Below are 57,671 nucleotides of genomic sequence, written 5' to 3'. Positions count from 1 at the left end.
CCGAGCGTGGCCTTGAAGTACGGCGTGTAGAGGTCCGGCGCGAGCGTGAAGTTGCAGGTGTTCACCACGTCCGGAGACAGGCCCTGGTGCGCCTGCATGTAGCGCGCGACGTAGTCCCGCACGCCGTCCGCGGAGGACCACAACAGGCGGCCCTCCTTGAACATGCTGTACCCGCCGCCGCCACCGCCGCGGTAGTTGTTGACGGCGATGCGGAAGACCTGGTCGTCGCGCACGTCCTGGCCCTGGAAGCGCAGGTGCGTGAGGCGGGAGCCCGCGGGCTTCGTCAGGTCGTAGCCGTACTCGATGCGCGAGTAGAGGTCCCAGTTGTAGTCCGCGACGACGGGCATGGTGGCCTTCGCGTCCGCGGGCTTCGCGGGCAGGTTCGCCGCGTCCAGCTGCTTGAAGTACAGCGTGTTCATCTCCAGCGCGCGCCGGAGGATGGAGCCGTTGATCTCCATCACGTACAGCGTGTTGTCGTAGATGTAGACGCTGTAGGCGTCGCGCAGGGTGACGTCCCCCGCCGGCAGCGCGACGTCGTTGGAGAACAGGGCGGTGGCGGACAGGTCCACGGGGAAGCCGGCCTCCTCCGCGGCCTCCTCCTGCACGATGTTGAGCAGGTCCCCCAGGGGGCTGTCCACGTAGCGGCCGGGGAAGCCGCCCGTGAAGGCCGCGGTGGTGCTGCCAATCTTCTGGTTCACGTAGGCCACCGTGGTGTCGTGGTAGGCCTGGGTGAGCTGCTTGACGGTGGCGTCCTCCGCCACCGTGTCGTCCACCGCGTGGAGCAGCGAGTCGTGCGCGTCCACGCCCCAGCGCTCGCCGTTCCAGGTGACGTTGAGCTGCACGTCGGCCAGGTGGCTGCCCCAGCGGTTGGGCTGCGTGAGGAGGACCTCGCGGCCCTGCGCGTTCTTCAGCAGCATCTTCGGGATGGGCTGGTGGGTGTGGCCGGTGAGGAGCACGTCCACGTCCGCCACCTGCTGGGCAATCTGCACCGCCTCGTTCTCACCGGCGATGTTGCCCCGGTCCGTCCACTTCGTGGGGTCCGCGTAGTCCGCGAGCCACGACTCCGGGCTGCTCGCGCTGCCGGTGGGCTGCTTGTCCGGGCCGCTGTGGATGGCCACCACGACCACGTCCGCGCCGGCCTGCTTCATCTTCGGCACGTAGGTCTTCGCGGTCTCCAGCGGATCATCGAAGCGCAGCCCGGTGATGTTGTCCTTGCGCTCCCACGTCGCCACGCCCGGCGTCACCAGGCCGAGGATGCCGACCTTCACGTCGCACACCGTGGTGAGGATGTACGGGGTGAAGGCCTCGGAGCCGTCCGCGGTCTTGCGCACGTTGGCGCCCAGGAGGGGGAAGTTCGCCTCGCCCTTGAACTTGTTGAGGACGTCCTGGCCGTAGTTGAACTCGTGGTTGCCCAGGGCCATGGCGGCGTAGCCCAGTTCGTTCATGGCGGTGGCCATGGGGTGCTTGGGCGCGTTGTCCACCAGGGCGTAGTAGGTGCCCAGCGGCGAGCCCTGGATGGTGTCGCCGGTGTCGACGAGCAGCGTGCAGTCCGGGTTCTTCGCGCGCTCCTGCTTGATGAGCGTGGCCACCCTGGAGAGGCCGCGCTTCGCGTCCGGCTTCCCGGTGAAGTAGTCCCACGGGAAGATGTTGGTGTGCAGGTCGCTGGTCTGGAGCAGCGTCAGCGTGCGCGGCGAGGTGTCCACCGGGGTGGGGGTGGGGGGCGGATCGTCATTGGAATCACAGGCGGTCAGCAGCGAGCTGGCGCCCACGAGACAGAGCGTGCCGGTGCGCAGCGCGCGCGACAGGAAGGAGGAGCGGTTCAAGAGGCCTCGACCTTGAGCCATGCCGGAAGGGAATCTTCCGGAGGGGCGCGCACCCTACAGGGTCGATCTGACATTCATCCTGGAAATGATTGCTCAATCCTCGTCAGCGGTTGGATAGGCGGAGACGGCCAGGGCGATGCCCTGGTCCGCGAACCACCGGACGTCGTCGGGTGGGAAGTGGATGGAGCTGGCGAAGTGCAGCGCGCTTCCGACGAACAGGCCGAAGTCCACGACGCAGGGGACGGACAGCTGCCGCAGCTCCATGAGCAGGGGGGCCAGCACCTCCAGCTGCCGCCGGGCCGCGGCGACGGGGCCGTGCAGCGTGCCCTCCCCGTCCTCCACCAGCGTGAGGTTGAAGCCAGAGGTGGAATGTCTGCCCTGGAGCCGCTGCTCCCCTTGAAGCCAGACGGCGTTGGGGTGGCAGTCCGGGAAGCGGTCCAGGACGGACGCCACATCGAACTCCGGGGCCTGGGCCCGTAGGACAGCCACCGTCATGAGAGCGCTCCGTTCCAATCCGCCCGCGCCTGCCATGGCAGGGCAGGCCCTTGGGGCTGGGGGTTCATATCCCAGACCGGGCTGGGGCCGCTTCGTGAGCGTCCCTCCTCTGTTCAGGCGCACGGCCCGGGTGGCCCCTGCCCGCCGCCCTCCCCGCGCGATTGCATCCAGAGGACCGGCTCCTACCTTTTGCTGAACCCCCACCCCAGGCCGAGAGACACGCCATGATTTCGACAGACACGACTCCCCGGACGCGTGAAGCCCCCAGGACCGGATGGGGGAGCAGCACCCGGGCGGAGCCGGGCCTGCTCATCGAGGACCACGCGCTCCTCGGGGACCTGCACACGGCCGCGCTCGTGGCCCGGGATGGCTCCGTCGACTTTCTCTGCCTCCCGGATTTCGACTCGGACGCCTGCTTCGCGTCGCTGCTGGGAACACGCGACAACGGCCGGTGGAAGGTCGCGCCGAAGGGGGCCGTGCGCGAGGTGCGGCGCCGCTACCGGGGCAAGACCCTCATCCTGGAGACGGAGTTCGTGACGGACGAGGGCACGGTGCGCGTCGTGGACTTCATGCCCATCCGCAAGGGCAACCCCCACCTGGTGCGGTGGGTGGAGGGGCTCCAGGGCACGGTGGCGATGCGCTCCGAGCTGCGCCCCCGGTTCGCCAACGGCTCCACCATTCCCCTCATCGCGAGGAGGGACGGCGCCTCCGCCTCCGTCGCCGGCCCGGACGCGCTGTTCCTGCGAGGCGGCACCGACAAGGAGCCACCCTCCTTCGAGGCGGAGTTCACGGTCCAGGCCGGCCAGCGGATCCCCTTCGTGCTCTCCTGGGCCCGTCCGTACGACGGCGTCCCCGCCGCGCTGGACCCGGAGGCCGCCCTGCGTGAGACGGAGGCCTACTGGGAGGACTGGGCCTCGCGGCTGCACCTGCCCCCGCAGCACCAGGACGTGGTCACCCGCTCCCTGCTCACCCTCAAGGCGTGCAGCTACCAGCCGACAGGAGCGCTGGTCGCCGCGCCCACGTTCGGGCTCCCGGAGACACCGGGCGGCGAGCGCAACTGGGACTACCGGTTCTGCTGGATTCGCGACTCGGTCCTGACGCTGAGCGCCTTCATGCGCGCGGACCTCACGGACGAAACGAGTGCGTTCGGGAACTGGCTGGAGGACGCCATTGGTGGCGCCCCGGACCAGCTGCAGATCATGTACGGCATCCGGGGCGAGCGCCGCCTCACCGAGGTCAACCTGGACTGGCTGGGAGGCTACGAGGGGGCCCGGCCCGTGCGCATCGGCAACGGGGCCTACACGCAGTTCCAGCTGGACGTGCTCGGCGAGTTCGCCGCGGTCCTCTACATCCATTCGCAACAGGCGGGCAGGCTGACGGAGCGCGGACAGCAGGCGCTCAAGAGGCTCGCGATCCGCGTGTCGAAGGTCTGGACGGAGCCGGACCACGGCATCTGGGAGATGCGCGGCCCGAAGCACGCGTTCACCGCCTCCAAGGTGTCGGCGTGGATCGTCATCGAGTGCTGGGTGCGGGCCATCGAGCAGTACGGCCTGAAGGAGGACAAGGCCCCGTGGGTGAAGCTGCGGCAGACCATCCACGACGAGGTGTGCAGCAAGGGCTACGACGCCCAGCGGGGGACCTTCACGCAGTACTACGGCTCCAAGGGCGTGGACGCGAGCCTGCTCATCATCGCGCTCAGCGGGTTCCTCCCGCCGGAGGATCCCCGCATCGCCGGAACGGTGAAGGCCATCGAGGAGGAGCTGATGCCGGAGGGGCTGGTGCTGCGGTACCGGACGGAGGAGAGCGTCGATGGCCTCTCCGGCGAGGAGGGCGCCTTCCTCGCCTGCTCCTTCTGGCTCGCGAACACCTACCAGTTGCTGGGGCGCACCGAGGACGCGCGCAAGCTCTTCACCAAATTGGTGGGGCTCTGCAACGACGTGGGGCTGCTCGCCGAGGAGTACCTGCCCGGGCAACGCCGGATGATTGGCAACTTCCCCCAGGCGTTCAGCCACCTGGCGCTCGTGAACAGCGCCTACTTCCTGGACGAAGGAAGCAGGGCGACGATGTATTCGTAGACGTGTCGCTTGCGTGGCGCCCCTTCCCGCCGCCTGGCTTTGTCAGGCAGCGCGGGCCGGGGCGTCCCTGCGGGCGCGGACGCTCCGACGTCCCGACCGCGGCTGCTGACCCGAGGTCTCGAATCCATCGCTCACGTCCCCCGGGCCGAGGTCCGCCCGGGTCAGATTCCGAGAAGGTCATGCAGCCGAAACTCAACCGGCTCCTGCGGGCACTTGCCCGCGAGGGGCTCGATGTTGCTTACGACGGTCGTGTCTACACGGTCCGCCTCCAGGCGGATCCCCATGCGCCCCCCGCGGAGGTCCTGCTCCCGCCGGACCTGCCCGTGGAGGGCAAGGCGCTTCAACAGCTCGCGGCGCTCGCCGCGCTCCATCATCCGACGGGCGGGCGCGTGAAGCAGGTGCGCGCGACGCCGGACTTCCATCCGGGTGACTCCGGGGTGGCCATCGGGTCGGTGGTCCACACGGAGGGACTGGTGGTGCCCGGTGCCGTGGGCACGGACATCAACTGCGGCATGCGCCTGCACGTCGCGGACATCCCCGTGGACGCCTTCCTCGCCCGCCGCGACGCCTTCGTCGAGCGGATGAAGGGGCACTGCTTCTTCGGCACCCGCGACGTCGCCCAGGGCTCGCGCGCGCTGGAGGCGCTCCTGCGCGACGGCCTGCCCGGCTGGCTCCAGGAGACGGCGGCGCAGCCGCTGGGCATGTCCGCCCGTGCGGAGCTGGACCAGCTGGACCGCGAATCCGCGCGCGTCCACCTGGGCGGTGCGCTGGAAGGCGACCCGGCCTGGGCGCCCACCGGGCTGCGGCGCGAGGGCGTGGTGCGAGACCCCGGGCTGGCCACCATTGGCGGAGGCAACCACTTCGTCGAGGTGCAGCGCGTGGAGGCCGTGGTGGACCGCGCGCGCGCGTGGGCCTGGGGGGTGCGTGAGGGGCAGCTCGCGTTCATGGTGCACTCCGGCTCGCGGGACATGGGCAAGCACGTGGGGCGCACGTGGCAGGAGCGGGCGCGGGCCGCGTGGCCCACGGGGGCTCCGCATCCGGCGAGCGGCATCTTCCCGCTCGCGGACCCGGCGATGGTGCGCGAGTACCTGCGGGCCGAGGCCACCGCGGCCAACTACGCCTTCCTCAACCGGCTGCTGCTCGCGGAGCTGGTGCGGCAGACGCTGCGGGAGCTGTTCGGGGACGTGGAGGCGCCGCTCGTCTACGACGTGCCCCACAACATCACCCTGCCCTGGGAAGGCGGCTGGCTGGCGCGCAAGGGGGCCTGCCCGGCCGAGGAGGACCAGCCGGTCATCATCCCCGGCTCCATGGGGGCGACGTCCTACCTGATGCGGGGCCTGGGCAACGCGAAGGCCCTGGCGTCGGCCTCGCACGGGGCGGGCCGGGCGCACTCGCGCTTCTCCATGTCGCGGGGTGGCGCGAAGCACCGCGAGGACGACCTGGGGCTGACGGGGGTGGACTGCATCGCGCTGCGGGCCGAGCGCCGCATCGAGGAGGCCCCCGCCGCCTACAAGCCCATCGGCCCGGTCATCGCCTCGCAGGTGGACGCAGACATCGTCCGGGAGGTGGCCCGGCTCAAGCCGCTGATGACGTTCAAGGCCTGAGAGGCATTCCCGCCATGGCCAGCTCACCCCCGCCGCGGGCCGCTTCATCCCACGCTGAGAGGCATTGGCGGCAGAGGCATGTTGGCTGTCCATGAAGCCCGGTACTCCTGGGCGCGTCTTCCACCCGCGTCCAGGAGTCACCCATGTTGAATCGCTTCGTGTCCTACGTCGTGCCGGCGGCCGCGCTGTTGCTGGGGGCCTGCGGCGGCCCTGAGACCCTCGAGTCGTCGGAGGTCCCGGCGGAGCCGTCCGTGGCCACCACGGAGCAGGGCCTGTCCAGCATCACCATCAACGACTTCCCCCTGGCCTTCTACGTCCCGCCGAAGACTCCGGGAGGTGACGCGGACTTCGCCGGTCACGGCCCGCTGATGAGCCTCAACTTCGAGTTCGAGGTGCGCAACTTCAACGAGCTGTGGGTCGGCATGTTCATCTGGGGAGACGAAACGGGCGGACGAGACACCCATGTCTTCGGGGGGCAGTGGTACCACATCGCCACCACGGCGACTGCCATCCAGAGCGTCTCGCCGACCTTCGTGCCCATCGCGGACTACTGGAAGGGCGCCGAGTTCACCTGGTCGTATACGGACACGGGGCACTCGCTGGACGCCTGGTCCTTCCCGCAGGTCCTCGGGAACACGCGCATGGTGCAGAACATCACCTGCGTGGGTGACACGTCGGGCGACGAGGCGGGGACGAAGACGGGCTGCTCGGCCGTGCTGCACGACCTGACCATCACCTTCTGATGCCACGCGTGACCGCGGCATGACGCGGAGCGTCCGGGATGAGGGACCGGACGCCCCGCGGATTGGCTCGCGCGGCAATGGCTGCCCCGTTAGCTTGCGCGCCCATGTACTTCGAGACCTTTTCGCAGATGAAGAAGCAGCTCGGGCAGCTCGACAAGTGGCTGGAGGCGGCCGCGGGCTACGCCAAGGCGAAGTCCTTCGACCCGAACGTGTACCTGAGCTCCCGACTGGCGCCGGACCAGTTTCCGTTCGTCAAGCAGGTGCAGATCGCCTGTGACGCCGCGAAGCTGGGGGCCTCGAGGTTGACGGGCAAGGCCGCGCCGTCGAACCCGGACACGGAGCAGACGCTGGAGGAGCTGCGTGCCCGCGTCCAGTCGACCATCGCCTACCTGGACACGTTCACCGGGAAGGACTTCGAGGGCGCGGCCAGCCGCGTCATCACCAATCCCCGGTGGGAGGGCAAGGTGATGAGCGGCGCGGACAACTTCCAGGAGCACATCATCCCGAACTTCTACTTCCACCTCACCCACGCGTACGCGCTCCTCCGGCACAACGGCGTCAACCTGGGCAAGATGGACTACCTGGGGACGCTGAGCCTCCGCGCGCCGTGAGGCCGTCGCCTGCCGCCTCCATGAGCGACAGCGCCCACAGCGGGAAGATGCGCAGGTAGGCGTCGTAGTGGATGGCGCAGGTGCGGTTGAACACGCCGGCCAGGGGCTCCTGGGGCCACTGGCCGCGCGGCCCCTGCCTCGCACGGAGCCACGCCGCGCCCCGGCGCGCGGCGTCGCTGTCCGCGCCGCCCGCGGTCACCAGGGACAGCACGGCCCAGGACGTCGTCACCGCGTGGCCGGTGCGCCCCTCCACCCAGCGGCGCTCACGGCAGCCCTGGACGGTTTCACTCCACGCGCCGTCCTCGCGCTGGTGGGCCTCCAGGAACGCGACCGCCCGGCGCAGCGCGGGGTCCGAGGCCTTCGCGCCCGCGGCCACCAGACCGGTGACGCCGAACCACGTGCCATAGCTGAAGCACACGCCCCAGGCCCCCTCCCAGCTTCCGTCCGGACGCTGCTGGCGGCGCAGGAAGTCCGCGCCCCGCGCGATGGCCCGGTCCACCGGCGCCTGCGGATGCGCCTTGCGCCACGCGGCCAGCGCCTGCACGCAGGCCGACGTGCACTCCACGTAGCTGGGGTCCACCATGATGCCGGCGAACACGTCCGAGGGGTTGAGCCGCTCCAGCCAGCGCGGTCCCCGCTGGCGCTCGTAGGTGGCCCAGCCGCCGTCCCGGTTCTGCAAGGACAGGATGAACGCCACGGCCTGCTCCAGGCGCTCCCGCGGCACGCGGTTGAGCCCCAGCGGCTCCAACAACAGACAGGCCTTCAGCGCCTCCGCCGTGCAATCGCTGATGGGCCAGCCGTGCGCGCGCGTGCTGAAGGGCCAACCTCCCCGGCTCGGGTGCCGGTGGTGGCGCGCGGCGTCCGGTGAATCCTCCAGCACCTGCTGCGCTTCCAGGAAGCGGCCCGCGCGCTCCAGCGTGTCCCGCGCTCCGGCCGTCGCGCCGGACGCCACCAGCGCCTGCACCGCGAAGGCGGTGTCCCAGAGCTGCGAGGAGTTGTAGCCGTTGAACGTGATGCCCTCCCCCGTCGGCTGGAGGTAGTCCGGCAGGCGCTCCAGGTGGGCACGCACCTCCGGGCCGTCTGGCCGCAGCACGTGCCACACCACCATGTTGAAGACCTTGTTGATGGGCCCGATGCAGACGAAGTGCGTCGCCTCGTCCTCCCCGCGAATCAACGCCAGGGCTTCCTCCAGCGCGCGGGCCCGCAGCCGCTTCGAGTGGAAGCGCTCGTACAGGCCCAGCACCCGGTGCACCGCGCGCAGCAACAGGCCATGGGGGGTGTAGGCATCCGTCCCGGCCACCCGGCCGCGCGCCGCCTTCCAATCCACGTCCGCGTAGGGCTGGGGATACAGCTCGCGCCGCAGCTCGGCCAGCAGCGGCGTCTCCCTGGCGCGGGCGCGGCGGCCGTAGAGCCAGCCCATGGGCAGGTACACCATGCGGCAGTGGCACCAGAGCCGGGACGGATGGAACGGCATCGCTCGCGGCAACAGCCAGAGCTCAGGAGGCACGGGCGCCAGGCCGGCGTAGTCGTAGAGCCCCAGCAGTGCGAGGACGAACTTCCCCCAGGACGCGCTGCCCAGCGGGCCCCCGCGCGGAAGGAACCACGCTCGCGCGCGGAGGAGGCCCGGGTCGTCCGCGCCGACGCCCAGCAACCGCTGTGCGACGTAGGTGAGCACCGTCGTGAAGACGAGGCTGGGCGACTCCACGTCCAGCCCCCAGCCGCCGTCCGCGTTCTGGTGGGCGCGCATGGACGCGACGAGCCCGTCCCGGAGGCGCGCGTCCGGCGAGCGGCCCATCACGTACAGCCCGGCCACGTACACCGGGGCCAGGAAGAGCGGGCCGCTGTAGTCACCCGTCCAGGAGCCATCCGCCTCCTGCGTCCGCGCCAGCACGTCGCGCGCCTGTCGCATCAGGGCCGGGCCTCCAGGCCGTCCCGGGGCACTCGCGCGCACCGGGCGTAGAGCGCCCGCAGCGCTTCATCCGAGTCCACCCGCTCCTGGGTGAGCCGCATCAGCGCCTCCACCGTCTCCCGGCGGATCTTCACGGGCACGGGTTCGAGCACCGCAGGGTTGCCCTCCACCGCGTCCAGCGTCGCGACCGCGAAGAAGAGCGGGTAGAGGCAGAACAGCCGCAGGCCGGGCTCCTCGCGGGGAAGGGCCAGGGAGTATTCGAGCGCGACCGCGAGCTCCCGGCGCGTCACCTCCACCAATTCGTCCATCAGCGCCACCGCATGCGAGCGCAAGGACGGCAGGGCCAGCGTGGCGGGCGTGAGGCCATGCGCGGCCATGCGGTCCCTGGGCAGCCAGCAGCTTCCCCGGTCCAGGTCCTCGCGCACGTCCTTCAGGATGTTGGTGAGTTGCAGGGCCCGGCCAAAGGCAGGCGCCCGCGGCGTGAGGCTTTCCTGGCGCCAGGCGACCCGGGGTGAGCTGGCGATGAAGAGCCCGGTCAGCATCTCGCCCACGACGCCGGCCACGTAATAGCAATACATGAACGTCGCCTGGAGGTCGGGCAGCCCCATGACCTGCCCGCTCCCGCCGTGCAGCCGCTGCATCTGGTTCATCCCTCCGGTCATGGTGCGCACGCACCGGGCGATGGGCGGGTGCACCCAGGAGGGGAGCGAGGCCAGGGTCTCCAGCACCCGCGGGGTCTCCAGCACCAGCTCGGCCTCCTCGGCGGGCGCCTCGTCCCGCAGGGCGAGCCGCGCCCTTCGCGCGAAGGAACGGGCCTGGGCTTCCCAGCCTGGCGCCAACGCCACCAGGGTGCCCAGCTCTTCGAGCAGCGCGGTCCGGGAGGGGCCGGGGGCCTCGTCCTCCAGCGTGTCCGCGATGCGGCACAGCAGGTAGGCCACCGTGACCGCGAGGTCCAGGGGCTCCGGCAACAGCGGGATGTTGAGCGCGAACGTCCGGGAAACCCGGGGCAGCTGCGTGCGACAGAATGACGCTCCCTGCTCCTTCATGCCTGCCTCCTCTGCGTGCGGTACCGCGCATCAATGGCTAAGTCGTCAATGGCAGACATGGTGTCTGGGGACCGAGCGGAGGCCACGTGGAGGACGCCGAGGTGGTGATAGCCGGAGGTGGGCCCGCGGGCTGCGCGGTGGCGGCGGCGCTCGCCGAGCTGGGGTTGTCCGTCCTCTTGCTCGACGCGGGCGTGGACCGGCACAAACAGCTCGCGGGCGAGCTGCTCCACCCCGCCGGCATCCGGGACCTGCGCGCGCTGGGCTTCGGGGACGTCGTGGACGGCTGGGAGGCCCAGCCCGTGCGGGGCTTCGCGGTGCGCTTCCATGCCCCTGCCCGCACCCTCGTCCTGCCCTACGGCCAGGGTGTCACCGGGCTGTCGCTCGAGCACGCCACCCTCACCGAGCCCCTGCTGGAGTCGGTGTCGCGGCGGCGCGGCGTCACCGCGCGCGCCCGGGCCCGCGTGACGGCCGTGGAGCACAACGACGGGCGCGGCGTGCGCCTGCGCTACACCCACGCGGGCACCGAGCACACCGTGCGCGCCCGGCTGCTGGTGGCCGCGGACGGGCGCGCGTCGCCCGTGCGGCGGATGCTGGGCATCGCCGAGCACCACACCCGGCTCTCCACCATGCTGGGCGTGACCGTGGACAGCGCCTGCCTGACCCACCCCGACCACGGCCACCAGTTCGTGGGAGGCGCCGTGCATGCGCTGGCCTACGCCATCCAGCCGGGCCTGGCGCGCGTGATGGTGGACCTGCCCCTGGGCAGCACCGTCCAGACGCTGCGGGACAGGCCGGAGCTGCTGCTCGCCCTGCCCTCCAGTCTGAGGCACGCCGTCTGGCGGGCGCTGGAGCAGCGGCCCGCCGTGCGCATGGCGTCCAACGACGACTGGCTGGCGGAGACCGTCTGCATGGGCAGCGCCGTGCTCGTCGGCGACGCCGCCGCGTGCTGCCATCCGCTCACCGCGAGCGGCATGGCGTCCGCCTTCCACGATGCCCGCGCCCTCCAGGAGTCGCTGCACCGCCACCCGGGCCCCATCCCCCGCGCGCTGGAGCACTACGCGCACGCGCGGCGGCCGGCCCAGCGCACGCGCGTCGCGCTGGCCTCCGCGCTCTACAGCGCCTTCGCCGGACAGGACGAGGGCATGCGGGCCTTGCGCATGGGCCTGTTGCACTACTGGGAGCACAGCCCTCGCGGCGCGCGGGCCTCCATGGCGCTGCTCTCCTCCGAGGAGCCCCGCATGCGGGTGATGGCCCGCGAGTACCTGCGCGTCGTCGCGCATGCCTTCGCCGCGATGCTCTCGCCCGGCGGCCCCGGGGGCAGCCTCCGGTCCGCCGCGCCGCTGTTGCGCTCGGCCGGGCCGCCCTTGCGAGGCACGGTGGCGAGCGCGGTGGAACAGGTGGGGAGCTGGCTGCATCGTCGCGTCCGCCGTCCCGTCTACACGCTGGCCCGGGCCGGCTGGGCTTCACCCAGGCGCGCCTTCGCATCCAACCGGTAGCCCCGGCCGCGCCAGTCCACCTGGCGCGACAGCCGCGCGGACAGCGCCACACCGGCCCCCAGCAGCGGAAGGACGGCCGGGACCCAGTAGTGCCGGGGCGCCACGTCCGGCCCGTGGCAGGCCCGCTGGAGCCGCAGCTGGCTCCACACGGAGAAGCCGATGGGCAGCGCCGCCAGGGCGGCGGCCCCCCAGGCCCTGCGCGCCACCGCCGCCGCCAGGCCGCCCCACGACAGCCAGCTCACCGCGCCGCGCACCCAGTGCGGCCGCGCGAAGTCCCCGGGCAGCCCCGCCTCCGAGAAGAGGATCCACCGCCGGAAGATGCGCAGGAAGGCGCCCAGCTCCAGGTGGCCCGTGACGACGCGCAGGGGCGCGTGGACGACGCGGTTCTTCCACCCGGACTCGTGCAGCCTGCGCCCCAGGTACATGTCATCCACGAACTGCCCGGCGGCGCAGCCCACGCCCCCGATGGCCGCGAGCGCTTCCCGACGGAAGACCATCAGCTGCCCCATGATGAAGGGCAGCGCGCCATCCGGCGCCGCGGTGCGGGCGACCGCCGCGCCGTACCACGCGTTCACCAGCAGCCCGTAGCCCACGTCTCCCGCCAGGGGCGCATCCGCCGCCGCGTAGATGGGCGCGAACGTGGCGCCCGTCCGGCCGTCCTCCAGCAGTGCGCCCACCAGCGCCGTGAGCACGCCGGGCGTGGGCCGCGTGTCCGAATCACTGAACGCCAGCAGGTCGCACCGGGAGCGGGCCACGCCCACCTGCATCGCGTTGAGCTTGCCGGTCATCCCTCGCGGAGGCTCGCCCGCGACCACCAGCTCCACCCGCTTCGCGCGCGTGGGGTGCGCGGCCACCTCCTCGCGGGTGGGGAGGAACGCCGGGTCGTCCTCGCTGTCGAAGACGAAGAGCACCTCCCACTCGCCGGGATAGTCCAGGTCCAGCAGCGCGCGCACGTTCGCCCGCGCGTCTATGTCCAGACCCCGGATGGGCCGGATGACCGTCACCGAGGGCGGCTCGAAGCGCCTCGCGGGCGGCGCCGGACGCCGTCGCAGGCCGGCCATCAGCTCCAGGTGGCCGTGCACGAGCACGCCCAGCGCCGCCGCCGTGCATCCCAGGTCGCGCGCGTTCATGGCCGCACCTCCGTGCCCCGCGTCCCTTGCGCCCGCGCGTTCGAGCGCCTCCAGTGGCCCGGCCCCCACCAGTTGAAGTCCCCCATCAGGCGCATCATCGCGGGGACGATGAGCACCCGGACCAGCGTCGCATCCAGCGCGACCGCGATGGCCATGCCCAGCCCCATCGCCTTCACCACCACCACCGAGGCCAGCGTGAAGGCCGCGAACACGGCCACCATGATGGCCGCCGCGCTGGTGATGAGGCCGCCGGTCCGCTCCAGTCCCTCGGCCACCGCGTGGGTGTTGTCGCCCGTGCGCAGCCACTCCTCGCGGATACGGCTGAGCAGCAGCACCTCGTAGTCCATGGACAGGCCGAACAGCGCGCAGAACAGCAGGATGGGCAGCGACGGTTCGATGGGCCCGGGTTCGAAGCGCAGCAGCCGGTGCAGGTGTCCCTCCTGGAAGATGAACACCAGGGCCCCGAACGAACCGCACAGCGACAGCAGGTTCATCAGGAGCGCCTTCAAGGGCAGCACCACGGAGCGCAGGAGCACGAAGAGGACGATGCACGTCATCCCCATCACGAACCCCACGGCCGCGGGCGTGTGCTGCTTCACGAAGGCCGCCGCGTCCACGTCCCCCGCGGTCTGTCCTCCCACCTGCCACCGGCCGTCGCCCACCGCGCGGTCCTCGCGCAGCGCGCGGACCAGGTTCCGGGCCTCGACGCTGCTGGGCGCCGAGGACGTCAGCACCTGCATCACCGCCACGTTGCCGGTGACGTACGCGGCCCGCGCGGCCTGGAGCTCCGGCGGAAGGAACTGGGGCGGCGCCGCGGCCATCCGTTGCACGGTCGCCCGGTCCATGCCGGGGACCAGGGTCACCGCGCTCTCCACGCCCAGCACCCCGGGCAGCGCCGAGATCCGCCGGCTGGCGTCGTGAAGCGCGCCCGCGCGCTCCGGCGTGAGGGGGTTGCCGCCAGGGAACTCCACGGCCACCAGCACCCGGGTGGCGGCCTCGCGGGGGAACAGGCGGGCCAGGGTCTCCGCGCCCCGGCGGGCTTCGGTGCCCTCGGGCAGCGCCGTGATGTCCGTGGCCGCCAGTTGCAGCCGCCGGAACGGCAGCCCCATGGCCAGCAGCAACGCCAGCGTCGGCAGCAGCACCCACCAGGGATGCCGCATCACCCAGGTGGCCAGCGCGTGCCAGCCGCCGCCGCGTCCCTCCATGCGCGCGAAGGGCAGCCGCCCCCGGTCCACGCGCGGCCCCAGCCAGGCCAGGAGCGCGGGCAGCACGGTGAGCGCGAAGAGGACCGCGAAGGCCACCACCAGGGCGCCCCCCAGCCCCATGGCGCTCAGGTACGAGCCGCGGAAGAAGAGCAGGCCCCCCAGGCCCACCGTGACGGCCAGCCCGGAGAACGCCACCGCCCGCCCGGCGGTGTCCAGGGTGCGCGTCAGCGCCTGCTCCGTCGTCGACCCCAGGGCAAGCTCCGCGCGGAAGCGGCTCACGATGAAGAGCGAGTAGTCGATGGCCACGCCCAGCCCGATGAGCGACACCACGTTGAGCGTGTACTGGGCCATGTTCGTGACGTGCGACAGGAGCAGCACGCCCGCCACGCCGCACAGCACCGCCAGCCCGCCCACCACCAGGGGCAGCATGGCCGCCACCACCGTCCGGAACACCCACAGCAACACGAGCAGCGCCAGCGGGAACGAGAGCAACTCCGCGCGCAAGAGGTCATGCGCCAGCAATTCGTTGAGCGCGGCCAGGAAGGCCACCTTGCCGGTGAGCGTCGTCTGGAGGCCCGAGCCGTCCAGCGCCGCGCGCACGGTGGGGAACGCGGCGGTGGCCTCGCGCTCGCCGCCCTTGAGCCGCACCAGCGCCAGCAGATCGTGGCCTGTCGGCGCCACGAAGCGGGCCCGGAAGGCCTCGGGCGCCCCGATGGGCGACACCACCGACGCGACCTCCGGCAGCCGCTGCACGCGCGCCAGCGCGGACGTCACCGCCTGGGCGAAGCGCGGCGCATCGGTCGTCCATTCATCGTGGTGGAAGATGACCGCCAGGGTCTGGTCGTTCGACCCCGCGGCGGCGCCCCGAGCGAGCGCCTCGGCCCGCGCGGCTTCGATGCCCTCGATGGTCCCGGTGGTGAGGTCTCCGCCCCGGAGCAGCGCCCACACCGCCGCGCCGAGCAGCAGGAGCGCGCCCACCAGCACCCGGCCCCGGTGCCGGAACACGCCCACCGCCAGCCGGGCGAACAGCGACGGCGCGCCCCCCGCTGGTGAGTCCTCCCCCTGTCCCGACATGCCCGCCCTCCGTTCGCTCGCCCCGCCGCGCACCACGGAACTGGTGACGGGCGGAGCGCTTGGACAGGGGCTTCATCCCTGGGGGCAATGCAGGAGTGGACGGCGAGGCCCGCGCCTGCCCCTCCCCCGAGGCCCGGCCTCACTGCCACTTGTAGACGAGGCTCCGCGCGTGGAGGCCCCCCACGGCCCCGTCGCCGGCCGCGGAGAGGTTCCGCGGCGCTTCCGGACCTTCCGCCAGGCCGAACAGGTCCACCGGTAGACACCATCCGACGCGACCAGCGCGCAGCTGTTCTTCGCGCTGCCCACGGAGAGCTGCTTGAGCGGCGGGCCCGAGGGCCCCGGCGTTGGCGCTCCAGCGCACGGACTTGATGGCCTCGCCCGAGGTGGTGGCCCGGAAGCGCTCCACCGAGCTTTCGACGGAGGGCCCCGCGCCGTGCTCCCGCTCAATCCGGCACGGGCACGCGCACGCCCGCGAGCTTCCGGTCCTCCAACACGGAATGCAGCGCGTGGATGCGTCCGGTCGCGTCCACGTCCACGCGAATCACGGTGCGCAGGGCCAACAGGGGATCCGCCCCCGGCGCGTACACCGACACCACGGCGGGCAGTCCGTTGAGCATCCGTACTTCCCACGCCTTCGGCGGCCCCCGCATCTCCATCAGCCGGCGAAGGAAGAGGACGACGCGCTGTACCCCCACGATAGGCACCTGCGCGGCGCGCACCTTGCCGCCTCCGTCCGTCAGTGCGCGAACCTCCGAGGCCAGCAGCGCCTCCGCGGCGGCCACGTCTCCCGTCACCAACGCCCCCAGGAAGGCCTCCAGCGCGGCCCGCGTGCGCGCCTGCACGTCGCGAGTGGGAATGCAGCGTGCCTGGTCATACGAGGACATGGCGGACCGCGCGCGGTGGTGCACCACCTTCACGTTCGCTTCGCTCATGCGCAGCGCCTCGGCCACCTCCAGCACCGAGTAATCAAAGACATCGCGCAGCAGCAGCACCGCCCGCTGCTTGGGTGACAATGCCTCCAGCGCCAGGAGGAAGGCGAACGAGACGCTCTCCAGCAGCTCGTAGCGTCCCTCCGTCGAGCCGCCGCCCGGAAGACTCGCCTCCACTGAGGGAGGGACTTCGTCGTCGCCGGTCTCCACGGGCGAAGGCAGCCACGGTCCGATGTAGCCCTCGCGCCGTCGCCGCCGCAGGTGGTCCCGCGCCAGGTTCACCGCCACGCGCGTGAGCCAGGGCCGCAGGGTGTCCAGCCGCTCCGGCGGTGTCGCGAGCGCACGCGCATAGACCTCCTGCACCAGGTCATCCGCGTCCGCGGCCACGCCCGTCATCCGGTAGCAGAGCCCCCAGAGGAAGCGCTCGTGCTCGCGTGCGGCCTGTCCCAGTGCTCCTCGCGCCTGTGAGTCCATCCCCGTTCAAGCCTCCACCGCGGCGGAAGGACGCCTCCAGGCCCAGGCCCTCGGACATCCCCGCTGTCCCCATGAATGAGAAGGTGAGAACCCGGTTGGGCCTCCCCGTCAACGCCACATCACACGAACCGGTCCGACAGTCGGACCAGTTGGCAGAGCCGCCCTGGCCGGGCCTCCGCGCCATCTGGACAGCGCGAACCTGTCCGACAGTCGGACCAATAGGGAGCACCGCCCTGGCCGGGAGCCTCCGCGCCATCCGGACAACGCGAACCTGTCCGACAAGCGGACGGGTTGGGAGCACCGCCCTGGCTGGTGAGCCTCCGTGCCATCTGGACAACCGGAACCGGTCCGACAAGCGGACCAATAGAGAGCACCGCCCTGGCCGAGGCTCCCGCTCCATCCGGGCCCCGGAAACCGGTCCGACTGTCGGACCAGTTGGGTGAGCCGCCCTGGCCAGGGGCCTCCGCTCCATCCGGGTCCCGCAAACCGGTCCGACTGTCGGACCAGTTGGGTGAGCCGCCCTGGCCGGGGCCGCCGCTCCATCCGGGCCGCCGAAACTTGTCCGACTGTCGGACCAGTTGGGAGAGCCTCCCCGGCCGGGGCTTCCGCTCCATCCGGGCCGTCGAAACTTGTCCGACAGTTGGACCAGTTGGGAGAGCCACCCCGGCCGGGGCTCCCGCTCCATCCAGGCCCCGGAAACTGGTCCGACTGTCGGACCAGTCGGGAGAACCGCCCTGGCCAGGGGCCTCCGCTCGATCCGGGTCGCCGAAACTTGTCCGACAGTCGGACAGGTTGGGAGCACCGCCCTGGCCGGGGCTCCCGCTTCATCCGGGCCCCGGAAACCGGTCCGACAGTCGGACAAGTTGAGCCCGCGTCGGGCAAGGAGGTGTCCCGCCTGAAGGTCCGAGGGCCTGGCGCCTGCGCGTCCATGCGGTGCGAGTTCTCGCGGCGATGAGGCGGCTCCCCCGCAGGGCGCCCTTCCCTGCTGTGCGTTCATCCGGCTCAAGCTCCCGCAGCACGACGCCGGGGCGTCGCGATGCGTTGCACTAGCGCCTGCTCCACGGCCTCGGCGCTCGCGAGTGATGCGTCCGCGAGCATGCCCTCCGCGCCAACCCAGTCGCCCACGCGGAACAGCCCTCCGACGTGCGGCACCTCCACCGGGGGACGCCCGGTCAACCCGCCCTTCGCGGCCTGGGGCAGGCCGCCGCTGACGGTGAGCGACGGACGGAAGCGCCGCGCCACCACCTTCGCGCGCCAACCCGGCTGGAGCGCATCCATCACGGCTTCCAGCTCAGTCTCGCGGCACTCCGTGTCCGCGCCGCCCAGGTACTTCGCCACGTGCACCATCGCGCCGCCTGCCGGGGCCAGCTTCGCGGAGGCCGAATGCACCGACGCGTACCAGGGCCCGTCCACCCCGAGCGCGAAGAACGCATCCGGCCTGGGCAGCGCCGACAATCCCAACTCCAGCGTCGCCGCCTGGATGGGCACCGCCTCCCGCGCCTCCCGAGCCAGCACCGCGTCCCCAGGCACGAGCGCCGCCACGTCCGCGGGACTGCCCGCCAGCACCACCGCGTCCGCACGGTGCACCGTGCCGTCCGCGAGCCGCACACCTTCGACCCGCGTGTCCCCGTCCTGAAGAACGACGGCCTCCACCCGTGTGGACAGCTCCAGCCGGACGCCGGCCTCGCGCCCCAGATGCTCCACCGCGTCCACCAGCGTGCTCCAGCCTCCGTCCACGTACAGCACGTTCGCGGCGGTCGCGCACTGGAGCTGCTTCAGTGCCGCCTCCGCGCTGAGGGCTTCCAGATCCGCGCAGTACGACGCCACACGCACCAGCGCCGCGATGAACGCCTGGCTGTCCTTTCGCGTCAGGCGCGTCTCCAGCCACTGCCGCATCGGCATGGGCCCCAGCGGCCCTGTGTCGATACGGGCCAACCCCGCCAGCAGCTTCGCCACCTCCAGCTTCCCGGCGAGCGACAGCACGTCCGTCGTCATGAGCGTCACCGGCCCGCGAGGCAGCGTGTGCAGCCGGCCCGCGAGCAGCGCGTGGGAGCCCGTCGGCACCGGAACACCGCCCTGGGGCTTCACGCCCAGGCGCTCCAGCACCCGCAGCGCCGCGCCCGCCCGGTACAGGGCATGCGGCCCCAGGTTGAAGCGGAAGCCCTCCACCTCCGTCGTCCGCGCCCGCCCGCCCAGGTACTTCGAGCGTTCGTACAACGTCACCTCGAGGCCACCGCGCGCCAGCAACGCCGCCGCCGTGAGCCCGCCCAACCCTCCGCCCACCACGGCCACCTTCATCGCCTGCATGTCCGTCCTCCGTCCCGGCGCCCGGCGCATTCCGGGCATCCAACGGCCACCACGAAGGAGGAAGGCGAAAGGTTACAGCGCGGGGCGCGGAGGCGCTCGGTGACGCCCGGGACGCGACGAGCGCCCCCAGGCCACCAACGATGGAGGAGCCCTCCCCTGCCATCAACTCTTCGCGGCGGTCGCATGCCGACGCACCAGCACGTACGCCGCCGGCAGTCCCACCAACACCGTCAACGTGGACAGGGAGAGGCCCCCCAGCACGGTGATGGCCAGCGGCCGTTGCAGCTCACCGCCCTCGCCCAGGCCGAGCGCGAGCGGGACGAGCCCCAGCAGCGTCGCCAGCGTCGTCATGAGGATGGGGCGCAGGCGCACGGTGGTGGCGTGACCCACGGCTTCAGCGGCGGACAGCCCTTCGGCGCGTCCCGCCTCCGCACGGTCAAGCAAGAGGATGCCGTTCTTCACGACGAGCCCGACGAGCAGGATGCAACCCATCAACGAGGAGACGTTGAGCGGCGTGCTGGTGAGCCGCAGGCAGGCGACCCCCGCCGCGAGCGCCACGGGGACCGCGCCCAGGATGAGCAGCGGGAGCACGACCCCGCGAAAGTGGAAGGTCAACACCAGGAAGACGCCCAGCGCGGCCAGCAGCAACACGAGCACGAGGGCATGGAAGGACTCGCGCTGGCTCTCACGCTGACCGCCCAGCCGCACCTCCACCCCTGCTGGAGGCTTCAGCGTGGCGAGCCGCGCCTCCACGTCCGTGGTGACACTGCCCAGGTCCCGCGCCTCCAGCCGCCCCGTCACCGCCACCAGCGGACGCAGGTTGTCCGCGAGCAACTCCGCGGGCTGGCACTCCTGGCGCACGCGCGCCACCTGCGTCAGCGGCACCACTCCCCCCGAAGCGGTCCGCAGGCGCACCCGCTGGAGCACCTGGGGATCCAGGCGGTCGGCGTCACGCAGCCGCACGCGCACGTCCACCGGCCGGCCCTCGCGGGGAATCGTCCCGACGACCTCGCCCAACAGCGCGGACCGGACCTGTGCCGACACGTCCCGCGTCGTCAGGCCCAGCCGCCCCGCCTGGATCAGGTCCACTTCCACGTGGGCCTCCGGAGTGCAGCCGGAGACCCCGTCGAACAGGTCCACCAGGCCCGGGATGTCCCGCAGGGCTTCGGCGACGCGTGGCGCGAACTCCCGCAGCACCTGGACGTCCGGCCCCAGCAGCTTGACCTCGACGGGATCCGGCGCGCCTTCCAGGTCGGAGAGCACGTCCTGCAGCAGCTCGACGAACTCCAGCCGGACGCCGGGAAGGGCGGCTTCCGCTCGCGTGCGCGTCGCCTCGATGATGTCCGGGCCGTGGCGCGTCCGCTGGGGGGAGAGCGACACGGTCAGGTCGCCACGCGAGGACTCGGTGGCCGCCGGTGGCCCCAGCTCCGCGCCCAGGCGACGGCTGGTGCCCAGGACCTCCGGGATCTCCGCGACGACCGCCTCCAGGGCCTGCCCCAGCCGGTCCGCCTCCGCGACCGAGGTGCCCGTCGGCGTGAAGTAGTCCACGACGAACGCGCCCTCGTCCAGCTCCGGCAGGAACCCGGTCCCCACGCCCCGGCCCAGCAGGGCCAGCAGCGCGGTGACGAGCGCCACCGCGGCCACCAGCGTTCCCGGCCGCCTACGCCACTGCGAGAGGATGCGCTCCGGGACGGCGGGCTCGGGCGCGTGATGGCCGCCGGGCGCGGCGAGCAGCCATCCGCACAGCAGCGGCGTCAGCGTGACGGCCAACACCCAGGAGATCAGCACGGCGGCGCACAGCGTGAACGCCAGCGCGGAGAAGAACTGGCCCGACACGCCCGGCAGCAGCGACAGCGGCGTGAAGACCACGACCGTGGTGAGGGTGGAGTTGGTGACGGGCCAGGCGATTTCCCGCAGCGCCTCCGCGGTCGCGGCCCACCGCTCCATCCCCGCCGCCACCCGGCGGTACACGGCTTCCACCACGACCACGGCGTCGTCCACCACCAACCCGATGGCCACCGCCAGCCCGCCCAGCGACATGAGGTTGAGCGTCCTGCCCGTGAGCCAGAGCGCGCCAATCGTCATCGCCAGGGTGGCCGGGAGCACCACCGCCGCGGCCGTCATGGCCCGCCAGGAGCGCAGGAAGAGGCCCACGACCGCGAGCGTGAGCACCCCGCCGAGGATGACCTCGTCCCGCACGTGGGCCACGGACCGGGCGATGAGCCCGGCCTGATCATACGAGACCTCGATGGCGATGCCCGGCGGCAGTCCCGCTCGCACCCGTTCGAGCTCCGCGTTTATCTCTCGCGCCAGGGTGACGGCATCCGCCCCTGGCCGTCGGCCCACGTTGACGAGCACCGCGGGCCTGCCGTTCGCATACGTCAGGGAGAGCCGGTCCGCATGCCCCTCCTGGATCCGCGCGACGTCGCCCAGCCGCACGGGCGCCTCGGGCGTCCCGCCCACGACGAGCGCCGCCAGCTGGTCCGGGGAGTCCACCGGCCCCTGCACCATCACCAGCGCCTGCTGGTAGTGCACGTCCAGGCGGCCCGCCGGTTCGAGCAGGAGCGTGCCGCCCACCTGGGTGGCGAGCGTGGGCAGGTCCAGCTTCGCCTGCTCCAGCCGCTGTGCGTCCACGGTGATGAGGAGCTCGCGCACGTCGCCGCCGACCACGTCCACGCGCCCCACGCCCGCGAGGCCCGCCAGGCCTGGACGCAGCGTCCGCAGGGCGAACTCGCGCAGCCGGGCGGGGTCCGCCGTGCCGGTGACGGCGAGGGTCTGGATGGGAAAGGACGACGGGGTGAGCCGCTCGGCGGAGAGCGTTGCGTCCGGGGGCAGTGCGTTCTGCACCTCCGCGAGCCGGGCATTGACGAGCCCCAGCGCCTGCTCCATGTCCGTGTTCGAGTCGAACCAGAGCGAGATCTCCGCGGCCGCGCGGATGGTCCGGGAGCGCACCTGCCGCACGCCGATGACGGTGGACAGCGCATCCTCCACCGGGCCGGTCACGGACAGCCGCAGGGTCTGCGCGCTGGCGCCATTCAGCGTCGCGGCGACGACGATTCGCGGAAAGGTCACCTCCGGGTAGAGCCCCACGGGCAGCCGGGTCGCCCCGAACACTCCCGCCAACGTCAGCGCCGCCAGCAGCACCACAACCCCGGGCGCGTTGCGCCGCAGCAGCGTCAGCCACGTCACCGCAGGACCTCCACCCCGGCGTCATCCGGCAGGGAGTAGCCCCCTTCCACGACGACAGGCTCGCCCACCGCGAGCGGCCCCTGGACGACGGCCACGCCCTCGTCCTCGGAGACGACCTGGACCGGCACCCGGTGGACCCGCCCGTCCCCGAGCCGCGCGACCGCGAGGCCTCCATCCTCCCGTGGCAGGAGCGCCGATGACGGCACGGCCAGCGCGCTGCCCAGCGACGCCAGGACGAGGTGGGCCTTCGCGGTCGCGCCCAGGCGCAGCTCCCCGCGCGGGTTGGCGAAGCGCAGGCGGATCAGCACGTTGCCGCTCTGCGGATCCACGGCGGGGGACACCGCGGCGACCTCGCCCTCGCGGGCACCGTCCAGCCCGACGACGGTGAGGGTCGCGCGTTGACCGGGTTGGACCGCCGCGGCCTCCTGCTGGGTGACGTATGCCCGCAGCTCCAGCGGGTCCGTCGCGGAGACCTGGAGCACGGGGGGATTCGCGCCCTCCACCATTTCACCCTGCCGCACCCCGATGGCCGTCACGACACCGTCGAAGGGGGCCTGCAGCGAGGTGCGCCCCACGCCGCGCCGGGCCAACTCCAGGGCGCTCCGGGCCCGGGCCTCGGTGGCACGGGCGGCGGCCTCCGCGCTGCGGTCCTGCTCCGCGTCCTGACGGGCCGCGACGCCGTGCTCGGCCAGGACGTCCGTGCGCGCGCGCTTCTCCTTCGCGGCGTCGAGCGCAGAGCTGGCTTCGCGCAGGGCGGCCTCCGCCTGCTGGAGCTCGGCGGTGGCGTCGAGCGGGTCCACCTGGGCCAGGACCTCGCCCGCGCGCACGCGGTCCCCTTCCGCCACGCGCAAGAGCGACAGCCGGCCGGGCACCCGCGGTGAGAGCCGGACCTCGCGCCCGGGCGGCGCCGCCAGCAGGCCCGCGACGCGCAGCCCGCGCACGGCCTGCCCCGGAGCCACGGGGACGACACGGACGCGCGGAAGGGGCGGCGCGGCTTCTTCGGGCGACGTCCGCTGACAGCCCACGCCGGAGGCGAAGAGACAGGCGAGCAGCGCGAGTCTAGGGCTCATCGAGGGGCACCCCTGCGGCGAGTTCGAGGTCCGCGAACGCGGACTGGGCGGCGAAGGCGGCTTCAATGGCCTGCGTCCGCGTCTCCGTGGCCGTCTGGAGCGCGGCGTTGAGCGCCACCCGGGGACTGCGGCCCACGCGATAGGACTCCAGGGCCATGCCCTCCGTCTTCTCCACGGCGGGGAGGATCTCCTCCGTGTAGCGCGCGAGTCCCGCCAGGGCGGCGGACAGGCGCGCATGGTTGGAGACGAGCTCCGTCCACCGGGAACGCCGCTCCTCGTTCTGGCGGGCGCGCGCGAGCTCCAGCGAGGCCGCGGCGCGGACCGTCTCTCCGCGTCCCAGGCCTGGGAGGAAGAGGTCCAGGTCGAGCGCGCCGCGAAGATACGTGCTGCGCCCCCCAGGACCATCCGCTTCCACGAAGACCCCCACCGTGGGAGTGGGCCACCGCTCCCGCCGTGACGCCCGCAGGGTGGCCTCGGCCGCCGACACCTCGCCCTGACGTGCCTCGGCGGCGGGGGACCGCGCGCCCACGGCCAGCACGGCCTCCAGTGAAGGCAGGGTGGGCGGGGGCTCGTCCACCGGCTCCAGCGCCGCACCCGGTGGCCGGCCCAACAGCAGGGCCAGCGCCGCCGTGGCGGCGGCGAGTTCCCCCTGGCGGGTCAGCCATTGGACTTCGGCGGAGCCCCTCGCGATGCGGGCCTGGAGCAGGTCCAGCTCCGGGGCCGCGCCGGTTTCGAAGAGCAGCACCGCGGCGGCCTCCGACTCGCGCGCGAGCGCCAGTGCGCGTGCGGAGGTCTCCAGGAGCTGGCGGGCGCGCACCAGGGAGAAGTAGGCACGCCGCGCATCCGCCCGGGCCGTGGCCTCGCTCGCGCGGCGCTCGTCCGCGGCACCGCGGGTCGTCAACTCCGCGGCGAGCACCCGGGCCGCCCGGGCCCCCGGGGCCGGAAGTCTCTGGGCCAGCCCCACGGTCCACCGGGGATCATTTCCTCCGCCCCCCACTGACAGGGTCAACGGGGAGAAGGTCCGGGCGAGTTCTTCTTCCCCGCGGGCCACGGCTTCCTGCGCTCGGGCCTGTGCGAGCGCAGGAGCCTGACTCCTGGCTTCGAGGAGCGCCGAGCGCAGCGTGAGCGGCTCCCCCAGCGCGGTGCCGCCACACAGCAGCAGCAGGGTGACGACCCCGGAAGGCATTGCACTCCCGTGCCACATCGAAGGTCAGCCCTCCCGACAGCCATCATCGACGCGGGCCGCGCCTTCCGGGGCATGCAGCGTGCTGCCCTAAAGTCGAAGGACGTGTCAGCCGGGTAGCGATTCCTTCCCGGCACGGCCGCGACACATCTTGCGGTGTCGGGCCTGCAACCGTGAGCGCATGAGAAAAGCCTCATCCGCGCCCCAGACGGATTTCATGCGCTCCGGTGGAGACGGCGCACCGTGACGCTCAAGCGCCGCGGTCGACCGGCAGCCCCGAGCGCGCGAAGGAGAACACCAGCGACGTCTCGATGCGGCTCACCTCCGGACGGCTGGTGAAGGACTGGATGGTGAGCACTCGCAGGTGCTCCGTGTCCCGACACACGACGTGCACCAGGAAGTCCGTCGTCCCGCCCAGGCAGTAGACGGCCACCGTCTCCGGCAGCGAGCGCAGGTGGTCACCGATGCTGCCGAACGCCTCCCCCACGTGGAGCCGGAGCTGCACGGCGATGAGCGCCTGGAGCCCCAGCCCCAGCGAGCGCGCATCCAGGTCCGCGCGATAGGACTTGATGACTCCGTCCGTCTCCAGCCGCTTCACCCGCGCGAGGCACGACGAGGGGGCCAGCCCCACGCGCGCGGCCAGCTCCTTGTTGGACAGCCGTGCATTGTTCTGGAGGGCCTCCAGAATCTCGCGATCGATTCGGTCGAGTGCGGCCATTGGAGGCTCCCGGGCGAATTCCATTCGATGGATGCCACTCAATCCTGACCCTTATTCTGTCCGCATGCCACGACACGGAATCGCAGCATGCCTCCTCCTCCTGGCGGCCACGGCCTTCGCGGGCCCTGCGCCGTCGCCGGATGTCCTGCTCGCGCCCTGGTCCGGGCCCCATGGGGGCGTGCCCCCGTTCGACCGCGCGCGGGTCGAGGACTTCGCGCCAGCGCTCGAAGCCGCCATGGCGCAGGCACGCAGCGAACTCGCCGCCATCGCGGACGCGAAGGAGCCGCCCACGTTCGAGAACACCGTCGCCGCGCTGGAGGACTCGGGCCGCGCGTTCAACCGCGTCTACGAGGTCTACAACGCGTGGTCCTCGTTCATGAGTTCACCGGAGTACCAGGCCGTGGAACGCGCGATGGCGCCCCGGCTGTCGGCGTTCTGGGATGAGCCTTCCCAGAACCGGAAGCTCTTCCGCCGCGTCAAGGCGGTCCGGGACTCGGCCGCGAAGGCGAAGCTGACGCCGGAGCAGCAGCGCGTCGTGGCGTACTACTGCGACGACTTCGTGCGCTCGGGCGCACTGCTGGACGCGACGGGTTCGAAGCGAATGGCCGCGCTCAACCAGAAGCTCGCTACGCTCTACACGACGTTCAACCAGAACGTGCTCGCAGACGAGAAGCGCTACACCCTCCTGGAGAGCGAGGCGGACCTCGCGGGCCTGCCGGAGCCGCTGAGGAAGGCCGCGGCGGCCGAGGCCACCGCGCGCGGACAGCCGGGGAAGTGGGCCGTGGCCAACACCCGCTCGGCGGTGGCGGACTTCCTCACGTACTCGGAGCGGAGGGAGCTGCGCGAGAAGGTGTGGCGCAACTACGACAGCCGGGGTGACCACGGCGACGCGCACGACAACAACGCCGTCATCACGCAAATCCTCGCGGCGCGCGCGGAGCAGGCGAAGCTCATGGGCTTCCCCACCCACGCGCACCGGCAACTCACAAGCGCCATGGTGAAGACTCCCGAGCGCGCGCTGCGGCTGCTGGAGACGATGTGGAAGCCCGCCGTCGCGCGCGTGCGCGAAGAGGTCACCGCGATGGCTGCCATTGCCCGAAGCCAGGGCCAGCAGGAGCCCATCACCCCCTGGGACTACCGCTACTACGCGGAGAAGGTGCGCAAGCAGGCGTATGACTTCGACGACAGCGAGGTGAAGCCCTACCTCCAGCTGGAGAGCCTGCGCGAAGGCATGTTCTGGGTGGCGGGTGAGCTCTTCGGCCTCACCTTCACGCCCGCGCCGGGCGTGCCCGTCTTCCACCCGGACGTGCGCGTCTTCGCGGTGAAGGATCGCGAGAGCGGCCGGGAGCGGGGGCTCCTGTACTTCGACCCCTACGCACGGGAGGGCAAGTACAACGGAGGGCAGACGGAGACGTACCGCGTCCAGGAGCGCTTCCGGGGCGAGGTGCCGGCCCTGGTGACCATCAGCATGCCCTTCGTGAAGCCGGCGGCCGGAAGCCCCGCGCTGCTGGGCTGGCGCGACGCGCAGACGCTGTTCCACGAGTTCGGCCATGCGGTGCACACGCTGAGCGGGGACGTGACCTGGCCGGCGCTCGGAGGCAGCCGCGTGGTGAGCGACTACTCGGAGTTCCCCTCCAAGCTGTTCGAGCACTGGCTCTCCACGCCGGAGGTGCTGGGCCGCTTCGCGGTGCATCACGCGACGGGCCAGCCCATGCCCCAGGCGCTCGTGGCTCGCATCCAGAAGGCGGCGACGTTCAACCAGGGCTTCTACACCGTGGACTACCTGACCTCCGCGCTGGTGGAGATGAAGCTGCACCTGGCGGGCGCGAAGCGCATCGACCCGGACGCGTTCGAGCGCGACGTGCTCCGCCAGCTCGGCGCGCCGGCGGAGGTCGGCATGCGCTTCCGCATGCCCCATTTCGGGCACGTCTTCGCCAGCAACGGCTACTCGGCGGGCTACTACCGCTACCTCTGGGCGGACATGCTGGCGGCGGACGCATTCGAGGCCTTCCAGGAAGGCGGAGGTGCCTACGACGCGAAGGTGGCCGCGCGGCTGCGCGAGCACGTCCTGTCGGTGGGCAACACCGTGGACCCGTTCGTGGGCTACCGGCTGTTTCGTGGAAAGGACGCGAGCCTCGACGCCCTGATGCGCGAGCGAGGCTTCTCGCCCCTAGACTGAAGCCCATGCTCGACCACACAGGCATCGGAGTCGCCGACGTCGCCCGTTCGGCCCGCTTCTACGACGCGGCGCTGGGGGCGCTCGGCCTCCGCCGCGCCATGCAGCTTCCCGCGGACAGCGGAGCGGATGGCATTGGCTACGGCCGGGAGTACCCCATCTTCTGGATCGACCGCTTCCATCCGCACAGCGTGAAGCAACACACGGCCTTCGCCGCCACGAGCCGCGCCCAGGTCGACGCCTTCCACGCGGCCGCGGTGGCGGCGGGAGGAACCGACAACGGCGCTCCCGGGCTGCGCGGCGTCGAAGCAGGCTATCCCGCCGGCTACTACGCCGCCTTCGTGCTCGACCCGGACGGCAACAACATCGAAGCGGTCTTCCGTCAGCCTCAAGGCGGATGAAGGCCGCCTCACCGCACGGCGCGCACGAACTGCCCCGGGGTGATGCCGACGATGCGCTTGAAGTGCCGGTTGAGCAGGCTCTGGTCATAGAGCCCGACCTGGAGCGCGACCTGCGAAGGCGGCTGCCCCTCTGACAGCAGCCGCTGGGCCCGCGAGATGCGCAGGTGGGTGAGGTACGCGTGGGGAGGCATGCCCATCGCCTCGCGGAAGGCTCGGCACAGGTGGAAGCGGTTCCAGCCCACCTGACGGGCCAGCGACTCCAGCGTGATGCCCTCCGGGATGGCCTCGTGCAGCGCCTCCACCACGCGCCGGACAGGCCAGCGGTAGCGCCGCTCCAGCGCGTCCGGCTGTCCCAGGCATTCCACCAGGGCGGAGAGGGCTTCGGTCAGGGCCGTCTGGAGCTCCAGGGCGGTGGACCGGCCCGCCAGGCTTTCGTCCAGCAGCGCGTGGAGGCGCACGAAGGCGGATGCCGTGGGCTGCTCCCGTTCGAGCTGGAGGTGGCGAAGGCGAGCGGAGGCCGGAGCGCCCAGGGCCTCGCGGGCTTCGGTGACGAGTGATTCGTCGAAGGCGACCGACTGGAACCGGGCGGGCCCATCGCGGCGCAGGTCCCGGTGCACTTCGCCCAACTGCTTGAGGTCGACCGTCCGGGGCGTGGAGGCGTGCACCCGGCCGCGGCCCCACCACTCCGAAAGGCCCCGCTGCGTCAGCGTCACCGAGAAGCGCTCCTTCACGGAGCGCAACAGCCGGCCATCGGTCCTGAAGCGCACCAGCTGTACGCCCGGCAGCTCCGGGAACAGGAAGGTCTGGACGGACAGCGGGCCATCCAGGACGTCGCGATGATGAGCGGGCACCGCCGGATCCTAACGCCGGCCCCTGCGCTGGCCTGGGCGAAGTGGCCTTGCCCGGCATGACAACAACGTCCAAGCCCGGCGTGGCTCCGGCCGGGTACGCCTGGATGGGAGTCCCGGCCATCCCCTCACCCCGCCGGGCAGGAAGGCGTCATGACAGGCATCCAGGACAAGGTCATTGCCATCACCGGAGCCAGCAGCGGCATTGGCGAGGCTGCGGCGCTGCTGCTCGCCGGGCGCGGGGCGAAGGTCGTGCTCGGCGCGCGCAGGCTGGAGCGGCTGGAGCCGCTGGTGGAGCGCATCACGAAGGCAGGCGGGCAAGCGCTCCTTGCACGGACGGACGTGACCCGGCGCGAGGACGTGGCCGGGCTCGTCCGGCTGGCCTGCGAGCGATACGGCAGGCTGGACGTCCTCATCAGCAACGCGGGCAGCCTCGCCACTTCGCCCCTGGACGAGCTGCGCGTCGACGACTGGGAGGCGCTGATCGACACCAACATCAAGGGCGTGCTGTATGGCATCGCCGCCGCGCTGCCCGTCTTCCGCAAGCAGGGCTTCGGGCATTTCATCAACACCGCGTCGACCTCGGCGCACCGGATCGTTCCCGGCCAGGCGGTCTATGCAGGGACGAAGTTCGCCGTGCGCGCCATCTCCGAAGGCCTGCGCCAGGAAGCAGGCGCAGCGCTGCGGGTGACGGTCATCTCACCGGGAATGACCCGGACGAACTTCCTCGAGCACGTGAAGGATCCGGAGACCCATGCGCGGTTCGCGGAGACGATGGAGAAGATCGCCATCGCGCCGGATGCGATTGCCCGCGCCATGGCCTTCGCCATCGAGCAGCCCGCCGACGTGGACGTGGGCGAGGTGATTGTCCGTCCCACGGCGCAGAACTGACCGGGCGAGAGGCCGCGAAGGCGTCCCGGCTCGACCCGGGCCCCGGCGGCCTGTACGGTTCCTCGCGTCATGCGGCGGTCTGGAAACCCAGCGGGTAGACGGTCCGTGGAGACACGGTCCCCTGCCTCTCCGGGGTACCCCCGGGGAATCATCTCAAGGAGCACTTCCCCACGCATGGCCGACCTCGCGGCAAGCCGCGACGCTGGCCACGCCAGACGGGACAGGTGGGACCGGGCCGCCGCATGGCGGAGGCGTGGCGCATGAGCGACCGGAACGTGGTGGCGAGGGCGCTCGCGTCCGCCTTCCTCGCGGCCCCCTGGAAGGTGTCCGGACTGGTCGCGAACGGGGCCGAGGTCGTGGGCGGCCGGTTTCCGTGGCTCGTGTCGCTCGCGAGGAGCACGCTGAGGTTCTTTCCCCGGCCACCGCACGACCGGCTGGAGCTGCTCGCGGAGCTGCTCGCGACACGGCCTGCGTTCAGGCAGGCCTGCGCGAATCCCACGGCGCCGGTGCGGCTGTCGCGCTGGATTTCAGCGGCCCCGCAGATGGGGCGCCAACCGTGGCCCGTTCCAGCCCTGCCCACCCAGGCGGACCTCGCGGACTGGTTGAAGCTGACGGGCGCCCAGCTGGACTGGCTCGCGGACGGGGCGGGCCTGGAGCACACGACTTCGCCAGGGCGATGGCGGCGCTATCGCTACACGTGGATTCCCAAACGCAGCGGCGGTGAGCGGCTTTTGGAGCAGCCCGGCGAAGCGCTCGCGAGGCTTCAGCGCAAGGTGCTTCACGGCATCCTGGACCTGATTCCCCCGCACGAAGCGGCGCACGGGTTTGTCCGGGGCCGGGGGATCCGCGGCTTCGTGGAACCGCATACCGGGCAGAGCGTCGTCGTGCGGCTGGACCTGGAGGACTTCTTCCTCTCCGTGCGGCCGCCCAGGGTCTGGGGCGTGTTCCGCGCCGCCGGGTATCCGGATGGAGTGGCGGGGGCGCTCGCGGGGCTCTGCACGAACCGGACGCCCGGGGCGGTGGTCGCCAAGGCCCGGAGGGCAGGCAGCGCCCGAGAGGTGGACACGCGCTGGCGGCTGGCGCGGAGGCTGGAGTCGCGTCACCTGCCGCAGGGAGCGCCAACGTCGCCCGCGCTCGCCAATCTCGCCGCGTACCGGCTCGACGTCCGGCTCTCCGCGCTCGCCAGGGCGCTGGGCGCGCGTTACACGCGCTACGCGGATGACCTGGCGTTCTCGGGAGGCGAAGCCCTGGGCAGGAGCGCCCGGCGCCTGCTCCAGTGCGTGCGCCGCATCGTGCGCGACGAGGGCTTCACCGTGCGCGAGGAGAAGACGCGGGTGATGTTCCAGGGCCACCAGCAGTGGCTCGCGGGCGTGGTGGTGAATGAACACCCCACCCTCCGCCGCACGGACCATGACCGGCTGAAAGCCATCCTGCACCTGTGCCGCACCCGGGGGCCGGCAAGCCAGAACACCCACGGCCATCCCGACTTCCGCGCGCACCTGCTCGGAAGGATTGCCTGGGTGACGCACCTGCACCCCGCCCGAGGCGCCCGGCTGCGCGCGCTCTTCGACCAGATCGTGTGGGATTGAAAGCCTGGTTAACCGCCACAACAAGAGCGGGACCAAGCGCATCGTGCGGTAGAATCAACGGATGTCGCAGAACGAACGCGGTCTCTACGAAACCCTGCTCACCGAAGCGCTCGAAAGCCAGCTCGTCGCGTTAGACCCTCGACTGGAGGCTCACCGTTCAGGGCTGCATGAAGCAGAAGCGGCAGACCGCATCGGCCTTCACCTGGCTCGCGTCATTGAACGCGCCATTGCTTCGCTCGACAGGGAAGAACGCGTTGCCATCGGCACAGCTCTCGCGCGCAAGGTCGTTGAACTCGTTGTCGACGCCACAGAAGCGAGTGCTCTCACGAGTGAGCGTCCGGTGGAACCCGGTAGCATGCTCCGCAGCGTTCTAGGAAAGCTTCCGGATGGAAGCCCTGAGACGCTCTCTGAGCCGCTCATTCCACTTCTTGACACGACGCTGCTGACGAACGCCCCCGGAGAGCCTCGCGTCGGCAATCAAGTGCTCACGGAGATCCACTCAGCGGATCAGATTGACGTCGTCATGGCTTTCATCCGGCGCAGCGGGATTGCGCCTATGTTGGAAGCCCTCCGTGCGCATTGTCATGCGGGCCGGCGCCTCCGCGTGTTGACGACCACCTATACCGGCTCGACGGAGGCACGAGCGCTCGAGGCGCTCCGGGAGATTGGCGCTGAAGTGCGGGTGTCCTACGACCAGTCCGGCACTCGACTCCATGCGAAAGCCTGGCTCTTTCACCGTCGGTCCGGCTTCTCAACCGCCTACATCGGGTCATCCAATTTGACCCGCTCTGCGCAGGTCACCGGTCTTGAATGGAATGTCCGTGCGTCGCGGGCGCGCAATCCGAGCGTTGTCGACAAAGTCGCAGCCGTCTTCGAGAGCTACTGGAACAGCGGCGACTTCGTTCCCTACGACCGCGAGCAGTTCCTGGCTCGCATGGCAAGCGCAGATGACCGCACTTCTCAGCTCGAAATGAGTCCCATCGAGCTGCGTCCTGAGCCGTTTCAGGAGCGACTGCTCGAACAAATCGCCTTGTCGCGGCAGCGCGGGTATCACCGGAACCTGCTCGTCTCCGCGACAGGTACAGGCAAGACCGTCATGGCAGCGCTCGACTACGCGCGCCTGCGCGAGGCACTCCCGCGCGCACGACTCCTCTTCGTTGCCCACCGAGAAGAAATTCTCACGCAGACCCGCGCGACCTTCCGCCATGCACTGCGCGACCATGCCTTCGGCGAGCTGTGGGTTGGCGGGGAGCGCCCCCAGCACTTCGAGCAGGTCTTCGCTTCAGTCCAAAGCTTGAATGCAACGGGCCTCAAGCATCTGGATGCGGCTCACTTCGACATTGTCATCGTTGACGAGTTCCACCACGCCGCCGCTCCAACCTATCAAAACCTCCTTGAGCACCTGCGCCCTGTGGAACTGCTCGGGCTGACCGCCACCCCTGAGCGGAGCGACGGCATGCCCGTGCTCGATTGGTTTGATGGCCGGATTGCGGCAGAGCTGAGGCTCTGGGATGCCATCGATCAGCATCGACTCGTTCCCTTCGCGTACTACGCCATTCACGACGGAATCGACCTGCGCGAAATCCCATGGCGCCGCGGACGCGGGTACGACGTCGAGAGCCTCTCGAACCTGTTCACGAACAATGACGCATGGGTACGGCTCGTCTTGAAAGAGGTCGAACGCCGTGCGGAAGACCTCTCCCAAATGAGAGCCCTCGGCTTCTGCGTCAGTGTCGAGCACGCTCGCTTTATGGCGCGGTCCTTCAGCGCCGCTGGCGTTCGAGCCACCGCGATCTGGTCTGACACCCCTGATGACGAGCGACGTCAGGCGCTTCGGGACCTGGCGCAGCGGCGCGTGAACGTTGTGTTCTCCGTCGACCTTTTTAACGAGGGCGTCGACGTGCCCGCCGTCGATACCCTCTTGATGCTGAGGCCCACGGACAGTCCCACGCTTTTCCTTCAGCAGTTGGGCCGCGGACTTCGCCGTCATCCGAACAAGTCGGTATGCACCGTCCTCGACTTCGTTGGCCACCAACATTCCGAGTTTCGGTTCGACCGTCGCCTCCGGGCATTGTTAGGCGGAACCCGTGCCGAAGTAGCCAGGCAGTTGGAGCAGGGCTTTCCGTTCCTCCCCGCGGGCTGCCACATGGAGTTTGATCGCGTTGCGAGTGAGATCGTGCTGGCAAGCATCCGCAGCGCAGTTCCCTCTCGCTGGAGCGGAAAGGTGGAAGAACTGCGCGGGTACGCCAAGACTGCGAACGACGTGTCGCTCACTGGCTTCCTCGCAGAGAGCGGCCTTGAGCTCGAAGACATCTACACAGCGAGCAAGAGCTGGTCGGATCTGTGCCAAGACGCCGGGCTTACAATGCGACCGGCTGGCCCTCATGAGCCCTCTCTACGCCGAGCCTGCGGCCGGCTCCTTCATATCGATGATGAAGCGCGAATTGATGGTTACCGCCGGCTGCTTGCCTCGGACGCCGCACCCAGTCTCGGGGCGCTCTCGCAGGTAGATCGGCGCTTGCTTCGGATGCTGGTCGCATCGGTTGTCGACAAAGCGGCGAACAAGTCTTCCACTCTTGAGGAGGGGTGCGCCCTCATTTGGAGCCATCCCCAAGTTCGCAAGGAAATCATCGAACTCCTCAACGTCCTCGGGGAACGAATCTCACACCTGCCCTCGCCACTAGCGAGTCATCCTGACGTGCCGTTGGCTGTGCATGCGCGCTACACTCGCATCGAGATTCTGGCGGCATTCGATATTGGGGATGGGGTGAAGGCGGCTCCGTGGCAGGCCGGCGTCCTCTGGGCAAAAGAGGCAAGGGCAGACCTGCTCGCGTTCACGCTCGACAAGACAAGCGGGCACTTCTCTCCGACGACTCGCTATCGCGACTACGCCATCAATCGGGAACTCATCCATTGGGAGAGTCAGTCAACCACCCGGGCCGACAGCGAAGTGGGACTGCGCTACCAACGCCACGTTCGGCAGGGCTCCAGCGTCATGCTCTTCGCGCGGCAGCGCAGCGACGACCGTGCGCTCTACTTTCTTGGCCCTGCAACCTACGTGAAGCACGAAGGGGAGCTGCCAATGGCCGTCACCTGGAAGCTCGAGCATGCGCTGCCAGGCGACCTATTTGCGTCCTTCGCGGCGGCGGTCGCATAGGTCCCAAATCGCTTGGAGCCCTCGTTAGGCCACCCACCCATCACCTGGACGGCTCGGGCGGGTAGAGCGTGGCCATCCACTGCCTCCGCGTGTCCGTGCTGAACGCGGGTGCATGGACCTTCATCCAGTCCCCCATCGCCTGGCCCATCGCCTCGGCGGACGGGTAGCGGTCGCCCGCGGACCTCGCCAGCGCGCGTTCGAGGATTCGCACGAGGTCCGCATCCAGCGTGGGGTTGTACTGCCAGGCGGGGACCAGCCGCCCCTCCAGCACCTCCGTGAAGATCAGCGCCTCGTGGTCGCCCTTCATGGGCAGCGTCCCGCACAGCAGCTCGTAGAGCAGCAGGCCCAGGACGTAGAGGTCGGCGCGGCCATCCACTGGCTCGCGCAGCAGCTGCTCCGGAGCGAAGTACTTCAGCTTGCCGCCGAAGATGTTCGCGCTCGCCCACGCCTTGCGCTGCCCCCACCGGTTGAAGCCGAACTCGAGGACCTTCACCTCCCCGCCGTGGCCCATCAGCACGTTCGAGGAGACCAGCTCTCCGTGCAGCAGACCCACCTGCTGGTGCGCGGGATGCAATCCCTTGCAGATGTCGATGCCGATGCTCACGGCGATGGGTTCGGGCAACGTCGGCATGCCCCGCCGCCGGGACAGGCTCCGCACGCGGCCCAGATCCTGCCCCTCCACCCACTCCCGGACCAGGAAGGGCTCGCCCTCGACCTCACCGAAGTTCAGGACCCGCACGACGTTGTCGTGCTGGAGGCATGCCGACAGGGAGGCGAGGTCGAGGAACTCCTCGGCGATCGCAGGGTCCTTCGGGAGTTCGGGCAACAGCCGCTTGAGGACCACGGACCTGCTGCCAGCGAGCGCCTCCGTGTCGACCGCCCGATGCAGCGTGGACAGGCCGCTCACCCACACCCGCTCCCGCAGCTCGAACCTGCCAAACCGCTCCGTCCGGGGCTTGCCCATGGCCGTGAAGGCTAACAGTTCGTGCCCCGGCATCGCTCCGAGCGTCGTGGTGCTTCACGGCACCGTTGCACGGGCCTCGTCGAGCCCCCAGCCCTTGAAGGCCGCCACGTCCCTCCGGCGCGTCATGGGGACGCGGGTGCACGAGCCAGCGGCGCAAGCAGTCGGGGAGGACCGCCTTGAAGTGCCGCACCAGCCTGCCCGCCCGAAGCCCTGAGGGCGCCCGGCCGGACGGGGCCCGGCGCGGCCGCTCCCGGAAACGCGCGGAACGGCGGTTCGCGGCCCGCGTGTTTCACGACCTGGAGGGACCGTGGCACGCAAGGAGTGCACCCACGCCGGGCAGAACACCGATGTGCTCTTCCGCTTCCTCGTCCAGAGCGCGAAGGACCGCGCCATCTTCGGCATCGACCTCCAGGGGTACATCATCAGCTGGAACCCGGGCGCCGAGCACATCAAGGGCTGGCGAGCCGACGAGGTCCTGGGACAGCACTTCCGCATGCTCTTCCCCGAGGACTCCCGCCAGCAGGGGTGTCCGGAAGCGGAGCTGCGGGAGGCCTTCCAGACGGGACACTTCCGGGGTGAGGAGCCCCGGCTGCGCAAGGACGGGAGCCTCTTCATCGCCGAGGTGGACCTGTGGCTGCTGCGCGACGACACGGGTCACCCCTGCGGGTTCGTGAAGGTCACGCAGGACATCACCGAGCGCAAGCAGGCGGAGGAGGAGCGGGCGGTCCTGCTTGCCCGCGAGCGGGCCGCCCACGCCGAAGCGGAGGCCGAGCGCCTGAAGCTCTACGCCATCTTCGAACAGGCTCCGGTGGGCATCGCCATCTTCCAGGGCCCCCGCCACGTCATCCAATACGCCAACCCCATCCAGCGCCGCTTCTGGGAGCGGGAGCGCGAGGAGGTGCTGGGCAGGCCCTTCATCGAGGTGCTCCCGGAGGAGCTGGGGCCGGACGTCATCGCGAGCGCCTGTGACCCCGTCTTCCAGCAGGGGCAGTCCCGCGTCTTCACCGAGGAGCGCTTCCAGTTCACCCGCCGGGACACGGGCGAGCAGGTGGAGCGCTACTTCAACTTCACGCACGTGCCCATGCGGGCCCTGGATGGCACCGTCGAGGGCTTCATGGGGGTGGCCTGGGACGTCACGGACGCAGTGAGGGCGCACCAGCGCGCGGAGGCCCTGACCCGGCAGCTCCAGGACCGCGTCGACTTCGAACAGCAGCTCATCGGCATCGTCAGTCATGACCTGCGCACCCCGCTCAACGCCATCCACCTGACGGTGAGCGCCATGGCCCGCCGCGAGGAGCTCGATGCGCGCAGCGCCCAGTCCGTGCTGCGCATCCAGGCCGCCGTCCACCGCGCGGCCCACCTCGTCGGGGACCTGCTGGACTTCACCCGGGCGCGGCTGGGCGGAGGCATCCCCATCGCGCCCCGCGCCGCCGACCTGCACCAGGTGGCGCGGCAGGTCCTGGACCAGGTGGACGCGGCCCACCCCGGCCGGACCGTGCGGGTGCAGGAGCGGGGCGACGCGAACGGACACTGGGACCCCGAGCGGCTCGCGCAGGTGGTGCAGAACCTGGTGACGAACGCCCTCAAGTACAGCCCTGAGTCCAGCCCGGTGCAGGTGACGACCCGGGGCGAGGGAGAATGGGTGTGCCTGTCCGTCCACAACCCGGGCCCGCCCATCCCTCCCGAAAAGCTGCCGGGCATCTTCGAGCCCCTCCAGCGCGCGACCTCGGAGGTGGACTCCACCGGCCGCAGCGTGGGCCTGGGGCTCTACATCGTGAAGCAGCTGGTGGAGGCCCACGGCGGCACCGTCGACGTCACCTCCACCCTCAACGAGGGCACCACGTTCACCGTGCGCCTTCCCCGGAGCCGCGGGCCCGGATGATGACGGTGGGCACCGGCCGGTGACAGCAGTCACCAGACGTGCCCCCCGTGGCCACCGGCGCCTGCCCGTGAAATCCGTGGGTTGCCCGCGTGAGCCCGGCTCGCGGGGGCTGGCACAGCCGCTGCTATGGGGTCCCGTGTCGCTTCACCGGAAACCCCATCCCTTTCGAGGAACCCCCACCATGGCCCTCTCGCCCCTCCGCAGCGCCTCCGCTCCCGTGTCCCGCATGCCGGTGCAGGATGCCGCCTCCTCCCGTCCCGCCAACCTCCAGGGCGGTGGTGTGGAAGGGCTCGCCTCCGGGCCCATGGGCATGAAGCGGCGCACCCCGGGCATGGAGAGGCTCCAGCAGGACGGCTTCGACGTCGGCTCCAGCAAGAACGCGGAGCTGGGCAAGCTGCTGCAGGACACGCTGTCGGCGCTGAGCTCCATCGTCCAGCTGGTGGCGCAGGCGGCGGGCGGCGCGCAGGGGGTCTCCGGTGCGCAGGGGGTCTCCGGTGCGCAGGGCGCCTCCGGTGCGCAGGGCGCGCAGTGTGGGAAGTCCGGCTCGGGTTCGCCGCCGTTCTCCGACAGCAGCTTCACGCCCGCGGATTCGTCGCGTCCTCCCGTGGCGCTCAACGGCAACACCGGCGTCGTGGGGCCGGGGGCATCTCAGCAGGCGTCGTCCACGGGAGGCTCGAAGCTGGGCGGCAACCTGCCCGCGGGGCTGGAGAAGTTCCGGGGCGCCATCGAGTCCGCCTCCGCCAAGACGGGCATGCCGGCGGAGATGCTGGCCGCGCAAATCTGGCAGGAGTCGCGCGGCAACCTGGAGGCCGTCTCCACCAACGGCGGCAACGGCCTGACGGACACCGGCCTGATGCAGGTCAACCCCAACACCTACGGGGAGCTGCAGGCGAAGCACCCGGAGCTCCAGGGCAAGAACCTCTCCGACCCTGAGACCAACATCCTCGCGGGCGCCTTCTACATGAAGGACATGAAGGAGCAGTTCGGCAGCGATGAGCTGGCCCTGCGCGCCTACAACTCCGGCCCCAACGGCGTGGACAAGAGCAACCCGGACGCCATCCCCGCCGGCACGGGCGACGCCACCTACGTGCAGAAGGTGAAGTCCTTCATGAACACGCTGGCCACCGGCCAGGGCACGCTGCCCGCGTAGCGCCCCACCCATGACGCCCCCATGACGGAAGCATTGCATCCCCCGGGGGACCGGGGCGGGAGCGGCGTCTAGCTTCGCGCCCCATGACCCCTGCCCTCTTCCGTCCCTTCATGTTGGCCGCCGTCTCCTCCGTGAGCCTGTTCCTGGGCGCGTGCGCGGGCCCCCCCGCCGCGACCCGCCCCGTGGACACCCTCTCCGTGCGGCGACTGGATATCGTCGACGAGCACGGCCAGGCGCGCGTGCGCATCGGCGCGCCGCTGCCCGACCCCCAGGGCCTCAAGCGCGCCGTCACCGCCTACGGCCTCCAGTTCCTGAGCCCCTCCGGGCAGGAGATTGGAGGGCTGGCGATGCTCGACTCCATCGACTTCCGCGGGCTCTGCTTCGACAGCGAGGAGAGCTACGAGGCCATGTGCATGGGCCTGGAGAAGGACAGGCCGACCGTCACCTTCCGGCATGACTGGAAGGAGCGCATCACCCTGGGCGTGGTGGACGGCGTGGCGAGCATCGTGCTCCACGACGCCCAGGGGACCCCGCGCCTCAAGCTGGAGGTGGACAAGGACGGCAAGACGCGGACCGTCGGCCTGACGTCCGCGCCGTAGTCACTTCAGCGCGTGGCGGGAGCGCCGCCGCCCTGGCTGTAGCTGTCGCAGAGCGCCATGTACTCGTCGCTGTCCATGGCGAGCGCGGAGACCCGCATCTTCTTCACGCGGGGCTTCGCGAGCGTGGTCTTGATCTGCACCATCTTGAGGACCGGCAGCCCCATGTAGGACTGGTCCACGTAGAGGTTCTCCTGCATGTCCTCCCAGGCGATGAGCACGCCGTCCGGGAAGCGGATGCCGTCCCGGCCGATGAGCAGCACGGGCTTGTCCAGCTTGCCCAGCGCCGTGACGCAGTTGAAGAACATCCAGGCCGAGGCCAGGGTGATCAACGCGACGAAGATCCAGACGTTGCTCTTGGGGAGCGACTGCCAGGTGAGCACGCCGAAGAAGACCGTCCCCAGCGTCCAGATGACCACGCCCGCGATGAGCCTGGCCCGCGAGTAGTAGATGCCGCGCGGCTGTTCCGCCTGCTTCCGGGACTGGGGGGAGCGATAGATTTCCATGTCGGATGTCCGTGGGTGCGTCAGCCGGCCAGCCGGTCTGACAGGTAGGCCAGCAGGACTGGCGCGTTGATGACCTTCGCTTCGTCGAACTTCCGGGTCCTGCCCTGGGCGACGATGACCAACTCGCGGGACGCGAAGCCCTGGTCCACCTCGTCCTGGAGGCGGATGCTCTCGATGTCGTCCCAGCGCCAGAGCCGTCCCCGGTGGGTGAGCCCCGCGTCGCCCAGCGTCAGCGGCCCGAAGCGCACCGGCTGCCCGGCGGAGACCTGGAGGCTCACCCGCTCCAGCAGGCGCGGCACCACCTGGCCCAGCACGGCCTCATGCAGCGCGTCCGCGTCGCTCCACAGGTCCAGCCGCAGCCGGAGCGTTCCACCCGCGTGGCGCAGGACGAGGCGGTCGTGCGCGTGCTGTTCGACGACCTCCCGCACGTCCCGCCACCGGATCCGCGTGGCGTCGGCGCGCAGCCCGTCTTCATCCACCGTCAGCGTGTGCGGCGCCCGCAGCCAGGCGAAGAGGTCTCCGGCCCGCCACCCGAGGACGTAGATGCAGCAGGGGATGCCCAGCAGCAGCAGGTGGAAGCCGAACGGGCTGCGCAGCACGTCCTGGATCATCCGGTGCGGAAGCAGGGGCACGCCCAGGGGGTCCAGGAGCGCCGCGGCCTCGACGTAGAGCAGGGCCAGGCCCGCCAGGAACCAAGACAACGCGTGCGAGGGAAAGATCTTCTGGTGCGAGCGCTTCAGTGACGCCTCCAGACTGCGCGGCGTCTATAGACAATCAATCCTGTCTCCGCGACGTGTTTCGCCCCTCGGGCGTACGTTCTCGCGCGCTGGGAAAAACACGCTCGCGGGCTGAGACAGCACTGTCTGGCTTTACCTGGAATCTACTTTATCCAATCACAGACACGCCCCAGCCCGCGGGACTCACCCCTCCAGCTTCGCCGCCGGCACGCGCACGGTGAAGCGCGCGCCGCCCAGCGGCCCGTCCTCCACCTGGAGGGTGCCGCCGTGCTGCGTGACGATGGCGTGCACGATGGAGAGGCCCAGCCCGCTGCCGCTCGCCTTCGTCGTGAAGAAGGGCTCGAAGAGCCTCCCGCGCACGTCCTCCGGCACGCCCGGTCCGCTGTCGTCCACGCACAGCGCCACCTCCCCGGCGTTCGCGCTCGCGCTGAAGCGCACCCGTCCTCCCGGCGGCGTCGCCTCCAGCGCGTTGAGCGCCAGGTTCAGCAGCACCTGCCGCAGCCGCTCCTCCTCGCCCCACACCTCCAGCCCCTCCGCGGGCTCCACCTCCAGCGCCACGCCGCGCTGCTCGGCCTGCCAGGCCAGCAGACCACCCACCCGCTCGAACAGCGGCGCCACCGCCACCGCGGCCGACCTGAACTCGCGCGGGCGGGCGAACTGGAGGAAGTCCTCGAGGATGTGATCCAGGCGGCGGATCTCATCGCGCACCAGCAGGAGCGGCTCCAGCAGCGGCCCCTGCGCGGCCTCCTCCAGCCTGCGCACCCGGCGCTCCAGGACGGTGAGCTGCAGGACGGCGGCGTTGAGGGGGTTGCGGATCTCGTGCGTCAGCCCCGCGGTCAGCGTGCCCACCGCGGCCAGCTTCTCCGTCACCTGCGCCCGCCGGGCCAGCACCTGCTTCTCGCGGTGCAGCCGCACCTGGCGCAGCGCCTGCTCCAGCGTCACCAGCAATTCCGGGGTGGCGCAGGGCTTGAGCAGGTACGCGCACGCGCCCGCGTGCACCGCGGCCACCGCCGCCTCCAGCATGCCCAGGCCGGTGAGCAGCACCACCTCCCCTTCCGGCACCAGCGCCTTGAGCTGGGGGGCCAGCCGCGTGCCCTCGCCGTCTGGCAGCCGGATGTCCACCAGGGCCACGTCGAAGCCCGCCGGCGCCCGCTCCAGCGCCCCCGCGCAGCTCGTCGCGACGCAGACCTGGTAGCCCTGGTCCTCCAGCAGCTCCTTCATGTTGTCCGCGAGGGCCGCGTTGTCATCCACCACCAGCACCCGGGGCCGCTCCCCCGCGCCGCCCGGCGCCGTCACGCGCGGCCTCCATGCACCTGCTCGAGCGCGGCGAGCAGCGCCCCGGTGTCGAAGGGCTTGCGGACGCACCGGCCCTCGAAGTCCCCGGGCAGGGCCTCCGGGAAGGCCGTGACGACGAAGGGGGTGGCGGACGGGAAGCGCTCCCGCACGCGGCGCAGCGCCTCGCCGTCGGGGCCGCCCGGCACGCGCAGGTCCACGAGCGCGGCGAAGGGGTGCACGGGCTTGAGCCCCGCGACGTCCGGCACCGAGCGCGCCACCACGGCCGTGAAGCCGCGCTCGCGCAGCACCTCCGTGAGGTTGTCCGCGAGGCCCGCGTCGTCCTCCACCAGCACGACGAGCCCGTCGCGGCGGGCCCGCGCGAGCAGCTCCACCAGCGCGGGCACCGGCACCGGCTTGGGCAGCACCGCGAGCACGCCCTCCGCGTGCGCGCGCGCGAGCTCGGCCTCCCCCGGATGCGCGGTGACGACGATGGCCGCGAGCCCCGGGTCCCGCTGGCGCAGGTGGTGCACCAGCGCGGCGCCGCTCATCCCGGCCATGCGCATGTCGGTGATGAGCACGTCGTAGCGCTCGGCGCGCGCGGCCTGGAGCGCGGCCTCGCCGCAGTCCACCACGGTGGTCGTGTGGCCCGCGTCCTCCAGGATCTCCGCCAGGTTCTCCGCGAAGGCCCGGTTGTCATCCACCACCAGGAAGCGGCCCATCAGGAAGGCTCCGGCGTCAGGGGAAGCTCCACCACGAAGCGGGCCCCTCCCGGCCCGCCCACGGCCGGAGCGTAGCCGATGCCGCCACCGTGCCGTTCGAGGATGCGCCGCACCAGCGCCAGGCCGAGCCCCAGCCCGCGTGCCTTCGTGGTCATCAGCGGTTCGAAGACGCGCGCGCGGATGGCCGGGTCCAGGCCCGGGCCGCTGTCCTCCAGCACCAGCCGGACGCGCCGCGCCCCGTCCTCCGGGACGTCCGCCGTCAGCCGCACCTCGCCCTCGCGCTCGCCCAGGGCCTGCACCGCGTTCTGCAGCAGGTTCACGAAGACCTGCCGCAACTGCACGGCGTCCCCCTCCACGGACGGCAGGGACTCCAGCCCCTGCGCGTGCACGCGCACGTGCCCGGGCGGCGCGACGGCCTCCAGCGCGGACGCCCAGACCTCCGCGAGCCGCAGCGGCGCGCGCACGAGCGGGCGGGAGCGGATCATGTCCAGCAGGCTGGTGACGATGTGGTTGGCGACCTCCACCTGCTCGCCGATGCGGTCCAGGTGCTTGGTCACGCGCGCGTCCTCCGCCGCGGCGGGGCGGCCCTTGAGGATGAAGAGCGAGGTCTCGATGACGCCCAGGGGGTTGCGCAGCTCGTGACCGATGGAGCCCACGAGCTGCCCGAAGGTCGCCAGCCGCTCGGCCCGGGCCGCCTGGGCCAGCAGGTCCTCGCGGTAGGTGTGCAGCATGATGGCCAGCTCCAGGTCGAGGATCTTTCCCAGCGCTTGGGCCAGGCGCGCGGCCCGCGCGGGCGCGTCGCGCAGCGACTCCTCCAGCACCGCCGCCAGCTCCTGGCGCAGCAGGTTCATGGCGCCGAACATGTAGTGCTGCGGCAGGTGGATGCGCACGTGCACCCGCCCGATGCGGCAGCGGCGCTCGAAGTACGCCGCGTCCCACGGCCCCAGCAGGAGCGACCCCATCCAGTCCTGGAGCGTCACCTTCAGGTGGCCCACCTGGCTCTCGCCCCCCTCCAGCGCCTTGCGCGCCTCCGGGTGCTCGAGGATGCGCCGGTAGAAGACGTCCGCGATGCGCTCGAAGTGCGCGCAGGCGATGGGGTGCAGCTCGCGCAGGGCCTCTCCGTCGTCGGAGGAGAAGCCCACGTAGCGCTGGAGTTCCTCCAGGACGTTGTCCGTCACGCCTCCGGGTCCGGCTTCCATGGTGCCTCCTTCCTCGCGCGGGGGGCCTGGGGGTCGGCGGCCGGGTCCTCGTCCGGGCCGGGGCCACCGCCGCCGTACTCCTTGAGCTTGTATTGGATCTTCCGCACGCTGATGCCCAGCACCTCCGCGGCGCGCGTGGTGGAGCCCTGCACCATCTCCAGGGTGCGCAGGATGGCCTCCCGTTCAATGGTGGCGAGCGTCGCGCCGGGAATGAGCCGCTCGACGGCCCCGGCGCTGGGGCGGGGGCCGCGCAGCACCGGCGGCAGGTCGTCCGCCGTGAGTTCCTCGCCTCGCGCGAGCACCACGGCGCGCTCCACCGCGTTCTCCAGCTCGCGGATGTTGCCTGGCCAGTCGTGGCTCATCAGCGCCTCCAGGGTACCGGGCGCCAGCCCCTTCACGGCCTTGCCGTGGAGGGCGTTGCAGCGCTCCAGGAAGTGGCTCACCAGCGCGGGGATGTCCGCCTTGCGCCGGCGCAGGGGCGGCAGCGTCACCGCCACCACGTTGAGCCGGTAGTAGAGGTCCTCGCGGAAGCGGCCCGCCTTCACCTCCGCCTCCAGGTCGCGGTGGGTGGCCGCCACGATGCGCACGTCCACCTTCAGCGTCTGCGTGCCGCCCACGCGCTCGAACTCGCGGCCCTGCAGCACGCGCAAGAGCTTCACCTGCACGGCCGGGGAGATTTCGCCAATCTCGTCCAGGAACAGGGTGCCGCCGTCCGCCAGCTCGAAGCGGCCCTCCTTGCGCGCGAGCGCGCCGGTGAAGGCCCCGCGCTCATGGCCGAACAGCTCGCTCTCCAGCAGGCCCTCGCTGAGCGCCGCGCAGTGCACCTTCACGAAGGGGCGCGCCTTGCGCGGGCTGAGCTCGTGCAGCGCCTGGGCCACCAGCTCCTTGCCCGTGCCGCTCTCCCCCAGGATGAGCACGGTGGCCCGCGTGGGGGCCGCCTGCTGGATGAGGGCGTAGACTCCCTGGAGCTCCGGCGCGTCCCCGATGATGTTGCCCACCCGGAAGCGCTCCGCCACGCGCTCGCGCAGCTGGCGGGTCTCCTGCTTCAGCCGGCGCGTCTCCAGCGCCTTGCCCAGCACGACGAGCACGGCGTTCAGGTCCAGCGGCTTGGTGAGGTAGCTCTCCGCGCCCATGCGCATGGCCTCCACCGCCGCCTCCACCGTGCCGAACGCCGTCATCATCACGAAGGCCGCGTCGTTGCCGGCCTCCTTCGCGCGGCGCAGCAGCGTGAGCCCGTCCATGCGCGGCATCCGCACGTCCGTGAGCACCAGCGCGGGCGAGAAGTCGTCGAGCGCCGCGAGCGCCTCCGCGCCGTCCGCGGCCTCCCGCACCTCGTACCCCTCCTCGCCCAGGAGGGTGACCAGGGCGCGCCGCGCGTTCGCCTCGTCGTCCACGACCAGGATGCGTTCTGGAGCCATGCCCCTGCTTACCAGACACGGACCGGGATGCAGGAGGGTGTCTGGCCAGGCCTCCAGGGAAGGGACCGGTGGCGTCATCCGCTTGAGTCCCGGGCCCGTGTGTCCGCGCACGTCAGGCAACAGCGCGCCTCGGGGACGGCCAGCAGCCGCTGCCGCCCGATGGCGCCCCCGCACCCCTCGCAGCAGCCGAAGCAGCCCTGCGCGATGCGCTCGAGCGCCGCCTCCACCTCCTCCAGCTCATGCGGTGGCAGGCGCGCTCCGCGCACGGGCGGGCATCCGTCCCCTCCACCGCCAGCCCCGGGCCGGACGTCCGCGCGCGCCGCACGCAGCGCGCTCCGGCGGGACAGCAGCATCTGCCGCGCCCGGGCCGTCATGGGGTCCGCGTGCATGGCGTCCTCCGGTCCGGGCTGGCGACGCGGCCCGTGGGTCCCAGCGACTGTCGTGTCTTCACGTTCCACGTCCATGAGGGCTTCAGGCGGCAGGAGGGAGTGAGAGGGGGACGGCCTGCTTGCGGCGCGCCGCGAGCACGCCCGGCACCGCGAGCACCGCGACGGCCACCGTCACCAACCCGGCGCCGGCCAGCTCGCGGAGGCTCACGCCGGGGAGGCCCAGCCACAGCGAGAGCACGAGCGTGGCGCCCACGCCCGCGAACACGCTGGAGGCGCGGTTGATGGGCACGGTGAAGGTGTTCTCCCGCGCGTCCAGCAGCACCAGCCCGCCGAAGATGCCGCTGCCCTGGGAGAAGAGCCCCACGGCCAGCTCCACGGGCAGCGTGGGCCGCGTGAACATCCCGGTGAAGCCCTCGCGCAGCGCTTCCGCCGCGCCCCCCACGCCGGACAAGGCCCACAGCGCGAGCAGGACGACGAGCGCGGGCGCGGCCACCATCTGCTCCTCCACGAAGTAGCGCTCGCGCGCGCCGGGCACGTGGTTCTTCGCCAGCCGGCTCATGAAGCGCAGCCGCACGAAGTAGCTGACGACGTACACGGCCCAGTCCAGCGCGGCCACCCAGGCCAGGCGGAGCTCCGTGCCTGGGCCCGTGGCGACGAGCAGCGCCGCGAGGCTCACGCCCAGCGCCACGCGCGAGGGCCACGCGACGTGCCGGCCGCTCACCGCGTCCACCAGCGGCGCGAGCACCAGCACGCCGCCGCGCATCAGCAGCATCATGAAGACGATGGAGGTGCCGTCGAAGGTGTACGCCAGCGTGGTGGTGGCGATGATGCCCGTGGTGCACAGGCCCGACAGGAAGGTCCACCGCCCGGGCCAGGGCAGGACCACCGGACCCACGCGCAGTCGCCCCGCGTGCTGGAAGGCGCCGCTCCACGCCAGGTAGGCGAACATCCCCACCAGCGTGGCCAGCGCCGTGGAGGGCAGCAGCACGAAGCCGGGCAGCCCCGCGCTCATGCCCGGCAGGGCGCCCAGGCTCAGCGCCTTCGTCAGCGCGCTGTAGGGCAGGTAGCAGGCGAAGTAGCCCAGCGCGAACCACCCGATGGAGACCGGCGCCTTCGGGGGCGGGCTCATCGTCCACGCGCCGCGTGACAGGAGCACCGGGGCATGCTGTCCGGCGCGGGGAGTGGCGCCAGCTCGCGCTCCACCACCGCCAGGGCCCGTGCCTCGCGCGCGTCCAGCGCGTCGAGCATCTGCGTCTCCTCCCGGGCCACGGCCCGGTCCACCCACGCGGGAGCCCCCGCGCCCATGACCTCGCGCAGCAGGTGCCGGTGCTGGAGCCTGAGCTCCAGCAGCGTCCGCCACCGCTGGCGCAGCCGCCTGCACTCCTCGTCACGCGTGGCATCCATGGAACGTCCTCCGACCTGCGCGGCCCCTGCCCGCCTCCCATTTCAGGATGCATGCCATGGCCGTCGCAAGGCCGGGCCGGGCGCGTCCCCGCAGGAATTGCGCGGGCCAGCGTGCGCTCCGCAACGCTTGCGCCCCCCGCGGCACTCCGGGCCGGTGTCATCGCCGCGCATGGAGGATGCAAGGTGCGGGACGGAAGGAAACCCACGTCCATGCGCATCGCCTTCTTCGACACCCACCGCTTCGACCGCACCGCCTTCGAGTCGGCCAACGCCGCCTTCGGCCACGCCCTCACCTGGTTCGAGCCCCGCCTGACGTCCCAGACGGTGGGGCTGGCCGCGGGCTTTCCCGCGGTGTGCTCCTTCGTGAACGACCGGCTGGACGGCCCGTGCCTCCAGGCGCTGGCGGCGGGGGGCACGCGGCTGGTGGCGCTGCGCTCGGCGGGCTTCAACCACGTGGACCTGGAGGCGGCCGGCCGGCTGGGGATGACCGTCGTCCGCGTGCCGGAGTACTCGCCGCAGGCCGTGGCCGAGCACACCGCCGCGCTCGTGCTCGCGCTCAACCGCAAGGTGCACCGCGCCTACGCCCGGGTGCGCGAGTGGAACTTCTCGCTGGACGGGCTGGTGGGGTTCGACCTGCACGGCAAGACGGTGGCGCTGGTGGGGCTGGGACGCATCGGCCGCGCCACCGCCCGCATCTTCCACGGCTTCGGCTGCCGGCTGCTGGCGGTGGACCCGCGGCTGTCCGAGGGCGACGCGAAGGCGCTGGGGCTGGAGCCCGTGACGCTGGAGGACGCGCTGGCCCGCGCGGACGTCGTCTCGCTGCACGTGCCCCTCACGCCCGCCACGCGCCACCTCATCGACGCGGCGGCGCTCGCCCGGATGAAGCCCGGGGCCATGCTCATCAACACCGGGCGCGGGGCGCTCATCGACAGCCACGCGCTGCTGGCGGCGCTCAAGTCCGGCCACCTGGGCGCGGCGGGCCTGGACGTGTACGAGGAGGAGGAGGGCATCTTCTTCCAGGACCTCTCCGGCCAGGTGCTCCAGGACGACGTGCTCGCGCGCCTCTTGACCTTCCCCAACGTGCTCGTCACCGCGCACCAGGCCTTCCTCACCCGCGAGGCGCTGGACGCCATCGCCCGGACCACGCTGGAGAGCGTGACGCGGTTCGAGCGGGGCGAGCCCCTGGGGGTGACGGAGGTCCGGGCCGAGCAGGTGCTCCCGCGCTGAAGGCCCGGCCCGCCCGAGGGTGGCGGGGCCCGGGCTACTCCAGCGTCACGCGCTCGCCGTCGCGCGCCACCCGCACGTGCCAGCCCATGCGCTCGCGGATGCTCTCCGCCAGCGCTTCACTGGCGCCGGGCTCCCCGTGGACGAGCCAGGTCTCGCGCGGCGGGCGCGGGAACGTCCGCAGCCAGGCGAGCAGCTCCTCCCGGTCCGCGTGCGCCGACAGGCCGTCCACCGTCTCCACCCGCGCCCGCACGGGGACGTCCTCGCCGTGGATGCGCAGCCGGGCCGCGCCGTCCTGGAGCGCGCGCCCCCGGGTGCCCGCGGCCTGATAGCCCGCGAGCACCACGGTGTTGCGCGCGTCCGGCAGCAGGTGCTTCAGGTGGTGCAGCACCCGGCCGCCCGTGGCCATGCCGCTGCCCGCGAGGATGACCCGGGGGTCCGTCCTCGTCAGCAGCGCCCGGGACGCCTCCGCGGTGCGCACCCAGTGGCGCTCCGAGGCGCACAGCGGGCAGCGCGCCTGCATCGTGAGCCGCCGCATGTCCACGTCATGGTCCTCCGGGTGGCGGCAGTAGAGCTCCGTCACGTCCTGCGCCATGGGGCTGTCCAGGAACACGGAGACGCGCGGCAGGCGCTGCTCGTCGCGCAGGCGGTGCAGCGTCCAGAGCAACTCCTGCGCGCGCCCCACCGCGAAGACGGGGATGACCACCGCGCCGCCCTGGTGGACCGTGCGCGTGATGATGCGCGCCAGGTGCTCCTCCGGCCAGGCCGCGTGCACGCGGTCGCCATACGTGGACTCCAGGAGCAGCACGTCCGCCCCGGGCACGGGCTCCGGGTCACGCAGGATGGGACGGCCCGGGCGGCCCAGGTCCCCGGAGAAGACCAGGTGGCGCGCGGCGTCCCCCTGCCCCCAGGCCACGTCCACCGTGGCCGAGCCGAGGATGTGGCCCGCGCGCCGGAAGGTCACCTCCAGCCCCGCCCCTGCGGTGAAGGGCGTGCCGTAGGGGTGCGTGCGCACGAGCGTGAGCGCGCGCCGCGCGTCCTCCACCGTGTAGAGCGGCAGCGCGGGATGGTGCTTCGAGTAGCCATGGCTGTTGGCCCGCTCCGCGTCCTCCTCCTGGAGGTGCGCGGAGTCGAGCAGCAGCGGCCCGAGCAGGTCCGCCGTGCCCGGCGTGCAGTGGACGGGGCCGCGGAACCCGCCCCGCGCCAGCAGCGGCAGGAAGCCGGAGTGGTCCAGGTGGGCGTGGCTGAGGACCACGGCGTCCAGCGTCACCGGGTCGAACGGCGGCGGCTCCCAGTTGCGCTGGCGCAGGGCCTTGAGCCCCTGGAACAGGCCGCAGTCGAGCAGCACGCGGCACGGCTCGCGGCCCTCCCGCTCCAGCAGGAACCGGGAGCCGGTGACGGTGCCCGCCGCCCCCAGGAACTGTAGCGAGACCATGGACGCCTCCTCTTCCATCACGTGCATGCCCTGCTCCTTCGCGTCATGCCGCGCGCGACCAGCTTGCGCAGCTCCAGCACACTCACCGGGATGAGCCCCAGGCCCAGCGCGAGCGCCAGGTGCGCGGCGTCCAGTGGAACGAGCGAGAAGAACGCGGCGAGCATGGGCACCTCCGGCAGGGCGACCTGGAGCGCCAGCGTGCCGACGACCACCCCCAGCAGCGGCCAGTTGCTGAACGACCCGACCTCCCAGTGGATCATCCCGGCGCTGCGCGCGGCGAAGGCCCTCAGCACCTGGCAGAACACCAGCACGGTGAACGTCAGGGTGCGTGCCTCCTCCAGGGACATGCGCCTCAGCGCCCAGAGGAAGGTGCCCAGCGTGACGCTCGCGTCCAGCAGGCCCGTGGCCAGCACCGCCGCCCACTCGCGCCGTCCCAGCATGGGCGCCTCGGGGCGCCGGGGCGGCCGCCGCATGACGTCCGCGGGGGCGGGGTCCATGACCAGCGCCAGCGCCGGCAGCCCGTCCGTGACGAGGTTCACCCAGAGCAGGTGCAGGGGCAGCAGCGGCAGTGGCAATCCCAGCAGCGACGCGCCGAGCATCAGCACCAGCTCACCGCCGTTGCCGGCCAGCAGGTAGACGAGCGTCTTGCGGATGTTCTCGTAGATGCCGCGCCCCTCGCGCACGGCCGCGACGATGCTCGCGAAGTTGTCGTCCGTGAGGATGAGGTCGGACGCCTCGCGGGTGACCTCCGCGCCGGTGCGGCCCATGGCGATGCCGATGTGCGCCTCGCGCAGGGCCGGCGCGTCGTTCACGCCATCCCCCGTCATGGCGACCACCTCCCCGCGCGCCTTCCATCCGCGCACGATGCGCAGCTTCTCCTCCGCCGTCGCCCGCGCGTGCACGATGCCCTCTGGAGGTTCGCCCTCGCGCAGCAGGCCCAGCTCCTTCGCGATGGCCAGGGCCGTGGTGGGGTGGTCGCCGGTGATCATCACCGTGCGCACCCCGGCCTCGCGCGCCGCGCGCACGGCCGCCACCGCTTCGGGCCGGGGCGGATCCGCCAACCCCACCAGCCCCACCAGCGTGAGGTCCCGCTCCTCGGGGCCCCGCCCCTCCGCCACCGCCAGCACGCGCAGGGCGCGCCCCGCCAGCGAGGCCAGGGCCTCCGTCACGCCCGGAGGCACCTGCTTGCACAGCGGCAGCAGCGCCTCCAGGGCGCCCTTCACGTAGAGCACGCCGTCCGAGCGCAGGATGCTCATGCGCCGCCGGTCCGAATCAAAGGGCTGCTCAGACACGCGGGGGCGCTCGCGCTCCACGTCCGCGCGCTCCACGCCCTTCCCCCGCGCGGCCACGAGCAGCGCCAGCTCCGTGGGGTCGCCCGCGCCGGGCCCCAGCCCCTCGGCAGGCAGCTCCGCGTCGCAGCACGCCGCCGCCACCTCCAGCACGCGCGGCGCGGACTCCGGGGGCCACACCTCGCGCACTTCCATGATGCCCAGGGTGAGTGTGCCCGTCTTGTCCGTGCAGATGACCGTGGCGGAGCCCAGCGTCTCCACCGCCTGCATCCGCCGCACCAGCACGTGGCCCTTCACCATGCGCTGCACGCCCACCGCGAGCGCGAGCGTCACCACCGTGGGCAGCCCCTCCGGCACCGCCGCGACCGCGAGCGCCACCGCCGCGAGCAGCAGCGCCACGCCCGACTCTCCGCGCATCACCCCCAGCCCCGCGACCAGGGCCCCCACCGCCACGCACAGCACCAGCAGCATGCGGGTGACGCCCTCCAGCCGCTGCTGCAGCGGGGTCTGCGACACCTGCGCGGACCGGACCAGGTGCGCGATGCGGCCCAGCTCCGTGTCCATGCCGGTGGCCATCACCTCCGCGACCGCCGTGCCCGCCGCGACGGAGGTCCCCATGAAGACGCGGTCCCTGCGCTCCGCCAGCGGGGTGGAGTCCGGCAGCGCGCCCACCTGCTTGTCCACCGGCGTGCTCTCCCCGGTGAGCGCCGCCTCCAGCGTGAGCAGCGCGTGCGCGGTGAGCAGCCGCGCGTCCGCCGCCACCACGTCCCCGGCCTCCAGCACCAGCGCGTCCCCCGGCACCACCTGGGACGCTGGAATCACGGCGCTCACGCCGTCGCGCAGCACCCGCGCGCCAGGCGCGGTGAGCGCGCGCAGGGCCAGCACGGCGCGGTCCGCGCGGTACTCCTGGAGGAAGCCCACCAGCGCGTTGAGCACCACGATGGTGGCGATGGCCACCGCGTCCGCGCCCTCGCCCAGCAGCGCCGCCACGCCGCACGCGCCCAGCAGCAGCCACACCATCCCGGAGCGGAACTGACGGGCCAGGAAGCGCCACGCCGGGGCGGGCTGCTCGCGCGTCAGCGTGTTGGGGCCATGCTGGCGCAGCCGCGCTTCGGCCTCCCGCGCGCCCAGCCCCCAGCGCGGCTCCGGGGCCACCGCCGCCACCACCGCGCCGCGCGCCGCGCTCACCACGCCACCCCACCGTGTGCGCGCCTGCCCGGGCGCTCCACGCTGAGGCCACGCTCGGGGTCCAGCCAACCAGGGAGGCTCATCTCGGGTCGCTCCTGCGCCAGGGGATGTCCTGCCGGATTGCGAAGCCCGTGCCGCGAGGCGGGAGGCGAGAGGGACCGCGGGGCACGCAGCTTTTGCGCGCGCGGCTCCAGGCACCGCAACCCTTGCGCGGTCCCCGCCGGCGACGCCGGGCGGGTGGACGGCACGCATCCTGAAGAGGGTTCCGCAAGAGCAGCAGTGGGGCGCGCCCCCCGACGTCATCCAACCCACAGGGAAGCCGTGGTGCGGCGCCTTCCCCCATCCGGAGTCCTTCCATGTCCATCGTCTGCGCAACCGACCTCACCGAGGGCTCCCGTCAGGCCGCGGAGGTGGCCGCGCGAATCGCCGCCCGCCGGGGCCAGCCGCTGTGGCTCGTCCATCAAATCCACCCGGATCAGCTCCGGGTCGCGGCGGAGCCCGTGCGCGAGGGCCTGCGGGCGCTGCTGCGCGAGGAACTCCAGCGGCTGGAGCCCCTGGGCGCGCGGGTGGAGTCCTCCCTGCTGGAGAGCGGCTCCTCCCGGGCCCTGGCCGTCTTCTGCGACGCGCACGAGGCGCGACTCCTGGTGGTGGGGACGCCCCGCGACGAGCCCGCCGCCCTGGGGTCGGGCGTCAGCCTGGAGCGCATCGCGCGCAACTGCTCGGTGCCGCTGCTGCGGGTGCGCGACGCCGCGCCCTTCGAGGCCTGGCTCGGGGGGACCCGGCCCCTGCGCGTGATGTTCGGCGTGGACCGCTCCCACGGCAGCGAGGCCGCCCGGCGCTGGCTGACGGAGCTGGCCGCGGATGGCCCGCTCGAACTGCTGGCCGGACACGTCTACTACGCCTTCGAGCAGTGCCGGCGCCTGGGGCTGCCCACCCCCATGAACCTGGATGAGGTGGCGCCCCGCATCGAGGAGGTGCTCCACCGGGAGATCGCCGCGCTGGCGGCCACGGACACGGGCGCCGCGCCGCGCGTGCACCTGCGCATGGCGGTGGGGCGCGCCGCGGACCACCTGGTGGACCTGGCCCGGGAGGCGGAGGCGGACCTGCTCGTGGTGGGCACGCACCCCCACAACGTCCTGGGCAACCTGGCCTCGGTGGCGCACCACGCCCTGCGGCTCGCGCCCATGGCGGCGGCCGTGGTGCCGGTGACGCCCGCGGCCTCCCGTGGCGAGGCGCCGCTGCCCCAGGTGCGGCGGCTGCTGGTGGCCACGGACCTCTCGCCGCTCGCGGACGAGGCCATTCCCTTCGCCTTCGCGCTGGCCCCCGCGGGCTCGGAGGTGCACCTGGTGACGGTGGTCCCCGAGCGCGCCGGCGCGGACCTCCACCGCGACCTGAAGCAGCGCCTGCTGGAGCGCGTGCCCCGGGGGCTGGACGCCCGGGAGGTCACCACGCGGCTGGAGGTCCTCCACGGCGAGGACGTGGCGCTCGCGCTCGTGCAGGCCGCGGAGCGGATGGACGCGGAGCTGCTCTGCCTGGGCTCGCGCGGCCACGGCGGCGTGAAGGAGGCGCTGCTCGGGTCGGTGGCGCGCAAGGTGCTCGCCCAGAGCCGCCGGCCCGTGCTCGTGCTGCGTCCCCCCGTGCGCTGACGCGCGAGCGTCCCCTGACATGAAGAAGTCCGGGCGGGCGCGAAGCCCGCCCGGACCGCTCGAGGCGCCAGGAGTTCAGGAGCAGGACGCGCCGGGCGCGCTCAGCGGGCGCCCGCGACGACGACGGACTCGGGGGTGCACTCCAGCAGCGCCGCCAGCTCCCACACGCTCTGCTCGCGGCGCACCCGCAGGGCGAGCACCTCCAGCTCCAGCGCCAGGTTCGCGCGCAGGAGCGTGAGCACGTCCTCCAGCGGTGCCCGGCCCTCCACCAGTTCCCCCCGGGCCCTGGCGAGCGCCTCCGTCTGGACGGGCACGAGCGCCTCCAGGGTGGCGAGCCGCGCCTGGAGTCCCGCGTGCTCATGCACGTACGCGCGCACCAGCTCGCGCCTGGAAGCGTCGTGAACGCGCGCCACGAGGACGGCCGGGTCCAGGGTCACGTCCGCGAGCCACGGCTCGGGCGGATCTCCTGGAAGCAGCCGGAGCGCGGGGTCCACCTCCAGCCCCGCGGCCCGGAGCCACCCGGCACGCTGGGCGGCCCGGACGGCCACCCGCGCATCGAGCACCGCCAGCTCCTGCTCCAACCGCCGCCGGTCGCGCTCGGGCAGCGGCGGGACGTCCCTCGCGGTCTCGGGGCCCGGGTTCTCCGCCCCGCGCGACAGCAGCCGCGCGACGTCATCGCGGGCCGCCTCCTCGATGCGCGCCGCCTCCGCGTTCTCCCGCAGGCGCAGTCCGGTCCGCGAGGCCTGCCGGGCACGCTCCCCGGAAGCCACGCCCAGCCGCACGAGCCCATCCTGCGCGAGCGCGCCGGGCGCCCCCAGACACAGACACAAAGAGAGCAGGACCCGGTGCGGCACGCGCATGGATGACCTCCGCGGCCAGGGCGGACAGCGGACGCTCACGCGCGCGGGGCGTCGCGCCCGTTCCGGTGCTCGTGGATCTCCTTGTTCAGCTCACGGAGGTGCCGCACCAGCTCATCCACCAGCCACTGCCCTTCCTGGGTCAACTCGTCGGCCCGCTGCTCGGCCTCACGCACCTTCGGCTCCAGCATCCGCCAGCGCTCGCGGGTCTCCATCCCCGCCAGGTGCATCTTCAACCGCAGCTCGTCTCGCAGGGTGCGAAGCGTCTCCAACCCCGGCATCGGCTTCTGGGTGTTCTCAGCCATGACGTGCTCCTTCCCGGCCCGTGGACCGTGCTCCCATCCATTGCATCAATGGCGCCAACCCCGCTTCCCTCTGGGAAGGCCTCGCGTCAGCGCAATTCCTGCGGAGGCGCGCGCAAGAAAGGCTCTCGCCCGGCGCAATCCCAGACGTGCGTCACCTCCCGCCGGGCCCTGGCTCCACAAGCGGCTTGGCGCGGCTAGACTCACGGCCCATGCACGTCCTGCATCGCGGTCAGGCCCCTCAGCAGCCCCTCCTCCTGCGTCCGCTGTTCGGTGGGGTGCAGCGCATCGGCCTGCGCTCGGAGACCTCCACCACGCTGCGCGACGCGGGCCGCAGCAGGCCCGGCGCCGCGCTGCCGGGCGTGCAGATGGTGATGGCCGTGGAGGTGCTGCGCGTGCTCCCGGATGGCACCGCGCGCTACCGCTTCACGCTGGAGGAGGTGGACCTGCTCGTCGCCGCGCGCACGCCCGTGCGCACCGTGGAGGCGGCGCGCGCGCAGCTGTCGCCCCTGCCCGGCTTGAAGGGCGAAGGCCAGGTGGATCCCCACGGCCGCTCCAGCGGCTTCGAGTGGAAGCTGCCCGCGGACCTCTCCGCGCCCGTGCGCGGCCAGATGCTGCAGCTGGCGGGGCTGCTCAAGGACCTGGGCACCTTCCTGCCCACCGAACCCGTGGGCGTGGGGGCCCGCTGGGAACAGAAGGGCGCGGGAAGCGGGGCCCTCACCGGCGCGAACACGCGCGTGGAGCTGCGCAGCCTGGAGGGCCTGTCCGTGGGGCTGCGCCTCCAGATGGAGACGCCGCGCACGCCCCAGCCCGTCCCCGCCGCGCTCCGCCCACCTCCGGGAGAAAAGGGCGAGGCCTCCATGCACACCGAGGCCAAGGGCCACGGCGGCTGCCTGCTCTCCCTGGACCGGCTGTGGCCCGTCCGCCTGGAAATGGACGTGGAGTCCCACGTCGCCGTCCGCGCCGGAACGCAGGACGCGCCCAGGCGCTTCGACGGCTTCACCACCTCCCGGCTCCAGGTCCGTGAGCTGTCCTTCACCCCACCCCGTCTGCGCGCGGCTCGCACCGTGTAGGCACGCGCCCACCTGAAAATCCGGTCCGCCTGGGTCATCAGGCAACCCCGGGGCGGGTTGATGCGATAATGGCGGAAAGGATTGCACCCGGTGGCGGGGGACGCCGCGGTTCCAGGGCGCCAGCATTTGGACCCACCGAGGGCAGAGCAGTCTTCGGAGACAGACGATGGCGATCGACGGACCTCGCAACAACGGCCTCCCGCGCACGCTCCCGCAGCAGCCGCCGGCGCCCAAGCCCGCTCCTCCTCCTCCACCGCCGCCTCCTCCGGCCCCCAAGCCCGCGCCCCGGGACCGCTCCAGCTTCGAGCAGCGCCCCCAGGCCAGGACCGGCCCATCACTGGGGACGCCCACCACGCCCGCGAACGTCGTGCCCCAGCGCAACACCGTCGCTGGTCCGCCGGCCCCCGCTCAGCCCCAGGCGCCCGCCACCCCGCCGTACACCCAGGCCCAGGCGGACAAGGACGCCAGCGCCCTGCGTGAGGCCATGGACGGCGGCATGACCGGGTGGGGCACCGACGAGGACAAGATCTTCAAGACGCTCGAGGGCAAGACGCCCGAGCAGATCGCGATGATCCGCCAGTCCTACCAGGACCACTACGGCAAGAACCTGGACGCCAAGATCCGCGACGAGCTGGGCGGCTCCGACCTGCAGCGCGCGGAAGGGCTGCTCCAGGGCAACGCGGCGAAGAGCGACGCGGTCAACCTCCAGGCGGAGATGGACAGCGTCTTCGGCTCCAACGAGGACATGCTCAAGGTGCTGGAGAAGCGCTCCCCCGCGGAGCGCCACGCCATCGCCCAGCAGTTCGCGGACATGCACGGCGGAACGCCCGCGGGCCAGAAGCCCGAGGACGTGCTGCTCGCCCGCCTGAGCCGGGAGATGGACGGCGCGCAGCTGGCGCGTGCCCGGAGCATGCTCGGCGCGGGACAGGCCTCCACGCCCGCGGAGGCCAACGCGCTGGAGACCCAGGCGCTCAAGGCCGGCCTGGAAGAGGACATGGCCGGCTGGGGCACCGACGAGGGCCGCATCTTCGAGCGCCTGGAGCGGGCCACCCCGGAGCAGCGCGCCGCGCTCGCGCAGGACGCGGGGCTCAAGGCGAAGCTCAAGGACGAGCTGTCCACCGAGGAGTACGACCGCGCCGTCGGCCTGATGCAGGGCAACCCGGCCCAGGCGGACGCGGCCAGGCTGCGCGAGGCCATGGGCGGCTTCTTCGGCGCGGACGAGAGCGGTGTCCGCGACATCCTCCAGGGCAAGACGCCCGACCAGCTCACCGCCATCAAGGCCGAGTACCAGCGCCAGACGGGCAAGTCGCTGGAGGATCAGGTCCGCGGCTGGGACGGCGGCGACCGCGACGTCACGCTGCGCATGCTCAACCCGCCCGCCGCCGACGACGCCAAGGGCCAGGCGGAGGCCACCGCCGAGCGGCTGCACCTGGCCATGGACGGCCTGGGCACGGACGAGGACGCCATCCGCTCCGCGCTGAGCGGCAAGTCCAAGGCGGAGCTCAACGCCGTCGCCGCCGCCTACCAGCAGAAGTACGGCAAGGACCTGCGCGCGGAGCTGGACAGCGAGCTGGACGGCCGCGACGAGCTGGAGCTGCTCAAGCAGGACTTCGACCTGGGCGCCGTCGACCCCAACGACCCCAACGGCGCGCAGGAGCGCGCGCGGCGGCTGCGCGAGGTCCAGGCCAACGAGTCCGGCTTCGGCGTGAGCCTGCTGGACGGCGTCCAGCACCTCACCAAGGGCGAGTCCGACAACGACATCCTCAACCGCAACCTGGGCCGCGCCGAGCAAGCCATCCAGACGGGCGACACCCAGCGCGCGAACACGCTGACGGGCTACGCCACGGAGGACGTCAAGGCGCTCCAGTCCGCCAAGGACTCGCTGGCGGAGACCACCGCCACCGTGGCCGTCGTCGCCGCCACCACCGCGGCCGTCGTCGCGACGGGCGGCGCGGCCACGCCCCTGGCCATCGCCGGGTACGCGGCCGTGGGCGCCACCACGCGCGCGGCGACGTACGCCGCCATCCAGGGCGACGCGGCCGGGGCGCAGGACCTGAGCCGCCAGGCGCTCATCGGCGCCGTGGAGGGCGGCACGGCGGTCATTCCCATTGGCAAGGGCGCCACCGCCGTCACGGGCGGCACGCGCGTCGCGGCCACCACCGCCACGGAGGCCGCGGCCCGCACGGCCGTGCGCGAGACGGCCGAGGGCACGGTGCGCTCCGCCATCAAGCAGGGCGTGAAGGAAGGCGCCATCGGCGGCGCGGCGGGCGGCGCC

General features: G+C 72.0%; 44 protein-coding genes (2 of these 44 only partly in view). 17 read left to right on the top strand and 27 right to left on the bottom strand.

Translation table 11 applies throughout. From position 1 onward, the window contains the following. Window positions 1-1,844 carry the 5' portion of a bifunctional metallophosphatase/5'-nucleotidase gene (locus AABA78_RS26810; protein WP_338267080.1) on the bottom strand. 28 nt of this gene lie to the left of the window's left edge, so only the first 1,844 of its 1,872 coding nucleotides appear in the window; its start codon is at window positions 1,842-1,844; its stop codon lies off the left edge, out of view. 72 nt (window positions 1,845-1,916) lie between these two features. Then, window positions 1,917-2,318: a hypothetical protein gene (locus tag AABA78_RS26805; RefSeq protein ID WP_338267078.1), complete on the bottom strand. Its 402-nt coding sequence runs from the start codon at window positions 2,316-2,318 to the stop codon at window positions 1,917-1,919. Window positions 2,319-2,542: 224 nt separating this feature from the next. On the opposite strand from AABA78_RS26805, the gene AABA78_RS26800 reads away from it, so the two are divergent. The 4 genes from AABA78_RS26800 to AABA78_RS26785 all read left to right on the top strand — a co-directional run bounded on the left by AABA78_RS26800 (window position 2,543) and on the right by AABA78_RS26785 (window position 7,351). Next, on the top strand, window positions 2,543-4,393 hold the full coding sequence (locus tag AABA78_RS26800; protein ID WP_338267077.1) for a glycoside hydrolase family 15 protein: 1,851 nt from the start codon (window positions 2,543-2,545) through the stop codon (window positions 4,391-4,393). A gap of 179 nt (window positions 4,394-4,572) precedes the next feature. Beyond that, the gene (locus AABA78_RS26795; RefSeq protein WP_338267075.1) at window positions 4,573-5,997 is read left to right on the top strand and encodes an RtcB family protein; all 1,425 of its coding nucleotides are present in this window, start codon (window positions 4,573-4,575) and stop codon (window positions 5,995-5,997) included. 143 nt (window positions 5,998-6,140) lie between these two features. Next, window positions 6,141-6,740, top strand: coding sequence for a hypothetical protein (locus AABA78_RS26790; RefSeq protein ID WP_338267073.1), 600 nt, complete (start codon window positions 6,141-6,143; stop codon window positions 6,738-6,740). Between the two features lie 104 nt (window positions 6,741-6,844). Then, window positions 6,845-7,351 (top strand): DUF1993 domain-containing protein, encoded by a 507-nt coding sequence (locus AABA78_RS26785; protein WP_171420221.1) that lies wholly within the window; start codon window positions 6,845-6,847, stop codon window positions 7,349-7,351. Here the strand turns inward: AABA78_RS26785 and AABA78_RS26780 are convergent. Beyond that, window positions 7,299-9,260: a 2,3-oxidosqualene cyclase gene (locus tag AABA78_RS26780; protein ID WP_338267069.1), complete on the bottom strand. Its 1,962-nt coding sequence runs from the start codon at window positions 9,258-9,260 to the stop codon at window positions 7,299-7,301. The two genes, AABA78_RS26785 and AABA78_RS26780, sit on opposite strands and share 53 nt — an antisense overlap. Continuing rightward, window positions 9,260-10,306, bottom strand: coding sequence for a phytoene/squalene synthase family protein (locus AABA78_RS26775; RefSeq protein WP_338267067.1), 1,047 nt, complete (start codon window positions 10,304-10,306; stop codon window positions 9,260-9,262). Before AABA78_RS26775 ends, AABA78_RS26780 begins: the two co-directional genes overlap by 1 nt. Before the next feature lie 86 nt (window positions 10,307-10,392). On the opposite strand from AABA78_RS26775, the gene AABA78_RS26770 reads away from it, so the two are divergent. After that, window positions 10,393-11,802, top strand: a complete 1,410-nt coding sequence (locus AABA78_RS26770) for an FAD-dependent monooxygenase (protein ID WP_338267066.1) — start codon at window positions 10,393-10,395, stop codon at window positions 11,800-11,802. Here AABA78_RS26770 and AABA78_RS26765 read toward each other — a convergent pair. The 8 genes from AABA78_RS26765 to AABA78_RS26730 all read right to left on the bottom strand — a co-directional run bounded on the left by AABA78_RS26765 (window position 11,742) and on the right by AABA78_RS26730 (window position 25,081). Continuing rightward, the gene (locus tag AABA78_RS26765) at window positions 11,742-12,932 is read right to left on the bottom strand and encodes a glycosyltransferase family 2 protein (RefSeq protein ID WP_338267063.1); all 1,191 of its coding nucleotides are present in this window, start codon (window positions 12,930-12,932) and stop codon (window positions 11,742-11,744) included. The two genes, AABA78_RS26770 and AABA78_RS26765, sit on opposite strands and share 61 nt — an antisense overlap. Further along, entirely contained in the window at window positions 12,929-15,211 is a 2,283-nt protein-coding gene (locus AABA78_RS26760) for an MMPL family transporter (RefSeq protein WP_338267061.1), read from the bottom strand. Before AABA78_RS26760 ends, AABA78_RS26765 begins: the two co-directional genes overlap by 4 nt. 443 nt (window positions 15,212-15,654) lie before the next feature. Then, the gene (locus AABA78_RS26755) at window positions 15,655-16,614 is read right to left on the bottom strand and encodes a sigma-70 family RNA polymerase sigma factor (RefSeq protein ID WP_338267058.1); all 960 of its coding nucleotides are present in this window, start codon (window positions 16,612-16,614) and stop codon (window positions 15,655-15,657) included. A gap of 1,002 nt (window positions 16,615-17,616) precedes the next feature. Then, a complete protein-coding gene (locus AABA78_RS26750; protein WP_338267057.1) occupies window positions 17,617-18,921 on the bottom strand; it encodes a phytoene desaturase family protein in 1,305 nt (434 codons plus the stop codon). Between the two features lie 162 nt (window positions 18,922-19,083). Beyond that, a complete protein-coding gene (locus AABA78_RS26745; protein ID WP_338267055.1) occupies window positions 19,084-22,110 on the bottom strand; it encodes an efflux RND transporter permease subunit in 3,027 nt (1,008 codons plus the stop codon). Then, a complete protein-coding gene (locus AABA78_RS26740) occupies window positions 22,107-23,180 on the bottom strand; it encodes an efflux RND transporter periplasmic adaptor subunit (protein ID WP_338267053.1) in 1,074 nt (357 codons plus the stop codon). The genes AABA78_RS26745 and AABA78_RS26740 overlap by 4 nt, the downstream gene beginning before the upstream one ends. Next, a complete protein-coding gene (locus AABA78_RS26735; protein WP_338267050.1) occupies window positions 23,170-24,366 on the bottom strand; it encodes a TolC family protein in 1,197 nt (398 codons plus the stop codon). The genes AABA78_RS26740 and AABA78_RS26735 overlap by 11 nt, the downstream gene beginning before the upstream one ends. A 247-nt stretch (window positions 24,367-24,613) precedes the next feature. Then, complete coding sequence (locus tag AABA78_RS26730; RefSeq protein ID WP_338267047.1) at window positions 24,614-25,081, bottom strand: Lrp/AsnC family transcriptional regulator; 468 nt, start codon at window positions 25,079-25,081, stop codon at window positions 24,614-24,616. Between the two features lie 64 nt (window positions 25,082-25,145). Here AABA78_RS26730 and AABA78_RS26725 point away from each other — a divergent pair, with 64 nt between their 5' ends. Beyond that, entirely contained in the window at window positions 25,146-27,260 is a 2,115-nt protein-coding gene (locus tag AABA78_RS26725) for a M3 family metallopeptidase (RefSeq protein ID WP_370469485.1), read from the top strand. Window positions 27,261-27,265: 5 nt separating this feature from the next. Continuing rightward, on the top strand, window positions 27,266-27,658 hold the full coding sequence (locus AABA78_RS26720; RefSeq protein ID WP_338267045.1) for a VOC family protein: 393 nt from the start codon (window positions 27,266-27,268) through the stop codon (window positions 27,656-27,658). Between the two features lie 8 nt (window positions 27,659-27,666). Here AABA78_RS26720 and AABA78_RS26715 read toward each other — a convergent pair whose 3' ends face one another. Then, entirely contained in the window at window positions 27,667-28,509 is an 843-nt protein-coding gene (locus AABA78_RS26715) for a helix-turn-helix transcriptional regulator (protein ID WP_338267043.1), read from the bottom strand. A 150-nt stretch (window positions 28,510-28,659) separates the two neighbouring features. On the opposite strand from AABA78_RS26715, the gene AABA78_RS26710 reads away from it, so the two are divergent. The 3 genes from AABA78_RS26710 (at window position 28,660) to AABA78_RS26700 (ending at window position 34,143) form a co-directional block, all read left to right on the top strand. Beyond that, window positions 28,660-29,397: an SDR family oxidoreductase gene (locus tag AABA78_RS26710; protein WP_338267042.1), complete on the top strand. Its 738-nt coding sequence runs from the start codon at window positions 28,660-28,662 to the stop codon at window positions 29,395-29,397. A gap of 260 nt (window positions 29,398-29,657) precedes the next feature. Further along, window positions 29,658-30,986, top strand: coding sequence for a reverse transcriptase family protein (locus AABA78_RS26705; RefSeq protein WP_338267040.1), 1,329 nt, complete (start codon window positions 29,658-29,660; stop codon window positions 30,984-30,986). A gap of 61 nt (window positions 30,987-31,047) precedes the next feature. Next, complete coding sequence (locus tag AABA78_RS26700; RefSeq protein WP_338267038.1) at window positions 31,048-34,143, top strand: DUF3427 domain-containing protein; 3,096 nt, start codon at window positions 31,048-31,050, stop codon at window positions 34,141-34,143. A 40-nt stretch (window positions 34,144-34,183) separates the two neighbouring features. Here the strand turns inward: AABA78_RS26700 and AABA78_RS26695 are convergent, their stop codons facing one another. After that, a complete protein-coding gene (locus tag AABA78_RS26695; protein ID WP_338267036.1) occupies window positions 34,184-35,107 on the bottom strand; it encodes a serine/threonine protein kinase in 924 nt (307 codons plus the stop codon). A 307-nt stretch (window positions 35,108-35,414) separates the two neighbouring features. Between AABA78_RS26695 and AABA78_RS26690 the strand changes: the two genes are divergently transcribed. From AABA78_RS26690 to AABA78_RS26680, 3 genes are all read left to right on the top strand, one after another. Next, the gene (locus AABA78_RS26690; RefSeq protein WP_338267034.1) at window positions 35,415-36,989 is read left to right on the top strand and encodes a sensor histidine kinase; all 1,575 of its coding nucleotides are present in this window, start codon (window positions 35,415-35,417) and stop codon (window positions 36,987-36,989) included. Window positions 36,990-37,170: 181 nt separating this feature from the next. Continuing rightward, complete coding sequence (locus AABA78_RS26685; protein WP_338267033.1) at window positions 37,171-38,139, top strand: lytic transglycosylase domain-containing protein; 969 nt, start codon at window positions 37,171-37,173, stop codon at window positions 38,137-38,139. Between the two features lie 83 nt (window positions 38,140-38,222). Beyond that, window positions 38,223-38,738: a hypothetical protein gene (locus AABA78_RS26680; RefSeq protein WP_338267032.1), complete on the top strand. Its 516-nt coding sequence runs from the start codon at window positions 38,223-38,225 to the stop codon at window positions 38,736-38,738. Window positions 38,739-38,743: 5 nt separating this feature from the next. Here the strand turns inward: AABA78_RS26680 and AABA78_RS26675 are convergent, their stop codons facing one another. The 9 genes from AABA78_RS26675 to AABA78_RS26635 all read right to left on the bottom strand — a co-directional run bounded on the left by AABA78_RS26675 (window position 38,744) and on the right by AABA78_RS26635 (window position 46,382). Further along, window positions 38,744-39,241: a hypothetical protein gene (locus AABA78_RS26675; protein ID WP_171419923.1), complete on the bottom strand. Its 498-nt coding sequence runs from the start codon at window positions 39,239-39,241 to the stop codon at window positions 38,744-38,746. A gap of 20 nt (window positions 39,242-39,261) precedes the next feature. Then, the gene (locus AABA78_RS26670; RefSeq protein ID WP_338267029.1) at window positions 39,262-39,942 is read right to left on the bottom strand and encodes a hypothetical protein; all 681 of its coding nucleotides are present in this window, start codon (window positions 39,940-39,942) and stop codon (window positions 39,262-39,264) included. Window positions 39,943-40,161: 219 nt separating this feature from the next. Further along, entirely contained in the window at window positions 40,162-41,274 is a 1,113-nt protein-coding gene (locus AABA78_RS26665) for an ATP-binding protein (RefSeq protein WP_338267027.1), read from the bottom strand. Next, a complete protein-coding gene (locus AABA78_RS26660; protein ID WP_338267026.1) occupies window positions 41,271-41,972 on the bottom strand; it encodes a response regulator in 702 nt (233 codons plus the stop codon). The genes AABA78_RS26665 and AABA78_RS26660 overlap by 4 nt, the downstream gene beginning before the upstream one ends. After that, a complete protein-coding gene (locus AABA78_RS26655; protein WP_338267024.1) occupies window positions 41,972-43,171 on the bottom strand; it encodes a protoglobin domain-containing protein in 1,200 nt (399 codons plus the stop codon). Before AABA78_RS26655 ends, AABA78_RS26660 begins: the two co-directional genes overlap by 1 nt. After that, window positions 43,147-44,589, bottom strand: a complete 1,443-nt coding sequence (locus tag AABA78_RS26650; RefSeq protein ID WP_338267023.1) for a sigma-54-dependent transcriptional regulator — start codon at window positions 44,587-44,589, stop codon at window positions 43,147-43,149. The genes AABA78_RS26655 and AABA78_RS26650 overlap by 25 nt, the downstream gene beginning before the upstream one ends. A 74-nt stretch (window positions 44,590-44,663) precedes the next feature. Next, window positions 44,664-44,978, bottom strand: coding sequence for a TraR/DksA C4-type zinc finger protein (locus tag AABA78_RS26645; RefSeq protein WP_338267021.1), 315 nt, complete (start codon window positions 44,976-44,978; stop codon window positions 44,664-44,666). Between the two features lie 82 nt (window positions 44,979-45,060). Next, the gene (locus AABA78_RS26640) at window positions 45,061-46,107 is read right to left on the bottom strand and encodes a hypothetical protein (protein ID WP_338267018.1); all 1,047 of its coding nucleotides are present in this window, start codon (window positions 46,105-46,107) and stop codon (window positions 45,061-45,063) included. Next, complete coding sequence (locus tag AABA78_RS26635) at window positions 46,104-46,382, bottom strand: hypothetical protein (RefSeq protein WP_338267015.1); 279 nt, start codon at window positions 46,380-46,382, stop codon at window positions 46,104-46,106. The genes AABA78_RS26640 and AABA78_RS26635 overlap by 4 nt, the downstream gene beginning before the upstream one ends. Window positions 46,383-46,592: 210 nt before the next feature. On the opposite strand from AABA78_RS26635, the gene AABA78_RS26630 reads away from it, so the two are divergent. Then, entirely contained in the window at window positions 46,593-47,609 is a 1,017-nt protein-coding gene (locus tag AABA78_RS26630) for a 2-hydroxyacid dehydrogenase (protein WP_338267013.1), read from the top strand. Between the two features lie 34 nt (window positions 47,610-47,643). Here the strand turns inward: AABA78_RS26630 and AABA78_RS26625 are convergent, their stop codons facing one another. Beyond that, entirely contained in the window at window positions 47,644-49,068 is a 1,425-nt protein-coding gene (locus AABA78_RS26625) for an MBL fold metallo-hydrolase RNA specificity domain-containing protein (RefSeq protein WP_338267011.1), read from the bottom strand. Further along, window positions 49,059-51,518 (bottom strand): cation-translocating P-type ATPase, encoded by a 2,460-nt coding sequence (locus AABA78_RS26620; RefSeq protein ID WP_338267010.1) that lies wholly within the window; start codon window positions 51,516-51,518, stop codon window positions 49,059-49,061. The genes AABA78_RS26625 and AABA78_RS26620 overlap by 10 nt, the downstream gene beginning before the upstream one ends. Before the next feature lie 356 nt (window positions 51,519-51,874). Here AABA78_RS26620 and AABA78_RS26615 point away from each other — a divergent pair, with 356 nt between their 5' ends. Further along, complete coding sequence (locus AABA78_RS26615) at window positions 51,875-53,164, top strand: universal stress protein (RefSeq protein WP_338267008.1); 1,290 nt, start codon at window positions 51,875-51,877, stop codon at window positions 53,162-53,164. 101 nt (window positions 53,165-53,265) lie between these two features. On the opposite strand, the gene AABA78_RS26610 is transcribed toward AABA78_RS26615, so the two are convergent. Continuing rightward, window positions 53,266-54,024 (bottom strand): hypothetical protein, encoded by a 759-nt coding sequence (locus tag AABA78_RS26610; RefSeq protein ID WP_338267007.1) that lies wholly within the window; start codon window positions 54,022-54,024, stop codon window positions 53,266-53,268. Between the two features lie 35 nt (window positions 54,025-54,059). Then, window positions 54,060-54,326, bottom strand: coding sequence for a hypothetical protein (locus tag AABA78_RS26605; RefSeq protein ID WP_171421822.1), 267 nt, complete (start codon window positions 54,324-54,326; stop codon window positions 54,060-54,062). A 209-nt stretch (window positions 54,327-54,535) separates the two neighbouring features. On the opposite strand from AABA78_RS26605, the gene AABA78_RS26600 reads away from it, so the two are divergent. Together AABA78_RS26600 and AABA78_RS26595 are read left to right on the top strand one after the other, a co-directional pair. Beyond that, complete coding sequence (locus AABA78_RS26600; protein ID WP_338267004.1) at window positions 54,536-55,396, top strand: hypothetical protein; 861 nt, start codon at window positions 54,536-54,538, stop codon at window positions 55,394-55,396. 166 nt (window positions 55,397-55,562) lie between these two features. Next, on the top strand, window positions 55,563-57,671 hold the 5' portion of the coding sequence (locus tag AABA78_RS26595; RefSeq protein WP_338267002.1) for an annexin. It continues 1,491 nt past the right edge of the window; 2,109 of the gene's 3,600 nt are visible here — the first part of the coding sequence; it begins with the start codon at window positions 55,563-55,565; its stop codon lies off the right edge, out of view.

This window comes from Corallococcus caeni (genome assembly GCF_036245865.1).
Classification (GTDB): Bacteria; Myxococcota; Myxococcia; order Myxococcales; family Myxococcaceae; genus Corallococcus; species Corallococcus caeni.
Note: the sequence above shows the minus strand (reverse complement) of the source record. Positions and strands in the feature narration are given on the sequence as shown.

Excerpts from the sequence above, each read along its gene's own strand:
- AABA78_RS26600 (WP_338267004.1), top strand. The coding sequence starts at position 54,536 with ATGCACGTCCTGCATCGCGGTCAGGCCCCTCAGCAGCCCCTCCTCCTG.
- AABA78_RS26645 (WP_338267021.1), bottom strand. The coding sequence starts at position 44,978 with ATGCACGCGGACCCCATGACGGCCCGGGCGCGGCAGATGCTGCTGTCC.
- AABA78_RS26795 (WP_338267075.1), top strand. The coding sequence starts at position 4,573 with ATGCAGCCGAAACTCAACCGGCTCCTGCGGGCACTTGCCCGCGAGGGG.
- AABA78_RS26610 (WP_338267007.1), bottom strand. The coding sequence starts at position 54,024 with ATGCGCGTGCCGCACCGGGTCCTGCTCTCTTTGTGTCTGTGTCTGGGG.
- AABA78_RS26650 (WP_338267023.1), bottom strand. The coding sequence starts at position 44,589 with ATGGCTCCAGAACGCATCCTGGTCGTGGACGACGAGGCGAACGCGCGG.
- AABA78_RS26630 (WP_338267013.1), top strand. The coding sequence starts at position 46,593 with ATGCGCATCGCCTTCTTCGACACCCACCGCTTCGACCGCACCGCCTTC.
- AABA78_RS26750 (WP_338267057.1), bottom strand. The coding sequence starts at position 18,921 with ATGCAGGCGATGAAGGTGGCCGTGGTGGGCGGAGGGTTGGGCGGGCTC.
- AABA78_RS26605 (WP_171421822.1), bottom strand. The coding sequence starts at position 54,326 with ATGGCTGAGAACACCCAGAAGCCGATGCCGGGGTTGGAGACGCTTCGC.
- AABA78_RS26655 (WP_338267024.1), bottom strand. The coding sequence starts at position 43,171 with ATGGAAGCCGGACCCGGAGGCGTGACGGACAACGTCCTGGAGGAACTC.
- AABA78_RS26790 (WP_338267073.1), top strand. The coding sequence starts at position 6,141 with ATGTTGAATCGCTTCGTGTCCTACGTCGTGCCGGCGGCCGCGCTGTTG.
- AABA78_RS26635 (WP_338267015.1), bottom strand. The coding sequence starts at position 46,382 with ATGGATGCCACGCGTGACGAGGAGTGCAGGCGGCTGCGCCAGCGGTGG.
- AABA78_RS26775 (WP_338267067.1), bottom strand. The coding sequence starts at position 10,306 with ATGAAGGAGCAGGGAGCGTCATTCTGTCGCACGCAGCTGCCCCGGGTT.
- AABA78_RS26730 (WP_338267047.1), bottom strand. The coding sequence starts at position 25,081 with ATGGCCGCACTCGACCGAATCGATCGCGAGATTCTGGAGGCCCTCCAG.
- AABA78_RS26735 (WP_338267050.1), bottom strand. The coding sequence starts at position 24,366 with ATGCCTTCCGGGGTCGTCACCCTGCTGCTGCTGTGTGGCGGCACCGCG.
- AABA78_RS26675 (WP_171419923.1), bottom strand. The coding sequence starts at position 39,241 with ATGGAAATCTATCGCTCCCCCCAGTCCCGGAAGCAGGCGGAACAGCCG.
- AABA78_RS26720 (WP_338267045.1), top strand. The coding sequence starts at position 27,266 with ATGCTCGACCACACAGGCATCGGAGTCGCCGACGTCGCCCGTTCGGCC.
- AABA78_RS26780 (WP_338267069.1), bottom strand. The coding sequence starts at position 9,260 with ATGCGACAGGCGCGCGACGTGCTGGCGCGGACGCAGGAGGCGGATGGC.
- AABA78_RS26755 (WP_338267058.1), bottom strand. The coding sequence starts at position 16,614 with ATGGACTCACAGGCGCGAGGAGCACTGGGACAGGCCGCACGCGAGCAC.
- AABA78_RS26805 (WP_338267078.1), bottom strand. The coding sequence starts at position 2,318 with ATGACGGTGGCTGTCCTACGGGCCCAGGCCCCGGAGTTCGATGTGGCG.
- AABA78_RS26765 (WP_338267063.1), bottom strand. The coding sequence starts at position 12,932 with ATGAACGCGCGCGACCTGGGATGCACGGCGGCGGCGCTGGGCGTGCTC.
- AABA78_RS26625 (WP_338267011.1), bottom strand. The coding sequence starts at position 49,068 with ATGCACGTGATGGAAGAGGAGGCGTCCATGGTCTCGCTACAGTTCCTG.
- AABA78_RS26695 (WP_338267036.1), bottom strand. The coding sequence starts at position 35,107 with ATGGGCAAGCCCCGGACGGAGCGGTTTGGCAGGTTCGAGCTGCGGGAG.
- AABA78_RS26700 (WP_338267038.1), top strand. The coding sequence starts at position 31,048 with ATGTCGCAGAACGAACGCGGTCTCTACGAAACCCTGCTCACCGAAGCG.
- AABA78_RS26680 (WP_338267032.1), top strand. The coding sequence starts at position 38,223 with ATGACCCCTGCCCTCTTCCGTCCCTTCATGTTGGCCGCCGTCTCCTCC.
- AABA78_RS26740 (WP_338267053.1), bottom strand. The coding sequence starts at position 23,180 with ATGAGCCCTAGACTCGCGCTGCTCGCCTGTCTCTTCGCCTCCGGCGTG.
- AABA78_RS26705 (WP_338267040.1), top strand. The coding sequence starts at position 29,658 with ATGAGCGACCGGAACGTGGTGGCGAGGGCGCTCGCGTCCGCCTTCCTC.
- AABA78_RS26785 (WP_171420221.1), top strand. The coding sequence starts at position 6,845 with ATGTACTTCGAGACCTTTTCGCAGATGAAGAAGCAGCTCGGGCAGCTC.
- AABA78_RS26760 (WP_338267061.1), bottom strand. The coding sequence starts at position 15,211 with ATGTCGGGACAGGGGGAGGACTCACCAGCGGGGGGCGCGCCGTCGCTG.
- AABA78_RS26660 (WP_338267026.1), bottom strand. The coding sequence starts at position 41,972 with ATGGGCCGCTTCCTGGTGGTGGATGACAACCGGGCCTTCGCGGAGAAC.
- AABA78_RS26710 (WP_338267042.1), top strand. The coding sequence starts at position 28,660 with ATGACAGGCATCCAGGACAAGGTCATTGCCATCACCGGAGCCAGCAGC.
- AABA78_RS26685 (WP_338267033.1), top strand. The coding sequence starts at position 37,171 with ATGGCCCTCTCGCCCCTCCGCAGCGCCTCCGCTCCCGTGTCCCGCATG.
- AABA78_RS26800 (WP_338267077.1), top strand. The coding sequence starts at position 2,543 with ATGATTTCGACAGACACGACTCCCCGGACGCGTGAAGCCCCCAGGACC.
- AABA78_RS26725 (WP_370469485.1), top strand. The coding sequence starts at position 25,146 with ATGCCACGACACGGAATCGCAGCATGCCTCCTCCTCCTGGCGGCCACG.
- AABA78_RS26615 (WP_338267008.1), top strand. The coding sequence starts at position 51,875 with ATGTCCATCGTCTGCGCAACCGACCTCACCGAGGGCTCCCGTCAGGCC.
- AABA78_RS26640 (WP_338267018.1), bottom strand. The coding sequence starts at position 46,107 with ATGAGCCCGCCCCCGAAGGCGCCGGTCTCCATCGGGTGGTTCGCGCTG.